Genomic DNA, 41210 nt, shown 5'->3' on the forward strand with positions numbered 1-41210 from the left:
GGCACGCCGCCAGCGTTCGTCCTGAGCCAAGATCAAACTCTCCATAAAAGTGTTTGAATTAGCTTAGTCAGAAGACTAGCTTCTGTTTGTTACTTGTTTTGAAAGAAAACGTCGTTTTCTTTCTTGACATACTGGTTGTTTTGTTCAGTTTTCAAAGAGCAAATTTGTAAGTCGCTTTGTTCAGCGGCGACTTCTCTAATATAACATAACCGTTGATATCATGTCAACAATTAATTTTTATATTTTTTTGTCGCAATTCCTTGTGGAATTTGGCAACAGACATAACTTTATCATGGTTATATAATAATGTCAACAATTAATTTACAATAACTTTTCGTTCCCTTTACAAAAGGTAAAGCTAACATGAGCAAAGGTTCGTTCACGTGGGCTTTACCGCAATTCCGTTAATTATATTCATTTCCAATTCGTATTGTTACTCATTTTTATTTACGATATATTTCCTTTGAAAAACTCCTTCCCCTTTCGTTCCCTCCAAAATTACTGAAATGATATTCTTCTCAATAAGATAGGAAAGGACTGCACTTAAATCGTACGTATACGGTTGAACATTCGGCATATTTTTAATATCGGCATAGGACCAAGCAGTGTTTTCTTCCTTCATGATATCCAGAAGATGCGTTGCGGCTGTCTTTGCTCTATTGTTAATTACAAAGTCCATGGCGATAATCATCAATTCGATCCTTTTTCCGACTTCTTCATTACTTTCAATAAATACTTCATATAGTTTATACACTTCCAGATCGATATTCTTCACTTGGCTCCACACAGTCACTTCAGGATAATATCCTTTTTCAATTACAGAGAGTCTTGCAAGATAATGAAGGGAGACAAGAATTTTACTATGGGCATCCTTAATTTCTCCAGTTTCATATAGAGATTTCGCTTCACTATAGCACTTGATAAGTTTGCCAAAAACGATTGCTTTTCTAAGATTCCTTTTTTCCACGGGAAATTCGCGTAGCTGTTCTTTTAAACCCTTAATATATTCATTGCGGTCGAATACCGTTTTTCCATATATAACCCACTCAACTGCCCTGCGGTATCCGCTCGTATCTATCCACTCCGTCAATATATCTTCTTTCACAATATGTACTGCTGCTGTTTTCTTAGCAACCTCATAATGTTTTACATACCAAGTTTGATGATAGTCTTTCACTATTATAAGTAGAATCACGTCAAAATCATCGGTTATCGGACTATCATATTGTGTTTTTTCTATGATTAAGATACCCATTGTTTTTGGATTGCTGGCATGCTCTTGATATATTGGTCTCAGGAAATTATCCATCGTTCATTTCCTCCATTCTTCTATTATTATTATAGTTCGCTATATTTAAGCAAAATTCCTTTTTCAGATTCAAAATTTTTAAGAATATATGCTATACTACAATTGTAATCTAAGGAGGAAAAACATGGCACAACAATTGGTTTATTCGAGTAAAATAAATAAAATAAGAACTTTTGCCCTACTTCTGATTTTCGGTGGAATATTATTAATGTATGCTGGCATATTAACAAAAAATATAGAATGGTTAATGGTTTTATTCTTCTTATTAGGAGTATTGATGGTCGTTTTCAGCTGTGTCGTTTATTTATGGATAGGAATGTTGTCACTGAAGGCAGTGCCGGTTGTCTGTCCAAGCTGTGAGAAACCAACAAAAATGCTTGGACGTGTGGATGCTTGTATGCATTGTAAGCAACCTATGACGATGGACAGGGAGCTAGAAGGAAAAGAATTTGATGAAAAATACAATACACGGAAATACGCTAAATCCAATAAAAAACATTAAATCCGTCGGCGCCGACGGATTTTTTTAAACTTTAATACGTCTATTTTAGCTTTAATATGTTCTGGAAAGGAAAGAAATAAATGAACAACATACTGCATTTTGACTTTATAAAAGAGGATGGAAGGAAAAACCCATTGCTTTTTAAAGATCCAATAAGGATAATCTCCACATCTTCTATAGAAGAGATAATTCCTTTATTGGAGGAAGTTGAAGAAGAAACAAATAATGGTTACTATGCCGCGGGCTATGTTTCCTATGAAGCCTCCCCAGCTTTTGATAAAGACTTCAAGGTAAATGCCAATCCAGAAATGCCGCTCCTTTGGTTTGGAATATATGAGCAACCCAGCAAGGAGACACTGGAGAGCTTTCAGGAGTTTGGGATGACAAAATGGAAACCAGAAACCAAAAGAAATGAATATAATGATAACATTCAGCGAATAAAAGATTATATCCAGCAAGGAATTACATATCAAGTCAACTATACAATCAGAATGCTCTCAGAATTTAAAGGGGATTCTATTGCATTTTATAATCAATTGGCAGAAGCCCAGGCTGCCCATTACAGTGCCTATTTAAACATTGGAGATTATACGGTCATTTCAGCCTCTCCTGAATTATTCTTCCACTTGAAAGACAGGAATATGAAAACAAAGCCAATGAAAGGCACCATCGCTCGTGGCAACAATCAACAAGAAGATAAATATAATGCAGACTGGCTATACCGATCTGAAAAGAATCGTGCAGAAAATGTGATGATCGTCGATTTATTGCGTAATGATCTGGGAATGATTGCTAGAGAAGGAAGTGTAAAGGTTCCCCAATTATATTCCATTGAAACGTACCCGACCGTGTATCAGATGACATCTACGGTTACTGCTGAAATTTCCCCCAAAAAAACAATTTTAGACGTTTTTAAAGCACTATTTCCTTGTGGATCGATAACCGGGGCCCCTAAAATCAGCACAATGGATATTATTCATCAACTCGAGAGTAGTCCGAGGGATGTGTACTGTGGTGCAATTGGTTATATAACGCCTGAAAAAGAAGCCATTTTTAATGTCCCTATTCGTACCGTTATGATCAATAATGAAAGTGGCATTGCTGCGTACGGTGTTGGTGGTGGTATTACGTGGGATTCAACAGATGAAGAGGAATATAATGAAATCCTTACAAAAGCTAAAGTATTGGACGTAAAGCCTGCTGATTTCAAATTATTGGAATCACTTGGTTTGGAAAATGGATCCTACCTCGTACTCGATAATCATTTGGAAAGATTACAGAAAACAGCAGATTTTTTTGATTTTAAATTGGATCTTGCAGCTGCCAGACTTCAATTGGATGTGTTTGCTGCAAATCATAATCAAGGTAACTGGAAAGTAAGGTTACTATCGAATCGATTTGGTGAACTCTATATAGAAGGAAATGAAATGACTCCATTTACAGAGCCAATATATGTAGAGCTGGCAAGCATACCAATCGTAAGGGATAACGTATTTCTTCATCATAAGACAACAAACAGAAGTGTATACGAAGCTATTGCAGCACTTCATCCTGATGTTTACGATGTGCTGTTATGGAATGAAGAACAGGAAATCACTGAATTCACAACTGGTAATATCGTGATTGAATTGAACGCTAAATTATATACACCTCCATTGAGTTCAGGGTTACTCCCAGGAACATATCGAAAGCATTTGCTGGATAGGAATGTGATTTCAGAAAGAAAAATACTTGTAGAAGAACTCTCAGATGTTTCAGCCATCTGGCTCATCAATAGTGTCAGAAAATGGGTTCCAGTAAAGATCATAAAATAACCCAAGCTAAAACTAAGGCAGATTCTTTAATTATTATACAGAGTTATTTACTATCGGGCAGGATTATTAAAGATAAGATACTTTTCAAAGGAGTGGGAGTAATGATAAAGGGATTATATGAAGCACATTTGCCTGTAAAAAATTTAGAAGTGTCAATTAAATTTTATCGAAAATTAGGTTTAAAGTTTGCTTGGCGTGATGAAGACACTGCTTTCTTTTGGATAGAAGAAGGGAAAAGCTGGTTAGGATTGTGGGAAGGAAAGGAGTACCAGACTTCTTATCACCCATCTTTAAGACATATTGCTTTTCGAGTTACATATGAGGATTTAAAAAAGTCTATAGAATGGTTTGAATCCATACAAGTTGAAGCTGCAACATTTGGAGGTAGAAAATCAATTAAGCCATTTGTAAGACCACATCAGGGAAATGCTTCTGTCTATTTTGATGACCCAGATGGAAATAGTTTAGAATTGATGTGTTTTATTGAAGTTCCTAATGAATTAAAACATATTACTGAAAAGTTGTCATTTGAAGATTGGGAGGAATTATTAGTAGATTAAAAAGACGCAATATTAAGCAACCGTGTCATTTAATAAAATAAGAATGAAGCAAAGTTTCATATTTATTAATGCTATTATGTGCTTGTAAGATATTTTACTTATACTAAAGTGCAATATCTTACAATACTTAAAATTCTACTCCGTCCGTGCAATGAATTATTTAAATCCCCAGTGCATACTCTTTACTTGTAACATTGGATATTAAGGCTAGACTTTAGCGTCGTCAACGGTTATCACGGGAGTTTCTAGGAACCGGAGCTGGACGTGGCTGTTTTTGCTGCCAAAATTTTTTACTTTCTTATATTATAAAAATAGGACTTCGAGAAAAAAAATTCTCGAAGTCCTATTAATGTAATTTATACTGCGAACTCATTCATAATAATTGTGTAAACTACCTTGTGAATGATGATGCGAATTATCATATTGCACCTCACAAGTGAACCCGTTATTATAAATGCAACTGGTTTTTATATGTTGTTAATGCTTTTGCGTTTGGCATTCGTCGCATTTACCATATACTTCAAGGCGATGGTGACTTACTTCAAATCCTGTTACTTGCTCTGCAAGTGATTCCACTTCATCCAATGATGGATAATGAAAATCAACTATCTTGCCGCATGCATCACATATAATATGATAATGATCAGACGTATTGCAGTCGAAACGGCTTGACGAATCACCATAAGTCAATTCGCGAACAAGTCCGATTTCCTTTAGAACACGCAGGTTATTATAAACAGTAGCAACACTCATATTAGGGAATTTGCCTTCCAAAGCTTTATAGATTTCATCTGCTGTTGGATGTACCATTGCATTAAGCAGGTATTCAAGAACTGCGTGACGTTGTGGTGTGATACGGACGCCTGATTCCTTTAATGTATCTATCGCTTCCCGTAATCTTTCTTCAGACACCGCCAACCACCTCTCTTTCAATAATATATTGTTCAATTAATAACATTATTAGATTATAATCTTTATAATTAGTGTACCTGCTCCCATAGCATTCTGTCAATAATAGTATATTATTCGATATCATTTTAATTACCAGTATTACCAGTTATTAAACATCCACGTTTAATGTTAACTCTTCTCCGCCCAATTTTTTATTTACATATCTGGCTGCAACAAACAAGAAGTCGGATAAGCGATTCAAATAAGATAGAACAAGACTGTTTTCAAGTTCATCTTCCAATCCAACCGCCATACGTTCGGCACGTCTTACAACCGTTCTTGCAATATGCAACGCACTTGAAGCGCTATGACCTGACGGGAGTATAAAGTTTTTAAGCGGTTCCAGTTCCTGATCCCACTCATCAATCTGCTTTTCCATTTCATCTATATGTTTTTGCTCCAGCTTCCAGCTAACTTCCTTATCCTTTGGCGTGGACAGTTCTGAACCAACATGAAAAAGAATCGTCTGAACCCTATGCATTTGATCAAGAAATGTCTTTTTTCCATCCCAGTCTTGTGCATCAAGGAAACTGAGGGCCAATCCAATTGCAGAATTAGCCTCATCACAAGTTCCATATGCTTCTACACGTAAATGATTCTTAGGTACGCGTTTTCCATAGACGAGAGATGTTAACCCTTTATCGCCTGAGCGAGTGTATATACGCATCTTAATACCCCCTGGATAAGTTTATTTTGTTCATGAAGTCATCTTTTCGCTCCAAATATTTTTCAAGGTTCATTGTAAATATTTCCATTGCCCTTGTAACATAATGTGGTGAAAGGCCCGAGAGATGAGGTGTTATCGTGATATTCGCTTCGTTCCAAAACGGATGGTTCGCCGGTAATGGTTCTTCTTCAAAAACATCCAACACCGCGTGGGCAATCTCCCCAGTTTCAACCGCTTTTAGTATTGTTTCGCTTTTGACCGCATCTCCCCGTCCCATATTCAAAAATACACCATGGTTAGGCATTGCTTTGAAATGTTCATCGATATAGAAATGCTTCGTTTCTTTTGTGCTCGGCAATACAGAGACGAGGAAATCCGCTTGTGGCAGGACTTCAGTCAAGTCCTCATTCGTATGATTCTCATCAAAGTAGTCCACCTTTTTCCCGCTTCTTGATATACCTATCGTTTTCATGCGAAAGGCTTTTGCCAGACGTGCCACTTCTTGACCGATTGCCCCTGTACCAGCAATAACGATTGTTTTACCAGTTATCTCATTAATCCTGACCGACTTATCCCACTTCTCGTCATTCTCATTTTGAAATAAAACTTTTTCATTTCGATACACCTGAAGCAGCATCGATATAGCATATTCCGCCATCTGCACCTTATGGATCCCTCGAACATTTGTCACCATGATACCCTTTTCCTCAAGCATTTGGAATGGTAACTCATCCACTCCAGCAGATAACACCATGATCCACTTTAGATTTTCCGCTTTACTTATTAATGTTTCATTAATATCATTTCCATATGTTACATATATCTCTGCTTCAGGTAAATACGTTAATGTTTCATCCTGATTATCTGAAAAAACAATCTTTTGTTCCGGGAATGCCTCCCTTAATTTCTCCCGATGTCTACTCGAAATTTTTGCAGGAAATAATATCATTGTTATTCCTCCCCTTACTGACCTTTCTTATATAGTAAACGTTTTCTTAGTGACTGAAAAGAAAAACAGCCCTTGCATGGACTGCTTTCAATACGATTAAAGATTTTCTTTAATAAATTCTAAAGCTTCTTCCACATGACCATTTACCTTTACTTTTCGGTATTCCTTTTGAAGTTTTCCTTCTTTATCAAGGATAAATGTGGAACGTTCAATACCATAATACTCTTTTCCAAAGTTCTTTTTCAGTTTCCATACACCAAAAGCATCTGCAACCTGATGATCTTCATCCGCTAAAAGTAAAAACGGCAAGTCATGTTTATTAATAAATTTCTGATGACTCTCAACCGGGTCAGGACTGATTCCAATGATCACTGCGTCCAGTTCTGCAAAGCTTGCATGTCGATCACGAAAATCACAAGCCTCGGTCGTACAACCTGGAGTCATATCTTTTGGATAAAAATATAAAACGACGTGTTTCCCTTTAAAATCGGATAAGCTTACTTGCTCCCCCGAATGGCTCGGTAATGTAAAGTCCTCAATCTGTTTCCCAACTTCTACTGTCATACTAACCCCTCCATCAAAACTTGTTTACCTGTACTATAGCATATAGTGAGAACAAATTTCATTCTTCCCTGCTTCTCCCTCCAAACTGAACAATTTTCAATACAAAGGCAGCAGGCAAAATATAGCCAATCAATGCTTCTGTCAAAGCAATGAACCGTCCAATTCCTATTGGCGTAATATCCCCATAACCAATTGTAAGCAATGTAACTCCACTGAAGTACATCGAGTGAATGATCGATCCGACAATGCTGACCTGCCGCAACTCACCATTCTCCACAAGAATAATTCCTTGAAAAGATAATATAAAATAGATCATGCCATAACCGAATAGTACGATAATATAAATCAGTAATAAAGAAACAAACACTTCTGTCGAGAAATGGTTTTCCCATGTTTCCATCATTAGATTCTTTCGCTTGCTTCGGATGAAATCATATAAACTCCTTCCAAGCACAAAACAGACACAAAGAAATAACAGCCAAGGAATAATCATTGTGAGGGCCCCTCTTTTTTAATCGTTGTATAATATATGTATGCAAAATAACAGCTGGCTTGTCTTAAAAAAACTTAAATCCAGTTCAATAAAACTGTTTTCATTATCCATCTTTGTTATATTAGTTAGTGTTACATGTTGCTACTGCATGGACTTAAGGGAGGAAAATATAGATGAATTTCACAAAGTCAGAAGAACTGCATAAAGAAGCTTTGGAACATATTGTCGGCGGTGTTAATTCACCATCCCGTGCGTATAAAGCTGTAGGTGGAGGTTCCCCAGTATATATGGAGCGTGGACAAGGCCCCTATTTCTGGGATGTGGATGGGAATAAATATATCGACTATCTTGCAGCATATGGACCGATCATTACGGGGCATGCCCACCCACATATCGCCAAAGCGATTGCACATGCAGCAACTACCGGGATATTATACGGTACCCCGACAAAACTGGAAAATCAATTTGCCAAAATGCTTAAGGAAGCTATCCCTTCACTTGAGAGAGTTCGTTTTAATAATTCAGGTACGGAAGCAGTTATGACTACAATTCGCGTAGCGCGTGCCTATACCGGCAGAACAAAGATTATTAAATTTGCAGGATGCTACCATGGGCATTTTGATGCTGTATTGGTTCAGGCAGGATCAGGGCCATCTACGCTCGGAACACCAGATTCCGCCGGTGTACCAAAATCAACAGCAGCAGATGTAATTACAGTCCCATTTAATGACCTTGAAGCCTACAAAGAAGCATTGGCTAAGTGGGGAGATCAAATTGCAGCAGTATTAGTAGAACCGATTGTAGGAAATTTTGGAATCGTAGAGCCACATGAAGGATTTCTTCAAGAAATAAACGACTTGACGCACGAAGCAGGTGCACTTGTTATTTATGACGAAGTAATTACTGCATTCCGATTCACTTATGGAAGTGCACAGCAGTTGTATGGTGTTGAACCTGACATGACTGCAATGGGTAAAATAATCGGTGGTGGACTACCTATCGGAGCTTATGGTGGACGAAAAGATATTATGGAACAGGTTGCACCGCTTGGACCTGCATATCAAGCAGGAACAATGGCCGGGAACCCGGCATCCATGGCATCAGGAATCGCCTGTCTGGAAGTATTGAAACAAGATGGTGTTTACGAAAAACTGGATAAACTTGGTGACCGATTGGAAAAAGGTATCCTTACAAAAGCGCAGGAATTCGACGCATCGATTACCGTCAACCGATTACGTGGTGCACTTACTGTGTATTTTGGTGAAGAAAAGGTCACAAATTACGCCCATGCTGAAGCAACGGATGGCGAAGCTTTTGCACGCTTCTTTAAATTAATGCTCCAACAGGGTATTAATCTCGCCCCTTCAAAATATGAAGCATGGTTCCTAACAACAGAGCACCGTGAATCAGATATCGACGAAACAATCGAAGCAGTTGGAAATGCGTTTAAGGCGATGAAAGGATAGTAAATAGGGCTATAGCTATATTCATCAGTGCAGGAAGGAAAATTGTTGTATTTACCTCTTCCTGCAAATGAAAAAATGGACGCTTCCATGCGGAGCGTCCATTTTTTGGTTTGCTCTTTTCGTAAATTTTGGAGCGTTCAGGGGCGGGGCATGAGCGCTTCTTTCAGGTTTGGAGCGCTCTAGGGCAGGGGCGAGCGCTTATAGAAATTAACTATGTCATATAATTTTACTTATTAGTTATAGTTAAAGAGCTCTAGTCTAATTTCTGTGCCATTCCCATACGTGAAGATGTTTCGATTGCATCAAGAAGCTGATGGCGAACTAGAGCATGTGCAAAATCAGGCGTAAGGTTGGTACCTTCACGAATATCTTTTGCAAATTGCGCATACAGTCTTCCCGTATTACTAGATACACTCGTTGGTACATGTTGAGCCAGTTCATAATAAGAAGAGGGAATAGCCATCTCACTGACCATTGTATCTTCCGCGCGGCCACCTTCCAATTTTAAATCCGTCAACTGGACTGATCCAATTGGAGCAGTTAAGACCAAGTCACCTTTACTTCCATTAATTTCCCAACGCATATTCTCTCCACGAGAGCTACCGCCCCGATAAAATACAGAGATAGCTGCACCACTATTTACTGTACCTATGATAGAAGCATAATTTGGCGAAGTAACAGGAATGTTTTTATTTTCTTCCATTAATAGAACTTCTTTTTGATTTGCTACAAGGTTAGCTGAAACACTTATAAAATCACCGAGCATATAAGATAGAGCATCTAGGGCATGAAGAACTGGAATCGATAGTACCGTCGCACCGTTAGTTGCATCAAATAAATATGCATGGTTACGATCTGTAACATTCCCCCAACCTGTACCTGATCCGACTAGGACCGATCCTTGCAACTCACCAATATAACCATCCGCAATTAAATCACGCACGTAACGAATAGCAGGTTGAAAACGTGCTTGTAAGCCTACCGCAGTGCGAATCCCCGCTTGTTCAGCACGTTTGGCAAGATCTTTCGCTTCTACTAGACCATTACCAAGTGGCCATTCCGAAAACACCATTTTGCCCGCGTCTAGTGCAGCAGAGATTAGTTCATGGTGGTAAGGAACCTTCACTGTTACAACGACCAAATCTACATCAGGATGATTTACCAAATCCTGATGATTATCAAAAGCTGGCACTCCAAATTCCTTTTCAGCTGCTTCTGCTGATTCCCGACGGCTTGTACTTACTGCTCGGAGTTCATAATCCTCAGGTAATGCCTTAATAGCAGGAATATGTGCGTTCATTGCCCAACTATGAGGGTTTAATGGGCTTGCACCAATAATTCCAACACCAATTTTCTTGTTACTTACTTGTTTTTCATTTGCCATGTTAACACTCCTTTTAAAATTGATAAGCTTGATTTGTCTCATTCCAAATAGGATAATTATATAGGTCAAACAAATGTATTAACCTAAAACCAATTGTTAATGATCAACATGAACGATATCTTAATCATTCATAAATTTTGGTCTTATAAAATCTACTCCATGCCTCCATATTGGTAAGGTATTCCCATATGCTCACGTAAAGTAGTACCTTCATAATCTTCATGGAACAAGCCTCGTTCTTGTAAAATCGGAATAACTTGGTCAACGAAATCACGAATACCATCAAAGCTTACGTCTGGTTGAATGGCAAAACCATCACACGCTCCGTTCACAAACCATTCTTCCATAAAATCAGCAACATCTTCAGCGGTACCAACAATAACTGGATGATAATTAATAACCCCATGTGCCAATACATCCCGTATCGTCATTCCTGTCTTAACAAGTTCTAATGCTCCCGGGGAACGTGGATCTTGCGGGTTCGCAAAGGCAGACTCAAGCATATGCTTCGGAACCGGTTGATCAATTTGTTCGTATGATAAAGGAACACCAATCATCGACCCTAAATATTGAACCCTTCCTCTCAAATCACCATTACGATCTAGTTGTCTTCGTCGTTCTAACGCTTCTTCTTTAGTAGGTGCAATCGAAGGAATAATACCTGGAAATACTTTTATCTCATCTGGATCACGCCCAAATCTTTTTGCCCCTGCACGAAAAATTTCTCTATATACACTTGCAGTTTTCATATCATATGGATTTGTATACAGACCATTAGCATATTGTCCAAGAATTTTAAGTGTTTCTTCGGATCCTCCTGCTGTAAAAATAACAGGTTGTCCTTGCTTTGAAGGTGGAATTGGCAAAGGTCCTCTTGACTGGACGTAATTTCCAGCCAGGTTAACCGGTTGAATTTTGTCCATATCAGCAAATTTTCCATTTTCAACATCAAGCAGCAGAGCATCTTCTTCCCAGCTCCCCCATAAGCCCTGAACAATTTGCATAAATTCATGTGCTTGTTCGTATCTTTCTTGGCGACTTGGTACCTTATCTCCAAAGTTCATAGCTGCCACAGGGTTGGAAGTCGTAACAAAATTTACTCCTATTCTTCCATTACTGACTACATCTAGTGCTTTTAGTTGCCGGGCAACATTGTAGGGGTGGTTAAAAGTAGTAGATATCGTCGTAAGTAAACCAATTCGTTCCGTCTCTCTAGCCAATGCTGTCAATAAAACAATCGGATCCATCGGGGACTGAGGTGGTTGATTACTGATATCAGACGTCAGTGCAGGTGTATCAGCGAAGAAAATCATTTGTATTTTTCCACGCTCCGCTATTTTTGCTAATTCAACCTGTACATCTATATTTGTATAAGCATCCGTAACTGCATTAGGCATACTCCAAGCACCCTGGTCTAACCCATAACCGGAACCCATTTGCATCACTAATTGCATTTTTGGTTTGTTTTCCATATTATCTGCTCCTCTATTCGTTAGTTCCTTTTAAATTAAACTCTTCCGCAAGCAGCCGATAACCCTTTTGACTAGCTTCTTTATCTGCGTAATACTCCATAATCATTATTTCATCGACCATCGTTTCTTTCGCTATATGTCGTAACTTTTGTCCTACCGTCTCAATCCCTCCAATAATAAAGCGATCTTTATTTTGGATTCTTGCTGCACTTTCTGCTGGTGAGTACTCACGGTTACTTGCTTCTTCCAATGTTGGGAATGGTGAATGAATGTCACCTGTATGTAATCTCGCCCAGAATAACTCAGCTGGACCAGCTAAATACTGAGCCTCTTCGTCTGTCTCCGCCGTAATTAAAATCGTCGTAAAAATACCTTTTGGTTCTGTAAAGTGCTTCGAATGTTTAAAGTTATTTCGATATCCACGTAGTACTTGAGTCGCTAAATGTGGAGCCAAGTGAGAAGCAAAAGCAAACCCAAGACCTTCACTCATGGCAAACTGCACTCCCCCAGTACTCGAACCCAGCATATATATGGCTGGCATTAGTGTATGATTCCCATCATTTGGAATAGGAATGATTCCATTGTAAGGGTGATCAGAAGGAAAATCCCGATTGAAAAAGGAAAGCAATTCATCAAATTGTTTCGGAAAATCGTATGATAATACAGCTTCCTTGGATTGCCTTAGGGCATAAGCAGTCACATGATCTGTTCCAGTCGCCCTCCCGATTCCGAGGTCAATTCTGCCCGGATGCATCGCTTCTAATAATGAAAAGTTTTCCACTACTTTTAATGGACTATGATTCGGCATCATAATCCCACCTGCGCCTACTCGAATACGATTTGTATGTGCAGCAGCATGAGCAATCATTAATTCTGGAGATGTACTAACTTGGTTTGCTGTATTATGATGTTCTGCAAACCAATAGCGTGAATAACCTAATTCATCCGCAAGTTGGATGCGTTCTGTTGAATCTTCCAATGTCTGGCTCACATCATTTTCTTGCAATTTTGTACCAATATCCAAAATGGAAAGTTTAATATCCTTAACGTCAATCGACATATCACACAGTCCTCCTATAATCATTTATAGCTCTCATTTACTAGCCTACTAAACATTTGAGGGTAAATATGTAAAACAGTTTCGTAATTAATTAGCCTGCTAAGTAATTACGCGGAAATAGAGATTTAGCGCAGATTTTTCTCCATTTGCTGTAAGAACTTATTTAAGAGTACACGTTCCTCATCTGTTAGTCCTTTCAATAGTTTATCTTGTTGACTGCGCCACATTTCCTCGATAGGATCACGAACTCCCCATCCTATTTCCGTTAAATAAACACGACTAACACGGCCGTCATCAGCGTCTTTCTTCCGATAAACAAATTCCTTTTTTTCTAGCGTTTTAACCATATTTGTAACGGTAGGGAGTTCACACCTTAGCTGTTCTCTCAATTCCATTTGTGTCATCCCATTTTCATTCCACAATTTACACAGTAAATTATCTTGACCGACATGAAGGCCTAATTCTCGTAACATTTCTGAGTATTGCCTTCGCATCTGAGAGGATATTTTATCAATGTGTTCACGTATTTCATTATCGACCACAAGCAAACCTCACTTTCAATAAATATTTAGCAAGCTAAGTAAATACTAACATAATGTTAATTATAAAACGAATATAACGAGATGCATGTATCACTCAGTACCAGTAATTGAATAATAAATAACTTTATTAACTATACTTCTACGTTGGCCTTTTTCACCATAAAATACAGCAGCTTTCATTGAGTATTCCTCCTGTCGGTATTAGTTATCTTTGTTAGCAATATCTTACAACGCATATATCAAATTAATTGTTTTTTATATTTCTATTTCTTTTCAAACTATTAAATTGACATTTTTCATTGTAAGCCTTATCATTTACTTGTAATTGATTTTTATTGAATTAAATATAAAATGTAAAGGGATGATTTTCTATGGGAAGATTAGATGACAAAGTAGCAATTGTAACAGGTGCAGGCGGGGGACAAGGAGCAGCAGAAGCTAAATTATTAGCTAAAGAAGGTGCAAAGGTAGTTGTAACCGATGTTGCATTTGAAAATGTACAAAATATAGCAAAAGAAATAAATGAAGAATTTCCAGGGTCGGCGATTGCTTTAAAACATGATGTAGCTTCTGAAGAAAATTGGCAGGAGGTAACAAAAAAAGCAATTGAAGAGTTTGGAAAGATTAATGTTCTAGTTAATAATGCTGGTGTGCTGGCTACGAAGTCTTATGAAGAAGTAGATCAAGAGTATTTCCAATTTGCTATGAATATTAATACCTGGGGACAATTTGTTGGTATTAAAACCGTTGCACCATATATGAAAGAAAATGGTGGTGGTTCCATTATAAATATCGGTTCATTAGCAAGTGTTATCAATGCAGGTGGTTTTAATCCTTATACTGCAAGTAAAGGTGCTGTTGAGGCATTGAGTCGTTCAGCAGCTGCTGAATTTGGACCCTTTAAAATTCGTGTGAACTCCGTACATCCCGGCTCTATCAATACGAAAATGCTTACAGATACAGTAACCACCCAAGAAGGATTAGACGCTGTAGCTCAAATGATCCCATTAAGACGCCATGGTGAACCAGTAGACGTAGCAAAACTTGTTTTATTCTTGGCAAGCGATGATTCAGAATATATTACAGCTGACAGATTTATCATCGATGGCGGTATGTGGGTTCAATAATATTAAAATGAAATATATTTTATCTGTAGTCATTAAAATATAATTAGAAAACTTGGCATGCGCCAAGCCTTTGGGCGAATGCCTTAGTTGCACTTATGCAAGTAAGAAAGTTTATACTTTCTTACTTGCTAAAAAAATAAAGAACTGTATTTAAATACTTACAGTTCTTTATTTAGTATTAAGACTCAAAAAATTATAATGTTTCCAAGTCATTTTCTCTTTCTAACAATTACCATCGTGTCCAATAAATGATCAAATTGTTGAACCAAGATCAAATAATCTTCTTACACTATCCTAACCAGTTAGTGTTAGTACATTTCTTCCAATCTCATATTTAAGTTTAACATAAAATGTCTGAAATTTTAGGAACCCCCATAAGTTAAATTGATTTTTATAATGCTAAAAGCTCTGCTAAAATGCAGAGCTTTTAGCATATAATTTGTAGGTTAATTTGATTATTTAATTAGTGTTAAACACCTCAAAATGGAACCCTTTATTGTCATGATTATGCTTTTACATCATCCAAATGCTGAATTTGATATAAATCATAATAATGCCCCTGGAGATTCATTAACTCATTATGGGAACCTACCTCCACAATTTGACCATTCTCAATTACAACAATACGATCAGCATGTGTAATGGTTGCAAGTCGGTGTGCAACAATAAATGTAGTACGTTCAGATGCCAGTCTTTCCATCGTCTCCTGAATTAAATGTTCACTTTCCAGATCGAGTGCAGATGTCGCTTCATCAAAGATCAGAATTGGAGGATTCTTTAGGAAAACACGTGCAATTGCGACCCGTTGTTTTTGCCCCCCTGACAATTTGACACCACGTTCTCCAACCAGCGTATCATACCCATATGGCAGGGATTCAATAAAGTCATGTGCGTTTGCATCTTTTGCTGCTGCAATCACTTCTTCATCTGTTGCATCAGGTTTACCCATCCGAATATTCGTTGCAATGGATTCACTGAAAAGTATATTATCCTGGAGAACCATTCCTATATTATTACGCAATGACCTGGCTTTCATATCTCGAATATCAATGCCATCAACTTTAATCGCCCCGCCGGTAACATCATAAAATCGTGGTATTAAACTGATCAAGGTAGATTTCCCCCCACCACTCATACCTACAAGTGCTATTGTTTCACCTTTTTCGACATTAAGGTGAATATTGCTCAAAACAGATTGTTCTTCTTCATCGTACGTAAAGGAAACATTACAGAATTCGACAGTTCCTTTCACTCTTCCTGGTTCGATGGCATTTTCCTTATCAACAATATCGTACTTTTCATTCATAAATTCAAATACCCGGTCAATGGATGCAATGGCCTGAACAAGAGTTGTTGAAGAGTTAATAAGCCTTCTCAATGGGCTGTAGACTCTTTCCATATATCCGACAAAAGCCATCATCGTTCCCAATGTTACATCTCCGATTATTACCTGATAGCCGGCAAAAGCTATAACAAGAAGTGGAGCTAAATCCGTAATCGTGTTCGTTACAGCAAATGTCTTTGCATTCCAATCCGTATGGTGCAAAGCTTTATCAAGAAAATTTCTGTTACGTGATTGAAACTGACCTTGCTCATAGTCTTCCAGTGCAAAACTTCTCGTCACAGGCACACCCTGCACCCGTTCATGGAGATGGCCCTGCACCTCAGCGAGAGCCTGGGATCTTTCCCTTGTCAAACGACGTAATCTGCCGAAAAAGTATTTAATCGCAAAACCGAACAGTGGAAAAAGAATGATGGACACAATGGTCAAGCTCACATCCATCGTCAGCATAATCGCTATGGCAATGAGTATCGTTATCAGGTCAAGCCATATGTTCATTAATCCAGTTATTACGAAATTTTTCGTTTGTTCGACATCATTTATTACCCGGGAAATAATTTCGCCGGTTTTTGTCTGAGAATAGAATTTCAAGCTCAATTTTTGTATATGGTCAAACAGCTTGTCTCGAATGTCATATAAAATTTTATTACCGACCCATTGAGCTAAATATTGGCGAATATATTCAATCGGCGGACGCAATACAAGAAATACAGCGAATGAAATACCCATTATCCAAAACAGATTTGTGATTTTATCTGTATCACTCATATCTGCACCAATAATATCATCAATGACATATTTCAAAATTAAAGGCATTAATAAAGGTATGCCAAATTTAATAATCCCAACAAGAATTGTCCAAAATATCTTCCATTTATATGGTTTTACAAATTTCATGTATTGCTTTACACTGCTCATATAGTTGATCTTCCTCTATTGTTTTGTGTCACTAAAAATCCCTGTTACACATCTGACCTGGTAACAAGGATATATTCTCTAAATGAATGCCTTAAAAACTTCACTTTCAGCGATATGTCAAATATCTTTCATACCAATTATCTACAAAATCTGGTGCAAATGGTCCTTTCCGTTGTCTAACCCATCTTAACAGATATTCCATATTATTATGAAGAATTCGATCAAGAACAACAGGATAGTTCATTAATTCTTTATGTTCATCATACTCATCCTCATCCAATAAATCATAGGTCATGTCTGGATAAACTTTAACATCCAGATCATAATCGATATATTTCAATGCCTCTTCATCGTATATGAAAGGTGAACTTATATTGCAATAATAGTGAATACCGTCATCTCGAAGCATTCCAATTATATTAAACCAATACTTCGCATGGAAATAACAAATCGCTGGTTCTCTAGTGATCCAGGTACGACCATCACTTTCTGTTACCTGCGTCCTATCGTTTGCTCCGATAACCACTGTTTCCGTACCTTTTAAAACCACACTGTTCTCCCATGTCCGATGCAGTTGTCCATTGTGTTTGTAGCTCTGTATTTGCATTTTAGATCCCGCCTTCGGAGCCACCATTTTATCTTCCTTTCTGCGTATATCCATTCCGTGTAATTATCCATCAATTATAAAGGTAAGATAGCTAAATATAAAGCATAATGCCCCAATCAGAAAAGGAGAAGAGTTTTTTAAAACAGTAACTTCCTCAGAATCACTACGATGGAGACTTGAATAAATCAGAAGAAACAAAAAGGATACCCTTCTTATTAAAAAGAAGGGTACCCTTTTTGTCACTTGGAATATTGATTTGTTACTTCTTTTTTGATTGGGATTGTTGATTTTGCTGTTTTACATGCTGAACATCTGTTTCAGAAGCAAACTCAGTTCCATACTGCCCTTGTCCTTGAGCAGCTTGTTGGTTTTGCTGTTTTACGTGCTGAACATTTGTACCTGAAGTTGTTTGATTTGGTTTTTTAGCCATCACTATCACCTCCGCAATAATTAATCTATCCATTCCACATGAAGTTATCCAATTTATTTCTACATTTTTAGGTTGTCGCGAAAAGTAAAATATGGCAACGAATAAAACGGAGGAAATAGTAAACCTTAATAATGTGATTTCAGTTCATTTTTGGAGGAATTGCCATGAACACACCAAGGGACTTTACAGAACTGTCTATGCTTAGTAAAACTAAATGGCATGATAACGAATTGCACTATTTTCAGCATGCACTTTCACAAATTCTACCCTATATAAATTCAGAAGGATTAACGATTTTACATGAAATTAACAGTGAAATGTATCACCGAGCCGAAAACGATCAAGACTCCCTCAACCAATAGAGGGAGTCTTGATCGTTTTTAGTAATTGATTTTTACTTTTCCATGCCTTCTATGTGTTTAAACATTTTCTGATGTGAAACCGGAAAAGGGTATTTTGAAATATCCGCTTTATTCACAAAAATTAATCTTTTATCCTCTGTTTCAACTTGATCGGTTGTCGCATCGTATATTTCCAACTGCCAAATAATATGGGAAAATACGTGTTTCAGTTTCCCTTTTTGCTCTCCTAATCGCACTCGCAAGCCATATTCATTGTAAACCCAATTTTCAAGATATTCGATACTAATTTCGTTTATTGGAACCATTGGAAACTGCCACAGATTTGCCAATAATCCGTTTTCCGCTCTTTTTTCGATAACATATTCACCATAATTGTTTTTTATAAGCAAGACTACATAGGGCATTGTTTTTTGTTTTTTAGACTTGGCTTTAATCGGTAAATGTTCCTGTACGCCTTCCGCGAATGCCTGACAGTGCTCCTGCACAGGACAAAACATGCAGGCCGGAGACTTTGGCGTGCAGATTGTCGCTCCCAAATCCATAATTGCCTGATTGAAAGACGAAGGATCTTCTTCCGATATCACTTGGCGAACATACTCTTCAAACAGTTTTTTTGTACGTGGCTGAGCTATATCCTCTTCGATCATCAAAAGCCTTGAAAAGACGCGCATGACATTCCCATCAACGGCAGGTTCAGGCTGGTTATAGGCTATGGATAAAATAGCCCCCTTAGTGTACGGGCCAATTCCTTTTAATGAACTTAACTCCTTTGGTGTGGAGGGGACTTTCCCATCATATTTTTCTACTACTTCACGTACCGCGTTTTGAAGGTTTCTTGCACGGGAATAGTACCCTAAACCTTCCCATGTTTTGAGAACATCCTGTTGATTTGCTGCGGCAAGCTCATAAACAGTTGGATATTTATCGATAAAACGATTAAAATAAGGGATAACTGTATCTACTTTCGTCTGCTGCAGCATGATTTCGGAAACCCATATTTTATATGGATCCCTTTCTCTACGCCATGGCAGATCTCGTTTCGTTTCACCATACCAGCTGAGAATATCATTTTGGAATGTTGAAATGTTGAAATTCTTTAATAATTCTTTAGTCATCATTGCACTTCCTTTATGCTACAATACACATATAATTCTTATATTCCACTTGAGGAGGACCACTTTGTATGGATACTGGCACTCATATAGTAATGGGCATCGCGTTAGGTGGATTGGCTACTTTAGACCCTGCAGTGCATAACGATCCGGTACTATTTAATGCTGTATTGGTCGGGACGGTGGTTGGTTCACATGCACCGGATTTCGATACCGTTTTTAAACTCAAAAATAATGCAACCTATATTCGTCACCATCGCGGTGCATCCCATTCACTGCCAGCAATCTTTTTATGGGGGTTGCTAGTGTCTGGTATCATCTACATGTTTGTTCCCGAAGTAAGTTACTTTCATTTATGGCTATGGACATCATTGGCAGTCATCATTCATGTTTTTGTCGACCTATTTAACGCCTATGGAACACAAGCATTCAGACCGTTTTCCAATAAATGGATAGCGAAGGGCTTCATTAGCACGTTTGATCCCTATATCTTTTTCCTTAATATTGCAGGAATCACCGCATGGGCTCTTGGGGCAAACCCTGGCTACACTTGGGTGACCATCTATACGGTCATTGTATTATATTATATAAAACGTTACATGGACAAACGGGAAATCGTGAAAAAAATAAAAGAATACTTTCCAGATACAATTGAAATCGCTACATCACCTACAATAAAACAAAACTACTGGCGTGTTGCCATTACAACAGAGGATAAATTTTATGTAGGCACAGTTGAAAACCGTCACATTGAAATTGTCGATGAATTTTGGAAGGTGCCTTTGCCGGACACTCCAATTATAAATACTGCCAAAAAAGACAAAAATATCGAAGCGTTTTTAAATTTCTCACCTGTCTACCGCTGGGAAATTAATCAGTTTGATTCCGTTACAGAAGTTCGTTTCATCGATCTCCGCTATCGATCGAAAACCTATTATCCATTTGTTGCGGTGGTACAAATTGATAAAAACATGAAAATCATTAGCTCCTACACTGGTTGGATTTTCTCCGAGCACAAGCTGAAAAGCAAATTATATGTTGGTGACCCAACGACATAGAAAAACAGCAGGCAGTCGAGCCTGCTGTTTTTAACTTTTTACTTTTTTTCCAAGTAAGGATATCGGGAGGGCCTCCTCTTTTTCATACATTTCATCGAGAAGATTAATTCGATGCCCCCATGCAAACACACCGTTTATATAATTAATTTTAAATGTAAAACCCGGTTCCATTCTCAATTGATATATTTCATCGGAAGCAAAGTCACTTGGATTTAGTGTATATGCCAAAGCAACCTGCATTTTGCGTTCATTTATCTGTACTTCCGAAATATTGCCCAATTGCTCTGCTTTCTGAGCTTTTTCTTTTAATAAACCTATTTCTCTATGTAACTGTTCGATTGAATAATCGCTATATCGATAATTCATGTTGTCATCCCCTTCCCCACTATTATTTTAACAATTGTTTGATCTAATGGGAACAGTTTATTGCTCTTCTCTATCATCCAGAAATTTATTAATCAGCTCAAAAGCAAACCCTTTTCGATATAAACCTTCTGTCACTTTTTGCCGTAATGCGTATCCTTCATGTTTCTTTTCGTGTTTTCTCAACAGCTTTTCCCCTTGATAAACAAGGGCATCCCATTCACCATCCTGGTTCTTTCCTTCCTCAATTCCAGCAAATGCCTCTTTAATTGCTTCCTGACTAAACCCCTTTTGCAGTAAGTTCGTCTGAAGCTGTTGGGTCTGTTTGCGAAAGGATTCTTTCCTACTGGAATTTACTTTCTTACCGATGAGCTTTTTTATTTTTTCATATTGCTTCTCATATGGATAATGATGGAGTGCAGAATCTGCTATAAGCTTAGTGACTCCTTTATCGATTAATTCTTTTTTAATCATTTTGGGCCCTTTCGAGGAAGTATTCATTCTTGAGCGAACAAACATCAATGCAAACTGCTCATCATCAATCAATTTTTCATCCGTAAGCTTCTTTATAATCTGATCAATATGTTCTTCATCGACTTCTTTTTTTACCAGATAATCGATGATTTCCTTCTTCGTTCGCATGCGGTAGCTTAAAAAGTTGATTGCTTGGGTATATGATTTATGTAATGTATCTTTCTGAATAAGTGTGGCGATCATGGATTCTTCCAATTCCTGTCCTTTACGCAACCGAAACTCGATTAATATAGCTTCATCCACACTAAAGCCATACTCTTCTCCATTAGAAGTACTTAAGAAGATATTGAACCGATTCTTATGTTTTACTTGTGTCGTGATTCGGGTAATTTTTCTCAATGATCCCACCCCTTTCATTTATAATAACAGAATAATCGTTATACCGACCAGTGTTCGGCATTCAAAGAGACATAGAAGAAAGCAGACTCAGAAAGTTAAGGGATGATGCATTGTAAATAAAAATTAATTACTATTTCAATACAGTAAGAACCAAATTGATGTATATAATAATAAAGAATGCAATTTTTACATGGGAGGGCTACAACTTGAATTTTCTTATAAGCGGCGGTTCTGGTTTCATTGGCAAACATCTATCCAAATCCTTGCATGAAAAAGGAAATCATACGTATATACTTACTCGATCTGCCAACAACAAGACGAACACAATCAATACTACGTACATACCATATAATTATCCATCTGATAGGCTTCCAATCATAGATGGAGTCATTAATTTAGCCGGTGAGTCACTTTTTGGCTACTGGTCTTCCAAAAAGAAAGATGACATTATTAAAAGCAGACTAGATGCTACGAATCAGATTATTGAACTGATTAAAAACATGAAAACCAAACCAAAAGTTTTCATCAGTGGTTCAGCTGTCGGATACTATGGAACATCTGAGGATCTAATATATACCGAAGCCACCACGAAACCAGGGAAAGATTTCCTCGCAGAAGTAACAGTTAAATGGGAAGAAGCTGCCCGCCAGGCTGAATCAATGGGTATCAGAACGATTTATGCCCGATTCGGTATCGTCCTTGGCAATGAAGGTTCACTTCCTTTAATGAGCATTCCCGTCAAAATGTTAACTGGTGGAAAAATCGGAAATGGGGAACAATGGATGTCTTGGATTCATATCCAGGATGCTGTAAATCTGATTGAATACTGTCTATTCGAACCTCAGCTTGAAGGTCCGGTTAATTTTACTGCACCGAAACCAAAAAGAAATAAAGAATTCATGAAAATACTTTCAAAAAATCTGAAGCGACCATACTGGTTTCGGACACCTTCCACGCTCATTCACGCTACGATTGGGGAAATGGGACAGTTAATTACAAAAGGACAATATGTATTGCCACAAAAGGCTTTGGAACAGGGGTTTGAGTTCAACTATCCAGAGTTGAACGATGCCTTAAAACAGCTTGCTGATGCAAAGAAAACGAAAACATTATCCTAAGTCTCTCGATGAATTTCTTTGCCCTTATACAGGTAAGAAAATTTTAATAAAAATTTACAAAAAAACAGTTCCCTTTTAAATAAAAAAATTGTAAAATAAAAATACCAAAATACGAAAGAGATGAATGGATCGTATTACTTTACAACACAGAATTATATAGGGAAGGCAAATGGTGCGCCACCAGTTTATCTGGTTCTAGTGGGTTCGATTCCCACCCCGAATTTTTGTTGAACGCTAAAATAAAAATTCGAGGGTGGGACACTCACTGGATTTCCTTATGGAGAAATCCGTGTTTTTACCCGCCTGGAATGAGGAGGGTATTTTTTATGCTTAAAATGCGTGATTTACATGAGGTGCCTGTACTTTATGAATTAATGGCACATCCGAATGTTTTCCCCTATGTAAGGCATAAAGCAAACTCGAGTGATGAATTTTATTTCACTACAAAACAAACAATTGAAGCTGAAGAAAACGGAGAATTAATCTCCCGAACGATTATAGATGAGTATTATCAACCGATTGGTACGATCAATCTTTTTGATATTCATGAAAATCACGGATTTTTAGCTACCTGGATTGGGCAACCGTACTTCGGAAAAGGATACAATAAACAAGCTAAAGAGCAATTCTTTGATTTATTATTTTTCTCCTATGAGATTGAAGGAATATTTATGAAAGTAAGAAAAACAAATAAACGTTCCTTACATGCAGTATTAAAATTACCATATGCTGCTTTAGGCAATGAAATATATCCGGAAGTCTATGCAAAGGTTAATCCTGACGAAGAAATTTATGATCTCTTCGTCATTACAAAAAATCATTATATGTCTTATCAGCAATTCAGAACGATCGAGACAGAAGCTACCGGTGAAGAAGTTTCTTAAGTTTCATAAATCCAGTGCATAAATAGTTGCTTAACGGGCATTCTAGTCATTAAAGTGAGGGATCATGATGGCTAAATTGAAACCTGGTCAATCTGAGAAGTTTCTTTCCAAAACGCAGGAAGTCCTGTATCAGAAAGAGTTTAAAAATGCAGATCGTGTTTACAATCAGATTACACAAAGAGGAAACCGAAGCTAACTGCTTCGGTTTTTTCTATTTGGCATGGAAGGTTGTCATCAAAAGGCTTGGTGACAACTAAGTTTTCTAAAATAATCTCACTTTTATCCACAGCAAATTGTGCATCTGTTGATAATGTTAACTAACACTACTAAATCAACCCTACTTTTCAACAATTGAACGTGGATAAATCGATGTTTAATTGTGGATTTTGTGGATATATTCTAAAATTTGTTGGTATGACTATTCATTACTTGTTGATAAGTATGTGGATGGAAAAACAGACGTAACGAATAATATTTAAGGGGATTGCCCTAACCACTGTAACTCTTTTGTTACCTCCTTTTTGTATAATACTTTTTTAGGAGGAGGATTATATATGCAAATTACGAATCATAAAGTCGATGCAGGTGGAGTTCAAATTCATGTTGTTGATTACGGCGGAACTGGGGAGCCAATTGTTTGTATACACGGCATAACTGCTAATGCGCGGTTTTGGGATGCAGTTGCCGAACAGCTCACTCCTTCTTACCGCGTTTTGGCGGTTGATTTACGTGGGCGTGGTGACAGCGAAAAGCCGACCGGTGGATACAACATTCCACAGCATGCGCAAGATATCCGGCATGTTTTAACACATTTTCAAATCGATAACGCTATTATAATGGGACATTCTCTCGGTGCAATGATTTCGATCTGTTTTACAGCGACGTACCCTGAAAGCGTAAAAAGGTTACTATTAGTTGATGGCGGGGAGGATTTAAATCGCGAATTAGAGGAAGTATTAAAACCTTCTTTTGAGAGACTCGGCCAAGTATACGCTAATTTCAATGAATATACCGAAGATTTGAAAACGAAACCTTTTTTCCAACCTTGGAATTCGTACGTTCAGGAATATTTCTATGCAGATGTGCACCACCATCCTAATGGAACTGTCTCTACAAGAACAACAAAAGCTATTATCGACCAAGAAATTGAAGCTTTATATCGTACGTCTGTTAATCAATATCACAATGACATTCACGTCCCTGCGCTTCTATTTTACGCACCAAATTGTTTGTATCATCCAACCGCTTATTTATTATCGAAAGAAACGGGTCAGCATTTAGCGGCTAAATGGAAGAATAGCAGGTTTATAGAGGTTCCAGGAAGTAACCATTTTAGTATTATTTTTTCCGAGTATAAGGTTGTCGCGGAAGAAATTCGCCAGTTTTTAGAAATGAGTAATCTTGAGGAAAAGGCACGTTGAGATAACGTGTCTTTTTTAGCAAGCCTGTCTCCATATATCATAAAAAATAATGCCAGATATAGTCGATAATGGCATATCATAATTCCTGATTAGCTAAATTAAAGGCTCGGTCTAAAATCGAAATCTCCAATAATTTCCAACAAAAATCATTATCACGACATATATACCGATAATGTATTTAAATATCTGAACAGCGTCTTCACCAAGTATTAAAACTACCAATGGCATTGCGACGACTATAATTCCTAATATTATTGCGGTCAATCCTGTTCTTTTGGCATATTTATCTTTATCACCGTAAAATGTATTGTCACTATAACCTATGATTAAGGATAGCATTTTTTTCATCCCAATTAGATAACCTAAATAAATTATAAATATTCCAGTAACAATCGTAGCTATCGTACCAATTGTACCCATAATCCACCTCCGTTGATATCCGTAATACGATTTCAACTGATAATAGTTTCAATTTTCAATATTTATATTACAGTATTATTCCACACTTTATTCTACAATCCAGCCAGATACCAAAAGATGCTCGCCACTTATGTAGTAACGTACCATTTCGTGCAATACTATTTAATCGTATACTTAAATAAAAGTTCTCCATTTGGGTCTCTTTCATTCATGAACTTAAATCCGATACTTTTATATAAATGATAAGCTGCTTCATTCTCTTCGATGATACTTAAATATATATCATTTACCCCATATTCTTTCGAAACGATATCAATAAGTTTTATCATTGCTTTTCTACCAAAGCCTTTACCTTGATATTTTTCATCTATCATTATTCTATCAATCCATGTATCCTTATTAGCCCCAAAAGAACCGTACATAGCAAATCCAATAATAGCTTCATCATTATATATAGCCACTGGATGCCATTCTTGGTAAGTATCAGCTTCTTGTAAACATTCATCTACAGATTCAATATATTTTTCTTGTCCAGCTTTTACTTTTATATTTCTTACTATAGATTCATTGGTATCATCAATATCTCTAACATACACATTTCCCATATTCTTCGCTTTACCTCTCTATTCATACAATAATCGATCTATACACTATTTAATTATATTTTATGTGCCAACCAATACCTCCTATATTAAATTTGGATTGTCTTTATTGTACCTTACACCAGTTAGTCAATTTTCTCTTTATTAACTTTTAATATTTCCTTTAATGTAGAATGGATATTTTGAAGACTTATTAAAATAAATCCAAGCATAACAAACGTTACGATTTCCCCTGTAAATATGGATACTATTGCTATTATTACAGCATATAATCCGTATAACCAGCCGTTCATTTAAGATCACCTCTTTATGTAGCTACTAAGTACCTGTTGCGATAGTTCAATATCTATAAACAAATATTAACATAAAGCCTTATTATTTAAATTGTAATATTTCGAAAAAAAATGACCATCATATAACATGATCTCGCTTGTTTCACCATCGAACCAGTTATTATAATAGCTAAAAGTTGACCTATAATGGCTATTCTTTTAGGAATTCAATTGGCATTTCTTTCGTTAAACGAAAAGCCAAATTTTTAAAGTAGCTTATTTTATCCGAATCTGTCATTTCAAAATCAACATCACTCAATACCGCTGAGTACTCGCTGAAATCTTTCTCGCTTTCTTTAACTTTAAAACTTATTTCTAAATTTTCATTTTCATTTTCAAAATAAAGGACAAGTACATCGTCATTTAACTCATATGTTCCCTCTCCGTAAATGGTATTATGAACTACATTTTCATCTATAAATTCTAATGTCATAATAGGGTTATATCTATTAGGATCATCCATTTCCTTTACTGGCGAAGGATATGCAACTTTAAAGGTTTTCCCAGATAATTCGGCTTCATTGTTACAAGCTGAGAGCAATAGTACAAATAAGAGTAATAATAAATTGAACCTCTTTTTCATAATGATCACACTTCCTCCTAATATACATAATAGTTTAATTATTATATATACGATAGAGAAAAGTAAACAGTTTCAATGAACATAAGCTAAAAAAATATTTTTTGATACAAAATACTATCATCAGTACAATTTACTCTCCAATGACTGCAGGTTTTTAAATTTGCATAACCTCTCTGTTCTTATTAAACAATCCGCCGAGTTAGTTGAAGAAAAATTGTCTTCATGATCACAAGGAAGGAAATGTTAATCCATTGTATTTTTCAATTTTCTCTTTTTATGTTTCATACTCCATTCGTGCATTGAATCTAAAATCGGTTTCAATGTCATTCCATACTCTGTTATAGAATATTCTACTTTAGGTGGGACTTCACGATATACCTCGCGATGTATGAGCCCCTCCTCCTCTAGTTCTCGTAATTGATTTGTTAGCATTTTTGGGGTAATGCCTACAAGTGTCTTTTTTAATTCTCCATATCTCATTGTGCCTTCCGACATTAGATACAATAAGATGATAGGCTTCCATTTCCCAACTAAGATGGAAAGAGCATCGTGTACTTTACAATATTCAGGTTTAATATTCATCTTTACCTCCAATAGTATCCTTTTACATACTATATATCTTCAAAGTGCATACTTATATTATTGATTTTAATGGTTTATTAGGATTATGTAAAGGCGGCAAATAATATGAATACCGAAAATATAGTATGGACAGTAACCGAACAAAAAATAAGCAATATTCATACCGCAAGTCCTATCCTTACGCCTGGCAACTGGGTAGATAATGATCCATTCTTATTACTACTAAACAACACTCCAAGGACAATATTTTACAAGATTGCCTTACCGTAAAGTAGCGATTTTTAAAAATTAACATTTTCCTTGTCATTATAATAATAAAAGCCGTCTAATTAAATGACTTTAATTTGCCATTTTATCCATCAATTCTAATGCCATTTCAGTAGTTTATTTGAAATTGTACCTCAAAACACAACCCTTTTTTAAAATGTACCTCTGTTTTTTCTTATTGCTTCTCACCTGGTATATCTGTTATACTTCAAATATAACAGATAGAACATAATGAAAGGAGCGTGTTATCGTGCTGATTCGGCTGGATTTGGAATCGAACGAACCCATCTATATTCAATTAAGAAACCAGGTAGTGGAAGGCATCGCCAAAAAGCAACTCCACCCTGGTGAAGCATTGCCTTCTGTAAGATCACTAGCCGCTGATATCGGCATTAATCTCCACACAGTTAATAAAGCTTATCAGCAGTTGAAGCAGGAAGGCTTTATACTCATCCACCGTCAAAAAGGTGTTGTCATCAATCCTGATGGCGTACCACAAGCAGACGAAGCATATATGAACCAGTTAAAATTCAAACTCCATCCCCTCATTTCTGAATCCATCAGCCGAGGACTGAGCGAGAAAGAATTTTTAGAGGTATGCAGCGATATCTTTAGCGATTTTAATAAGGGAGGTGAAAAATATGAGTAGTTTTATACTTGTCTTTCTGTTGATCTTAATTCCTGTTTTTATATCTACCATGTTTATCCCCTACTGGACAAGAAGAACAGAGAGTTTTGGTATTTCCATACCGGAAGAAATCTACAATACTAAGGAACTAAAGGCTTTGCGTAATAGGTATGCTGTGTTTACTGGGATTCTAAGTCTGATGACTTCATTCATCTTCTTGATTAGCAGTCTGGTATTGTCTCATGAATTCGTAATGAGTATTCTGTTCACGGTTAGTATTGTTCTTTATATAATAATTAGTTTCCTTATTTATTTAAAATTTCACCGAGAGATGAAACGAATGAAGGAAAAAGAAAACTGGTCAAAGGAAAAATCTCAGCAAGTATTCATTGACATAAGATTCCGCAATCATCGACTTACCCATTCTAATTTATGGTTTATTATTTCTTTTCTTATTGCAATCATTACATTCGTTATTACAATCCAATCGTATCAACAAATTCCTGAGCGCATTCCTATGCAGTACAACTTTGCAGGAGAGGTAACAAATTGGGCTGATAAATCACATCGCACGGTTCTCATTAATCCCATATTGCAAATGTATATAATTATGCTTTTTCTATTTATTAATACAATGATCGGCAAAGCAAAACAGCAGATAGATCCGGAAAATCCCGAAGAATCCATGAGGGGAAATATACTATTCCGAAGAAGATGGTCTGCCTATATCATCATTTCGGGGCTGGCATTAAGCCTGATGTTCTCTTTGATTCAACTCTCCATTATTTATCCGATTCACCAACAGTTTTTAACTGCGGTACCGTTAGTAATAACATTTGGATTGATAATGGGCGCTGTTATTCTCTCCATTACTACAGGTCAAGGCGGAAGCCGAATAAAAAGCACTTCAAGTAAATCAGGAAAGATTATTAATCGTGATGATGATAAATACTGGAAGCTTGGTCAATTTTATTATAATAAGCAAGACCCTGCATTGTTTCTGGAAAAACGTTTTGGTGTTGGCTGGACGATTAATCTCGCAAGGCCATTGGCATGGATCATACTTCTAGGCATCATTGGGCTGGCACTTTTAATCCCATTTTTACTCGGTGCATAAATTCAAATCATTGGAGGTCGTTAATCATGCAAGAACTGATGGAGTCAATAAATTGGGCAATTATTGCACCGTTTATTATGATCCAGTTCATATTACTTATTGTCGCAATCATTGATTTGGTAAAAGCTGATGAAACACGGGGATCAAAATGGATGTGGGTTTTTATCATTGTATTTATAAATATTGTTGGACCCGTTCTTTATTTTATCTTTGGAAGGAGACGCGATTAAATGACATTATTAACCGTGAAAAACCTTACGAAAACATATCAGGATAAAACTGCAGTCAAAAACATAAATTTTGAATTCCAATACGGAAAATGCATTGCTCTAATTGGCCCAAACGGCGCAGGAAAAACGACAATATTGCGTACGTTAGCTGGTCTTCTCAAGCCAAATGAAGGGTCCGTAACGTTTACAAATATGAAACCGAATGATGATATTCGAAAGTATATCGGATACCTGCCGCAATATCCCGTCTTCTATTCTTGGATGACCGGCTTGGAGTTTTTAATATATAGTGGCAGGCTCGCGTTTTTACCCAAAATGGAGGCAAAAACACGTGCAGAAGAGTTGCTTAAGAAAGTCGGTATCTATGATGCAAAGAACCAACGGATTGGAAAATACTCTGGAGGAATGAAGCAGCGACTCGGTATCGCTCAAGCGATTATTCATAAACCTAAACTGCTTATGCTGGATGAGCCTGTATCATCATTGGATCCGATTGGCCGAAGAGAAGTTTTAACATTAATGGAAGAATTGAAGCATGAAATGTCCATTCTGTTCTCGACCCACATTTTAAGTGATGCAGATGAGATAAGTGATGAGCTCCTGCTTCTTCACCAAGGTGAAATAGTTGAAGCAGGATCCATGAGTGAATTAAGACAAAAATATCAAACCTCAACGATTAAACTTCAGTTCAAGGAAAATCTGGAAGGTTATCAATCCAAAATAAACGCTCTCGAAAGTATCTCAAACAGTTATATGGAAAGAGATGTACTGCTAGTTAAAGCTACAGATATCCGTTTAGCGAGGCAGGAAATACTGACTACAGCAGCACAGCAGAATTGGGAAATGACAAGTTTCACACTCGACAGAGCATCCCTTGAAGATATGTTTATGAAAGTGGTGAAAAACGAATGCAATGGATGACACTTTTCCAAAAAGAAATGGTAGAGAACTGGCGCAATAAGAAATGGATCTGGGTACCGTTAGTTATGATTATATTGGCGATTATGGATCCGATTTCCAACTATTACATGCCACAGATTATAGAAGCCGTTGGAGGATTACCCGAAGGAACCGTATTTGAACTTCCTGATTTCGCTCCTGCTGAAGTAGTTATGATGAGTCTTGCCCAATTCAGCACACTCGGTGTACTGATTATCGTGCTCATCTCGATGGGTACGATTGCCGGGGAACGGAAAAGCGGCATTTCCGAACTTATTCTTGTGAAACCTGTTTCGTATATCAATTATATAACTGCGAAATGGGCTGCACTTCTCATTCTTACGTTGGTATCCTTTTTCTTCGGAATGCTCGCAAGCTGGTATTATATTAATATTCTTTATGGAGAGTTATCATTTGAAAACTTTCTTTTAATTGTGCTCTTTTATGGACTATGGCTTACATTTGTTGTAACGTTATCGATTTTTTATAATGCAATGATAAAAACCCCTGGTCTTGTTGCATTTCTAACGATATTCACCATCATGGTTATGCGGGTCATTACGCAAGTCTTTCATCATCTATTAAATTGGAGTCCTAATAATCTATCCAATTATATTTTTGAAATGCTATTAACTGAAAGTATTCCATCACACCTGGTTGGAACTGCTAGTGTAACTATTATGCTGTCGATTATCCTGTTGATTGCATCCATCTTTATTTTTAAAAAGAAAGAGCTCGCGAACTAACAAAAGCGCGGGACGAATGCTTATTGTGAGCATTCGTCCTGCGCTTTTGATTATTTTACTTTTACAGTTGTAATTTTCCTTAAAAATAGGAAAGAAATGCAATAGATGATGATTGCCCCAACAAGCATTTGAATGAAAAATAGCATATCGATTGCTGCATACAGTTCGATCATATAGTCGATCAGCCATCCTTGGGCTATTCCGACAAGTAATACAACAGCAGATAAACCGACGACAGAACCTCCACCCAATAATCCGTACTTATAAAATAACAGGCCGACAATAAACATAACTGCAAGCATAAAAACCATAATGGCTGTATCGATGATTACTCTATTCAGCCATGTATCCTCCAAAATTTGAGCAGGATGGATAAACTCAAATGTATGCATTCCTGCACGCTTTGTAAATGCTAACGTCAGAGTGTGTATTGAATTAGCAATAACAGCCTTGGCAAATGCCAATCCGAGAAAAAATAGTCCAATACTAATAAAAAGATTTTTTCGGACAGCACCCATTTTTAGTGAAAAAGGGATGCTTTCTTTAACAGTTAGAAATCCTAAAATGCCACAATAGATATAAATGGGGAATGAGAAGCCGAAATAGTATGCACCGTTCTCCACATTGAGCAGAAAATAGGATATAGTCAATGAAAGTACCAAAATACTAAGCAAAATAAACCAGAAAATCCTCAATGAATACAAAATATCCGTAATAAAGAAATAGAGTAACCCTTTTACTTGTCTTCCCATCGGTCAAGCCCCTTTCTTTCCTTCTGTTAAATAAATCATCAGTTCCTGGATTGGAACGCCTTCCACATGCAATCCGTGCATTTTTGCTTCTTCTTTTGTTCCATACAAATAAGCAGTCACCGTACCAGCAAACTGTTTTTTCTGGATGACTTCTTTTCCTTTAAGGAACTCCTCCACTTCATCTTCCTGTCCAGAGACTGCGATTGTATTTTCGCGTAATACATCCGACTCTTCCTGTAGGACAAGGGAACCTTCCCGTAATATCAAAACCTCTTCAAATAGTAAACTCACTTCATCGATGAGATGTGTGGAGAAAATAATGGTACGTTTTTCTTCCTGATACTCCTCCAGCATTATTTCATAGAATTTTTTCCTTGAGGGTGCATCAAGGCCGATATATGGTTCATCAAAAATGGTAATTGGTGCTTTGCTTGCCAAGCCTACAGTAATACCGAGTGCCGATTCCATCCCCTTGGATAGCGTTTTTATTTTTGAATTTGGATTCAAGTTGTATGCTTTAATTAATGTTTCCGCACGCTTCTGATCCCAATTGGGATAAAAGTACGAATAGATTTTCAGCACATTTTTTACTTTCAGATCCTTTTTGAAATTATGCCCTTCTTTAATGAGACAAATCGATTCCGTTAACTGCTGATTATCAAATGGGTTTTTTCCATTGATTAAAATTTCACCTTCGCTCGCTAAAATTTGGCCAGATAAAATATCCATAAAAGTTGTTTTGCCTGCCCCATTTCTTCCGAGCAATCCATAAATTTTAGGTTCATCCAATGAAAATGAAACATTATTTAATGCAAAATTATGAGCATATTTTTTGGACAGATTTTTAACTTCAATTTTCATGTGTTAATCCTCCCTTTTAACCATTTCCATTAATTCACTTACTTCAATATGGAGTTTTTTCGCTTCAATCTTTAATGGCAGCATATAGTTTTCGTAAAATATTTTCTTTCGCTTTTCAATCAAAATTTCCTTTGCATCTTCGGTTACGAACATACCAACACCCCTTCGTTTAAAAAGAATATCTTCGGCCACAAGTTCATTGATCCCTTTTGCAGCTGTAGCTGGATTGATTTTATAATAGGCAGCAAATTCATTTGTAGATGGTACACGTTCTCCCGTCTTAATGCTTCCATCGATAATGGAGTCTTCTAGTTGTTCTTTTATTTGAAGGAATATTGGCTTGTTTTCATCTAATGAGTTTTTCATGGTCGGTTCCTTTCTTCTTTGGTTAATTACTTATGTAACTAACCATATAACCGTATTGTTTTTTTGTCAACCTTTTTCAGAAAAAAAAAGATTAACACTTGGAAGTGATAATCTTTTTTAAGCGAGTAATTTTAATTAACGAATTGCTTCAATTAGTTTCTTAATCGGATTCTTCTGTGGTATCACAACATAATCGAAACCATCTGTATTGATGACAACATTCCCAACTGCAGCAGTTGAGTAGATCATTGAATTTACTTGATTCAAGTTGTCAATAACGTGTTCAACCGGATGGCCATAATCATTTTCTTTGCTATAGGTAAGAATAGCGACTTCCGGTTCTACTTCCTGTAAAAAACGTAATGAAGAACTCGTTTTGGAGCCATGATGTGCCACCTTTATAATCTCAGCTTGTACGTCATACTCCTCAAGAAATGATTTTTCCTGTTCTTTCCCGACATCACTCATAAATAAAAAATCTATTTCTCCATAGGACAGTTTAAGTACAATCGATGATTTATTGTTATTCTTATACCTTTCATAAGCATTCCAAACTTCTATATCAATCATGGCATCCAATTCAATTGGGACATTCTTTTCTGCAATTTGGACAGGGATGTTGTGATTTCTGATCTGATTGATATAGTTGGCAAATGTTTGGGTTGGATGCAGCCTCCCGGTATCCAGAATCCTTTCTATTTTAATCGATTCGATAACCTCTGGGAGACCTCCGATATGGTCAATATCCGGATGTGTAGCAATTAAGAGATCCAGCTTTTCAATACCGAGATCTTCGAGATAGGATAGAATTTTCTTACCCGCACCAGGTGGACCACCATCGATAAGGATAGATCTATTTTGAGGCGTTTGAATGAGGATACTATCCCCCTGCCCGACATCTATAAAGTGAACTTGCATTTCGGGTAAGGAATCATTATTGCCTTGAACAGGATACGTAAAAATAAATAAATTAGTAATCATAATAAATCCAATTAATCTTTTCATTGATAACATCCTTTACTTCGTCTATTTCTCAATAGTTTCTCACCAAATTTCCATTTTAATTAGAAGTTTTTCATGTTTTTCAATAGCTAGTAAACCTATGCAAGTAAGAAACCACTGAACGAGTCTGAGTAGTTCCGTTTCGGTGGAGAAACTACGAAATAGCATACTAAATAACAGCCAATTCTCATATGATTTGGTCTGTTATTTGTTCCTTATATATCAATGTTTATTTGATATAAACACTTGCATTAGCATACGAAATGGCAACCCAAATAACAAAATGACAATAGCTCTTGTCAATGTATTACTATGTTAACTGGTATGATATTTCATGTTGATTTTCATAAACCAAGTAGGTAATTGTAATTTTATGCTAAAATAAATGTGGATTTTGTGAAGGGTTTCACTTAAACTAATTGGCAGGTTATTTTAATAAGCGTAGAGTAATTACTTGATATAATACATATAAAAAAACAGACAGAATTGAGATAGTTCCGCCTGTTTTCTCTATTAAAATGAATATGATTCGCCATCATTTGGTACTAACACATTAGAAGCAATTTCTTTTTCATTGATAAATTTCTTTAATTCTTCTCTGGATAATCCCCAGTGATTCACAGCTTCCATGTGGACACAAATGATTTTTGAGTTAGGAGATGCTTTAAACGCTTCATATACATCATCCTTCCCCATTACAAGAGAACCACCCACAAGGAATTGATTATCGCCCGCATTGACAACAATGATTTCTGGTTTATGTGTATCAATTACTTTTTGTACTGCATCATACCAAACTGTATCGCCAGCAACGTATAATGTTTTCTCATTCGTATGCTTAAAGACAACACCACATGTATGACCAGCGTGTTCTAGGATTTCTCCTCTGCCATGCTCGGCTTTTGTTTTAATTAATTGGATGCCCTCAAAAACGGTATTCTCTTTTAAAACCTCTATATTTTGGAAACCAGTGTTTCTTATTTCTGTTGCATCTTCTTCATTTTGAGTAAACAGTTTGATGTCTTTTGGCAATGCTTCAATCGCAGCTTTATCCCAATGGTCAGGATGTAGATGAGTGACAATGACAGCATCAATATTATATATAATATTGTCAATGGATGTAGGTAAGTTTACCAAAGGATTATTTTGGTCTTCTCTTGGTGCAGGGGGTAAACCAACAGGTGTTCCAAAAGGCGGCATAGTCCCTTTTTCCGCTAACATTGGATCAATCAAAAACTTTTTGCCTGCATATTCTACAACTTCTGTTGCATTACGAATGTGATGTATATTCATAATCAATCACTCCTGTTCTTTTATTCGATATTATTTTAGTTTAAACTTTGACATACTATATATACATGGGCTAAACAAAGTCAATTGATCGTTTGACTTTAATTAATGAAAGAGTTATATAAACGGTAGATAATACGGACATGCAGATCATAAATGAACTGTCTAAGAACAGTCGGATTACAATGAAAGAGTTGGGAGAGAAAGTTTATTTGACTCGACCGGCTACTTCAGCTAGAGTTGCGAAATTAGAGGGTAATGGAGTTATTGAGCGATATACCATTAAATTAAATCAAGTCAAATTGGGGTTTTATATACATGCTTTTCTAACTATTATTACACAGAGCACTAACCATCAACCATATTTATCATTCATTAAAACTCAAGAACAATACCTTGTACGTAACTATAAAATCAGTGGAGATGGCTGTTATCTTCAAATAAATTTCTAGAAGAAAAAAGACGACCGTTTTGATGACCGCCTTGTTTAACTATTGCACCCGATATTTTAAGTACAATAGTTCACATAGTGTGTATTTTACAAGATGAAAAACATAATCACATTAATAAATATGATAGTTATAATTAAACCTAAAAGAAACATTTTAACAGTAAATTTCATACTTCCGTTTTGCACGCCTCTAAAAATTAATATTAATATTAGTAATATGAGTAATATAATTGGCGTTGGCACTATTTTCACCTCTATTCCTTTATCAATTAATGTGCCATTTAGCTTAAAAAATAAATACAACAATTGCTAAAATAAATAGAAATATTGTGAGAAGAAAAGGAACAAATACATTTCTTATTTCTTCTTCGCCTTCTGCTTTCTTAACTTTTTTTCTACAATCTTTCCAAGCAAAAAAAACACTAATTAAAGTCATTAAAAATAAAAGTGACATTCCAAAATTCAAATAAAACTCCCCAATCTTTAAAAAGAAAATCCATACATCTTTCTTGAATTAAAGCACCAATTAGGACAATAAGACATTTTGTTGTTTCGATTTACGCTTCACAGAAGACTCACCATATTAGTTGTACGATTATAGAAATTATAAAGTATGATATAAATCCCAACAAAAATATTATTATATTCCCTTTGTTAATGTACTTCTTCATCTTAACTACTCCCTCCCATATAACTTACGTAGTTAAAGATTCTTATTGGTGTAATGCACCCTTTAGTTTAAGTGTATTTCTTCACATTAAATTCATATTATTTGTTTTAATAATAAAAAAGGAAAATTACCAATATTTTTTCTATAAACTCAATTTTTATTGTAAAATAAATTTATAAAAAATAAAAGGGGATATGAATATGAGTGAATTAATTAGATTGTTAATTGCTACCGAGGTGATAATACTAATTTAAAAGGAGATAAAAAATGAAATTACAAACTCAAAGTCTAATAATCACACCTTGCACAGAAGAGACATTACAAATTATTTCAACAACGGATGAATATGAAATTGGTTCTCATATAGAGATGTATTTAGAGGAATCAAAAGAGGACCCTTCTCTTATAGGATGGGGTGTATGGCTTGTTATTAATAAAGAAGATAACACTATTATTGGTGATATTGGATTTAAAGGCAAACCCAATCTAGAAAACACTGTTGAAGTAGGATATGGAATTGTACCCTCAGCCCAAAACAAAGGTTATGCAACAGAGGCAGTGAGAGAAATTATAAAGTGGGCTTTCTCATTTGAAAATGTAGAAAAGATAGTCGCTGAATGTCAGAATGATAATCTTTCTTCCATAAGAGTGTTAGAAAAATTACAAATGAAAAGGATAGAACCCCAAAAAAATATGTTGAAATGGCAATTGAAAAAATAATTTATATTAAATCAAAATCAAAAAGACGTACAAATGGGTACGTCTTTTTAGTTTAACTAAGATTTAGTTATTGAATAATCCTGCCAGTTATTAAAAAGACCCTCGCCACTTACTGTGTTAACGCACCAGTTACTTGAACTAGAAACATCTTAAATAATACCTAATTCTTTTTGAATCTTATGTTTGTAATCAATATACCCCTGGTCAAAATTTGGAGTTTCATTTTCTAATTTGCTCATTTTGTAATCCCATTGTTTTACTTCATAACTGAAGATACCATTTTTAACAGTAGGGTCGTTTTCAGCAAATTTAATAACTTCTTCTTTATTTTCTGCATCAGTTACTATGGCTCCTCCAGATGAACCTCCAAATGATCCAGCTAAAACTATATTTCCTTTATTATATTCGGTTTGAACATACACAGCATGTTCAGGCATGAACGGTTGATTGTGTAAGACTACACCATCTCTCCAATTTATTGATGGAGTTAACAATATTAGGTATCTCATATACTTTTCTCCTTTTTTTTTTGAGGTATTGCACCCGTTTGTTTAAGTACATTTTTCACAATCTTAATTATATTGGTCCATTTTACTTCTTATTCTTAATTTTAACTTGATACATTATAAAGCTTGTTAATAGCGTAGTAAGTAATCTAAAAAAGCAAAGGATAAAATTATGAAAATACATACTAATGAAGATGATAAAAATATATTATCTAAATCAATATATAGTCCTAAAATACCATTTCCAATTATAGGTGCAAGAAGAAAAGTAAGAAGCAAAGCTATTAAATCATCATATTTTGTAGCTTTTTTTATCAAAATAATATTCCCTCCTAAAAAAAATCCCGCTCATTTTTACTCACTATATTTTATCATAAGGACAAAAATATTGTTTAACTATTCCGCCACTTCAGTACAAGAAGTAACTGTTGAACTCTTGCACCCTTTAATGCAATAAGAACTGAGCTTCTATTAGCTAGCTTACCAAAAGTGATAAATCTGTTTAATTTTTATTCAGTATGGTTGCGGATTCATTTTAGTAAGAATAAATCATTTTAGCCAGAAGTGGCACGGCTACACCTAAGAGAAGCAAAGCAATGACGACGTAAAGGATGGCTCCAGCTATTAGCACAATCCATTTTCTTTTCTTGTATTGGTACCAGTAATTACCTCCCCAGATTAGCAACATTATAAAATCATAACCGATTAGGAGACCGTAGGGTCTTGGGGCTGGGCTGATATTTACTATAGAGAAAAATGCGATAAAACCGAGAAATCCGAGTAAGAGCCAATTGACAACATGCACGACAATATCATAAATAGTATCCTTGTTTTTCATTAAATTTCCACCCCGATCATTTATAGTTCACAATCACATTTTATTATTCTCTTTCCCGTCCCACTAATCTTCGACTGCCATCCCTTTAACAAGATAGTCATCTTTGAATAAAGCACCCTATAGTTTAATAAGGATTTATTTAATTTTATTTTTCGGTCTAACAAATAATGATTTCTCAATAACTGGAGATAAATCTATTTGAGGATGCTCACGTTGTATGAGTTCATATACTTCTTGAATCATTACCTCTAATTCTCCTATTGATGTTAATGGATCTTCCAGAAAAATCGATTCCAAACGATTACATATATTTTCTGGGGTAATAATCATTGATTTTAGTGTGTGTTTTTGCCACTTGAAAGCAGGATGATGAACGTACTGACGATTTAAACCGAATAGTATTCCCATTATTTTAGTTTGAACATCTACCATTACTTTATATAGCATTAACCAGTCTTTACGGTTGAGTAAAGCATCACGATTATTCCATCTGTTACCTAAATGAATATTTTCCTTAATCATCGCTACACTTAATTCATTAGGATATTTATTAACTATTTCTTTCATCCTTTTAATAACCAAATCACCACTAAGCGAAACTCCATTATGTACCGTAGCTACTATACATTGTTTATCCAAATCTGTATCAAAAGAAAAAATTACATCCTTAATTATTTTGTTAATTGTATCAGTTAAAAAGTTACTTATTTCTAACTTTACACCTTCAGTAATATACGTTTCTGACCATTCCTCTTCTTCGTATGGATGAAAGTCGATGATATCCCCTTCTAATTTTACGATTGGAGTTTTCCTATCTTCATCTGTTGGAGACTCTTTCCATAAAACAAATAATTCAATATCTGAGTATTGATCATACCAGTTTCTTGATACAGAACCGCCTAATAATATAGCTTCAACCTTTGGATTTAATTCATAAATTTTTGATATATCTGATGCTAGTTTTTTTAAATCCACAGAATCCCTCCCTTTTATTATTAATTACATTTATTATTAAACAAACCTACATCTTTAACAGAAGAAGCTACTGCCTTTTTGTACTAACGCACCCTTTAGCACAATAAGCATCTATTTGTAATCTTTTTTAAGAATTCCATATACATCTACATCTTCGTATTTATCCCACCTTAGAATATCTTGTTTTAATGTACCTTCATATCTTAAACCGACTTTTTGCATCACCTTTCCTGAGGCTTTGTTCTTAGTCATTACTGGTGCCCAAATTCGATTTAGATTTAATTCTCTAAAACCAAATTCAAGCATTTTTTTAGATGCTTCCGTTGCATATCCCTTTCCCCAATAATCTTTGCCTATCCAGTATGCTAACTCGCCTTTATTATGATTTTTGTCAACACGAATAGTTATAGTACCTATAAGTTGTTTTTCGCTCTTTAATATCACAGCCAATGGATAAGCGTCTCCATTTTCGATAAGTGATGAATGATTTCTAATCCAATCCTCAACTTTTTCTAATGTGTATGGATAAGGAATAAATGTGGTCTCAGCTATGGCTTTGTCATCTCCTAATTTTTGAGCCCTTGGTGCATCATTTAAATTATAAGTTCTCAATACTAAGCGTTCAGTTTCAATCTCTTGCAACATAAATAAACGTATCTCCCTTGTCTGAATTTTTAATAAAGTTTATCACATTATTAAACGAATCTGCCCGTTACTTCTACAACTGTCACCTCAATACTAACAAAATATTACGAGAAATATTCTGAACGAAAAAGACGATCAATTATGATCGTCCTCTTTAACTCTTGCACCCGTTACTTTAAGTAGAATTCTTCACAATAGTTAACAATTTATTTCCACATTTTAAGCATCAATAATACAAAAGTACGTCTCCGTTAAAAAACATTAATCATTACCTTTTTTTATTTGTTCGTTTATATCGTCGATTTTCTTTTCTAAACTATCAAGCTGATTTCTGCGTCTG

49 protein-coding genes and 1 pseudogene are annotated in these 41210 nt (G+C 36.0%); 18 read left to right on the forward strand and 32 right to left on the reverse strand.

The genetic code is table 11. The features are described 5' to 3' along the window. Nucleotides 1-433: 433 nt before the first annotated feature. Nucleotides 434-1309 (reverse strand): nucleotidyltransferase-like protein, encoded by an 876-nt coding sequence (locus tag MN204_RS19420; RefSeq protein WP_249872737.1) that lies wholly within the window; start codon nt 1307-1309, stop codon nt 434-436. Nucleotides 1310-1433: 124 nt separating this feature from the next. Between MN204_RS19420 and MN204_RS19425 the strand changes: the two genes are divergently transcribed. From MN204_RS19425 to MN204_RS19435, 3 genes are all read left to right on the forward strand, one after another. Further along, nucleotides 1434-1811 (forward strand): YgzB family protein, encoded by a 378-nt coding sequence (locus MN204_RS19425; protein ID WP_249872738.1) that lies wholly within the window; start codon nt 1434-1436, stop codon nt 1809-1811. Nucleotides 1812-1891: 80 nt separating this feature from the next. Beyond that, on the forward strand, nt 1892-3625 hold the full coding sequence (pabB, locus tag MN204_RS19430) for an aminodeoxychorismate synthase component I (RefSeq protein WP_249872739.1): 1734 nt from the start codon (nt 1892-1894) through the stop codon (nt 3623-3625). Between the two features lie 101 nt (nt 3626-3726). Further along, nucleotides 3727-4185, forward strand: coding sequence for a VOC family protein (locus tag MN204_RS19435; protein WP_249872740.1), 459 nt, complete (start codon nt 3727-3729; stop codon nt 4183-4185). A 477-nt stretch (nt 4186-4662) separates the two neighbouring features. Here the strand turns inward: MN204_RS19435 and perR are convergent, their stop codons facing one another. From perR to MN204_RS19460, 5 genes are all read right to left on the reverse strand, one after another. Then, the gene (perR, locus tag MN204_RS19440; protein ID WP_249872741.1) at nt 4663-5097 is read right to left on the reverse strand and encodes a peroxide-responsive transcriptional repressor PerR; all 435 of its coding nucleotides are present in this window, start codon (nt 5095-5097) and stop codon (nt 4663-4665) included. 148 nt (nt 5098-5245) lie between these two features. Next, on the reverse strand, nt 5246-5803 hold the full coding sequence (locus MN204_RS19445) for a cob(I)yrinic acid a,c-diamide adenosyltransferase (protein ID WP_249872742.1): 558 nt from the start codon (nt 5801-5803) through the stop codon (nt 5246-5248). A gap of 1 nt (nt 5804) precedes the next feature. After that, nucleotides 5805-6752 (reverse strand): D-2-hydroxyacid dehydrogenase, encoded by a 948-nt coding sequence (locus tag MN204_RS19450; RefSeq protein ID WP_249872743.1) that lies wholly within the window; start codon nt 6750-6752, stop codon nt 5805-5807. Nucleotides 6753-6848: 96 nt separating this feature from the next. Further along, the gene (bcp, locus tag MN204_RS19455; protein ID WP_249872744.1) at nt 6849-7316 is read right to left on the reverse strand and encodes a thioredoxin-dependent thiol peroxidase; all 468 of its coding nucleotides are present in this window, start codon (nt 7314-7316) and stop codon (nt 6849-6851) included. A 58-nt stretch (nt 7317-7374) separates the two neighbouring features. After that, a complete protein-coding gene (locus MN204_RS19460; RefSeq protein WP_249872745.1) occupies nt 7375-7809 on the reverse strand; it encodes a potassium channel family protein in 435 nt (144 codons plus the stop codon). 173 nt (nt 7810-7982) lie between these two features. On the opposite strand from MN204_RS19460, the gene MN204_RS19465 reads away from it, so the two are divergent. Continuing rightward, nucleotides 7983-9275: a glutamate-1-semialdehyde 2,1-aminomutase gene (locus MN204_RS19465; protein WP_249872746.1), complete on the forward strand. Its 1293-nt coding sequence runs from the start codon at nt 7983-7985 to the stop codon at nt 9273-9275. A 253-nt stretch (nt 9276-9528) separates the two neighbouring features. On the opposite strand, the gene MN204_RS19470 is transcribed toward MN204_RS19465, so the two are convergent. The 4 genes from MN204_RS19470 to MN204_RS19485 all read right to left on the reverse strand — a co-directional run bounded on the left by MN204_RS19470 (nt 9529) and on the right by MN204_RS19485 (nt 13733). Continuing rightward, nucleotides 9529-10659: a Gfo/Idh/MocA family protein gene (locus MN204_RS19470; RefSeq protein ID WP_249872747.1), complete on the reverse strand. Its 1131-nt coding sequence runs from the start codon at nt 10657-10659 to the stop codon at nt 9529-9531. Between the two features lie 152 nt (nt 10660-10811). Continuing rightward, complete coding sequence (locus MN204_RS19475; RefSeq protein WP_249872748.1) at nt 10812-12131, reverse strand: NtaA/DmoA family FMN-dependent monooxygenase; 1320 nt, start codon at nt 12129-12131, stop codon at nt 10812-10814. A 13-nt stretch (nt 12132-12144) separates the two neighbouring features. After that, nucleotides 12145-13191, reverse strand: coding sequence for an LLM class flavin-dependent oxidoreductase (locus MN204_RS19480; RefSeq protein WP_249872749.1), 1047 nt, complete (start codon nt 13189-13191; stop codon nt 12145-12147). Between the two features lie 125 nt (nt 13192-13316). Next, on the reverse strand, nt 13317-13733 hold the full coding sequence (locus MN204_RS19485; RefSeq protein ID WP_249872750.1) for a MarR family winged helix-turn-helix transcriptional regulator: 417 nt from the start codon (nt 13731-13733) through the stop codon (nt 13317-13319). Nucleotides 13734-14104: 371 nt separating this feature from the next. Between MN204_RS19485 and MN204_RS19490 the strand changes: the two genes are divergently transcribed. Further along, nucleotides 14105-14860: an SDR family NAD(P)-dependent oxidoreductase gene (locus MN204_RS19490; RefSeq protein ID WP_249872751.1), complete on the forward strand. Its 756-nt coding sequence runs from the start codon at nt 14105-14107 to the stop codon at nt 14858-14860. Between the two features lie 505 nt (nt 14861-15365). Here the strand turns inward: MN204_RS19490 and MN204_RS19495 are convergent. The 3 genes from MN204_RS19495 to MN204_RS19505 all read right to left on the reverse strand — a co-directional run bounded on the left by MN204_RS19495 (nt 15366) and on the right by MN204_RS19505 (nt 18157). Then, complete coding sequence (locus MN204_RS19495; protein WP_249872752.1) at nt 15366-17120, reverse strand: ABC transporter ATP-binding protein; 1755 nt, start codon at nt 17118-17120, stop codon at nt 15366-15368. Nucleotides 17121-17226: 106 nt separating this feature from the next. Next, the gene (gene ntdP, locus MN204_RS19500; RefSeq protein ID WP_249872785.1) at nt 17227-17754 is read right to left on the reverse strand and encodes a nucleoside tri-diphosphate phosphatase; all 528 of its coding nucleotides are present in this window, start codon (nt 17752-17754) and stop codon (nt 17227-17229) included. A 232-nt stretch (nt 17755-17986) separates the two neighbouring features. Further along, nucleotides 17987-18157 (reverse strand): gamma-type small acid-soluble spore protein, encoded by a 171-nt coding sequence (locus MN204_RS19505; protein ID WP_249872753.1) that lies wholly within the window; start codon nt 18155-18157, stop codon nt 17987-17989. Between the two features lie 164 nt (nt 18158-18321). Here MN204_RS19505 and yfhS point away from each other — a divergent pair, with 164 nt between their 5' ends. After that, the gene (gene yfhS, locus MN204_RS19510) at nt 18322-18519 is read left to right on the forward strand and encodes a mother cell protein YfhS (RefSeq protein WP_249872754.1); all 198 of its coding nucleotides are present in this window, start codon (nt 18322-18324) and stop codon (nt 18517-18519) included. A 32-nt stretch (nt 18520-18551) separates the two neighbouring features. On the opposite strand, the gene mutY is transcribed toward yfhS, so the two are convergent. After that, entirely contained in the window at nt 18552-19634 is a 1083-nt protein-coding gene (gene mutY, locus MN204_RS19515; protein ID WP_249872755.1) for an A/G-specific adenine glycosylase, read from the reverse strand. 68 nt (nt 19635-19702) lie between these two features. Here mutY and MN204_RS19520 point away from each other — a divergent pair, with 68 nt between their 5' ends. Then, nucleotides 19703-20689 (forward strand): metal-dependent hydrolase, encoded by a 987-nt coding sequence (locus tag MN204_RS19520; protein ID WP_249872756.1) that lies wholly within the window; start codon nt 19703-19705, stop codon nt 20687-20689. A 30-nt stretch (nt 20690-20719) separates the two neighbouring features. On the opposite strand, the gene MN204_RS19525 is transcribed toward MN204_RS19520, so the two are convergent. Together MN204_RS19525 and recX are read right to left on the reverse strand one after the other, a co-directional pair. Continuing rightward, complete coding sequence (locus MN204_RS19525) at nt 20720-21055, reverse strand: YfhH family protein (protein ID WP_249872757.1); 336 nt, start codon at nt 21053-21055, stop codon at nt 20720-20722. Nucleotides 21056-21112: 57 nt separating this feature from the next. Continuing rightward, on the reverse strand, nt 21113-21925 hold the full coding sequence (recX, locus tag MN204_RS19530; RefSeq protein WP_249872758.1) for a recombination regulator RecX: 813 nt from the start codon (nt 21923-21925) through the stop codon (nt 21113-21115). Between the two features lie 206 nt (nt 21926-22131). Here recX and MN204_RS19535 point away from each other — a divergent pair, with 206 nt between their 5' ends. From MN204_RS19535 to MN204_RS19550, 4 genes are all read left to right on the forward strand, one after another. After that, on the forward strand, nt 22132-23043 hold the full coding sequence (locus tag MN204_RS19535) for a TIGR01777 family oxidoreductase (protein ID WP_249872759.1): 912 nt from the start codon (nt 22132-22134) through the stop codon (nt 23041-23043). A gap of 326 nt (nt 23044-23369) precedes the next feature. Continuing rightward, nucleotides 23370-23927, forward strand: coding sequence for a GNAT family N-acetyltransferase (locus tag MN204_RS19540; RefSeq protein ID WP_249872760.1), 558 nt, complete (start codon nt 23370-23372; stop codon nt 23925-23927). Nucleotides 23928-23994: 67 nt separating this feature from the next. After that, the gene (locus MN204_RS19545) at nt 23995-24123 is read left to right on the forward strand and encodes a YfhE family protein (RefSeq protein WP_249872761.1); all 129 of its coding nucleotides are present in this window, start codon (nt 23995-23997) and stop codon (nt 24121-24123) included. Between the two features lie 358 nt (nt 24124-24481). After that, on the forward strand, nt 24482-25348 hold the full coding sequence (locus MN204_RS19550) for an alpha/beta fold hydrolase (protein ID WP_249872762.1): 867 nt from the start codon (nt 24482-24484) through the stop codon (nt 25346-25348). Nucleotides 25349-25459: 111 nt separating this feature from the next. On the opposite strand, the gene MN204_RS19555 is transcribed toward MN204_RS19550, so the two are convergent. The 5 genes from MN204_RS19555 to MN204_RS19575 form a co-directional block, all read right to left on the reverse strand. Then, complete coding sequence (locus tag MN204_RS19555; protein WP_249872763.1) at nt 25460-25768, reverse strand: DUF3784 domain-containing protein; 309 nt, start codon at nt 25766-25768, stop codon at nt 25460-25462. 158 nt (nt 25769-25926) lie between these two features. After that, nucleotides 25927-26373: a GNAT family N-acetyltransferase gene (locus MN204_RS19560; RefSeq protein ID WP_249872764.1), complete on the reverse strand. Its 447-nt coding sequence runs from the start codon at nt 26371-26373 to the stop codon at nt 25927-25929. A gap of 122 nt (nt 26374-26495) precedes the next feature. Then, a complete protein-coding gene (locus tag MN204_RS19565; RefSeq protein WP_249872765.1) occupies nt 26496-26663 on the reverse strand; it encodes a hypothetical protein in 168 nt (55 codons plus the stop codon). Between the two features lie 190 nt (nt 26664-26853). Continuing rightward, entirely contained in the window at nt 26854-27294 is a 441-nt protein-coding gene (locus MN204_RS19570) for a hypothetical protein (protein ID WP_249872766.1), read from the reverse strand. A gap of 234 nt (nt 27295-27528) precedes the next feature. Then, nucleotides 27529-27867, reverse strand: coding sequence for a winged helix-turn-helix transcriptional regulator (locus MN204_RS19575; protein WP_249872767.1), 339 nt, complete (start codon nt 27865-27867; stop codon nt 27529-27531). 517 nt (nt 27868-28384) lie between these two features. Here MN204_RS19575 and MN204_RS19580 point away from each other — a divergent pair. From MN204_RS19580 to MN204_RS19600, 5 genes are read left to right on the forward strand one after another with little or no spacing between them, the layout of a single operon-like run. Beyond that, nucleotides 28385-28783 (forward strand): GntR family transcriptional regulator, encoded by a 399-nt coding sequence (locus MN204_RS19580; protein ID WP_249872768.1) that lies wholly within the window; start codon nt 28385-28387, stop codon nt 28781-28783. Then, nucleotides 28776-29879: a DUF1648 domain-containing protein gene (locus MN204_RS19585; protein WP_249872769.1), complete on the forward strand. Its 1104-nt coding sequence runs from the start codon at nt 28776-28778 to the stop codon at nt 29877-29879. The genes MN204_RS19580 and MN204_RS19585 overlap by 8 nt, the downstream gene beginning before the upstream one ends. A 26-nt stretch (nt 29880-29905) precedes the next feature. Continuing rightward, nucleotides 29906-30109 (forward strand): PLD nuclease N-terminal domain-containing protein, encoded by a 204-nt coding sequence (locus tag MN204_RS19590; protein WP_249872770.1) that lies wholly within the window; start codon nt 29906-29908, stop codon nt 30107-30109. After that, nucleotides 30110-31030, forward strand: coding sequence for an ABC transporter ATP-binding protein (locus tag MN204_RS19595; RefSeq protein ID WP_249872771.1), 921 nt, complete (start codon nt 30110-30112; stop codon nt 31028-31030). Further along, nucleotides 31018-31794, forward strand: coding sequence for an ABC transporter permease (locus MN204_RS19600; protein ID WP_249872772.1), 777 nt, complete (start codon nt 31018-31020; stop codon nt 31792-31794). The genes MN204_RS19595 and MN204_RS19600 overlap by 13 nt, the downstream gene beginning before the upstream one ends. A gap of 50 nt (nt 31795-31844) precedes the next feature. Here MN204_RS19600 and MN204_RS19605 read toward each other — a convergent pair whose 3' ends face one another. From MN204_RS19605 to MN204_RS19625, 5 genes are all read right to left on the reverse strand, one after another. Then, nucleotides 31845-32546: a hypothetical protein gene (locus MN204_RS19605; protein WP_249872773.1), complete on the reverse strand. Its 702-nt coding sequence runs from the start codon at nt 32544-32546 to the stop codon at nt 31845-31847. A gap of 3 nt (nt 32547-32549) precedes the next feature. Continuing rightward, complete coding sequence (locus tag MN204_RS19610) at nt 32550-33407, reverse strand: ABC transporter ATP-binding protein (RefSeq protein ID WP_249872774.1); 858 nt, start codon at nt 33405-33407, stop codon at nt 32550-32552. 3 nt (nt 33408-33410) lie between these two features. Continuing rightward, a complete protein-coding gene (locus MN204_RS19615) occupies nt 33411-33773 on the reverse strand; it encodes a GntR family transcriptional regulator (protein WP_249872775.1) in 363 nt (120 codons plus the stop codon). Between the two features lie 135 nt (nt 33774-33908). Next, nucleotides 33909-34778 carry a ComEC/Rec2 family competence protein gene (locus MN204_RS19620; protein ID WP_249872776.1) on the reverse strand — a complete coding sequence of 290 codons (870 nt, stop codon included), beginning with the start codon at nt 34776-34778 and terminating at the stop codon, nt 33909-33911. Nucleotides 34779-35288: 510 nt separating this feature from the next. Further along, entirely contained in the window at nt 35289-36068 is a 780-nt protein-coding gene (locus MN204_RS19625) for an MBL fold metallo-hydrolase (protein ID WP_249872777.1), read from the reverse strand. 140 nt (nt 36069-36208) lie between these two features. Between MN204_RS19625 and MN204_RS19630 the strand changes: the two are divergent. Next, nucleotides 36209-36502 (forward strand): annotated as a pseudogene (locus tag MN204_RS19630) (Lrp/AsnC family transcriptional regulator); the annotation flags it as partial. Nucleotides 36503-36802: 300 nt separating this feature from the next. Here MN204_RS19630 and MN204_RS19635 read toward each other — a convergent pair. Beyond that, nucleotides 36803-36982 (reverse strand): hypothetical protein, encoded by a 180-nt coding sequence (locus MN204_RS19635; RefSeq protein ID WP_249872778.1) that lies wholly within the window; start codon nt 36980-36982, stop codon nt 36803-36805. A 471-nt stretch (nt 36983-37453) separates the two neighbouring features. Here MN204_RS19635 and MN204_RS19640 point away from each other — a divergent pair, with 471 nt between their 5' ends. Then, complete coding sequence (locus MN204_RS19640) at nt 37454-37906, forward strand: GNAT family N-acetyltransferase (protein WP_249872779.1); 453 nt, start codon at nt 37454-37456, stop codon at nt 37904-37906. A 149-nt stretch (nt 37907-38055) separates the two neighbouring features. On the opposite strand, the gene MN204_RS19645 is transcribed toward MN204_RS19640, so the two are convergent. The 5 genes from MN204_RS19645 to MN204_RS19665 all read right to left on the reverse strand — a co-directional run bounded on the left by MN204_RS19645 (nt 38056) and on the right by MN204_RS19665 (nt 40870). Continuing rightward, nucleotides 38056-38415, reverse strand: coding sequence for a YciI family protein (locus MN204_RS19645; RefSeq protein WP_249872780.1), 360 nt, complete (start codon nt 38413-38415; stop codon nt 38056-38058). A gap of 126 nt (nt 38416-38541) precedes the next feature. After that, nucleotides 38542-38730 carry a hypothetical protein gene (locus MN204_RS19650; RefSeq protein ID WP_249872781.1) on the reverse strand — a complete coding sequence of 63 codons (189 nt, stop codon included), beginning with the start codon at nt 38728-38730 and terminating at the stop codon, nt 38542-38544. A 217-nt stretch (nt 38731-38947) separates the two neighbouring features. Continuing rightward, nucleotides 38948-39250: a hypothetical protein gene (locus MN204_RS19655; RefSeq protein WP_249872782.1), complete on the reverse strand. Its 303-nt coding sequence runs from the start codon at nt 39248-39250 to the stop codon at nt 38948-38950. A gap of 135 nt (nt 39251-39385) precedes the next feature. Beyond that, a complete protein-coding gene (locus MN204_RS19660; RefSeq protein ID WP_249872783.1) occupies nt 39386-40225 on the reverse strand; it encodes a DUF4037 domain-containing protein in 840 nt (279 codons plus the stop codon). A gap of 111 nt (nt 40226-40336) precedes the next feature. After that, nucleotides 40337-40870 (reverse strand): GNAT family N-acetyltransferase, encoded by a 534-nt coding sequence (locus tag MN204_RS19665; protein ID WP_249872784.1) that lies wholly within the window; start codon nt 40868-40870, stop codon nt 40337-40339. Nucleotides 40871-41210: the final 340 nt, after the last annotated feature.

Source organism: Oceanobacillus saliphilus (assembly GCF_023522835.1).
Lineage (GTDB): Bacteria > Bacillota > Bacilli > Bacillales > Amphibacillaceae > Oceanobacillus > Oceanobacillus saliphilus.

Bases quoted from the DNA above. Each gene is read 5' to 3' on its own strand.
- MN204_RS19420 (WP_249872737.1), bottom strand. From the start codon at position 1,309: ATGGATAATTTCCTGAGACCAATATATCAAGAGCATGCCAGCAATCCA.
- MN204_RS19655 (WP_249872782.1), bottom strand. From the start codon at position 39,250: ATGAAAAACAAGGATACTATTTATGATATTGTCGTGCATGTTGTCAAT.
- mutY (WP_249872755.1), bottom strand. From the start codon at position 19,634: ATGACTAAAGAATTATTAAAGAATTTCAACATTTCAACATTCCAAAAT.
- MN204_RS19435 (WP_249872740.1), top strand. From the start codon at position 3,727: ATGATAAAGGGATTATATGAAGCACATTTGCCTGTAAAAAATTTAGAA.
- MN204_RS19545 (WP_249872761.1), top strand. From the start codon at position 23,995: ATGGCTAAATTGAAACCTGGTCAATCTGAGAAGTTTCTTTCCAAAACG.
- bcp (WP_249872744.1), bottom strand. From the start codon at position 7,316: ATGACAGTAGAAGTTGGGAAACAGATTGAGGACTTTACATTACCGAGC.
- MN204_RS19595 (WP_249872771.1), top strand. From the start codon at position 30,110: ATGACATTATTAACCGTGAAAAACCTTACGAAAACATATCAGGATAAA.
- MN204_RS19560 (WP_249872764.1), bottom strand. From the start codon at position 26,373: ATGGGAAATGTGTATGTTAGAGATATTGATGATACCAATGAATCTATA.
- MN204_RS19585 (WP_249872769.1), top strand. From the start codon at position 28,776: ATGAGTAGTTTTATACTTGTCTTTCTGTTGATCTTAATTCCTGTTTTT.
- MN204_RS19605 (WP_249872773.1), bottom strand. From the start codon at position 32,546: ATGGGAAGACAAGTAAAAGGGTTACTCTATTTCTTTATTACGGATATT.
- MN204_RS19470 (WP_249872747.1), bottom strand. From the start codon at position 10,659: ATGGCAAATGAAAAACAAGTAAGTAACAAGAAAATTGGTGTTGGAATT.
- MN204_RS19475 (WP_249872748.1), bottom strand. From the start codon at position 12,131: ATGGAAAACAAACCAAAAATGCAATTAGTGATGCAAATGGGTTCCGGT.
- MN204_RS19525 (WP_249872757.1), bottom strand. From the start codon at position 21,055: ATGAATTATCGATATAGCGATTATTCAATCGAACAGTTACATAGAGAA.
- MN204_RS19665 (WP_249872784.1), bottom strand. From the start codon at position 40,870: ATGTTGCAAGAGATTGAAACTGAACGCTTAGTATTGAGAACTTATAAT.
- ntdP (WP_249872785.1), bottom strand. From the start codon at position 17,754: ATGGTGGCTCCGAAGGCGGGATCTAAAATGCAAATACAGAGCTACAAA.
- MN204_RS19610 (WP_249872774.1), bottom strand. From the start codon at position 33,407: ATGAAAATTGAAGTTAAAAATCTGTCCAAAAAATATGCTCATAATTTT.
- MN204_RS19540 (WP_249872760.1), top strand. From the start codon at position 23,370: ATGCTTAAAATGCGTGATTTACATGAGGTGCCTGTACTTTATGAATTA.
- MN204_RS19425 (WP_249872738.1), top strand. From the start codon at position 1,434: ATGGCACAACAATTGGTTTATTCGAGTAAAATAAATAAAATAAGAACT.
- MN204_RS19625 (WP_249872777.1), bottom strand. From the start codon at position 36,068: ATGAATATACATCACATTCGTAATGCAACAGAAGTTGTAGAATATGCA.
- MN204_RS19550 (WP_249872762.1), top strand. From the start codon at position 24,482: ATGCAAATTACGAATCATAAAGTCGATGCAGGTGGAGTTCAAATTCAT.
- MN204_RS19445 (WP_249872742.1), bottom strand. From the start codon at position 5,803: ATGCGTATATACACTCGCTCAGGCGATAAAGGGTTAACATCTCTCGTC.
- MN204_RS19505 (WP_249872753.1), bottom strand. From the start codon at position 18,157: ATGGCTAAAAAACCAAATCAAACAACTTCAGGTACAAATGTTCAGCAC.
- MN204_RS19465 (WP_249872746.1), top strand. From the start codon at position 7,983: ATGAATTTCACAAAGTCAGAAGAACTGCATAAAGAAGCTTTGGAACAT.
- MN204_RS19615 (WP_249872775.1), bottom strand. From the start codon at position 33,773: ATGAAAAACTCATTAGATGAAAACAAGCCAATATTCCTTCAAATAAAA.
- yfhS (WP_249872754.1), top strand. From the start codon at position 18,322: ATGAACACACCAAGGGACTTTACAGAACTGTCTATGCTTAGTAAAACT.
- MN204_RS19640 (WP_249872779.1), top strand. From the start codon at position 37,454: ATGAAATTACAAACTCAAAGTCTAATAATCACACCTTGCACAGAAGAG.
- MN204_RS19575 (WP_249872767.1), bottom strand. From the start codon at position 27,867: ATGAATATTAAACCTGAATATTGTAAAGTACACGATGCTCTTTCCATC.
- pabB (WP_249872739.1), top strand. From the start codon at position 1,892: ATGAACAACATACTGCATTTTGACTTTATAAAAGAGGATGGAAGGAAA.
- MN204_RS19450 (WP_249872743.1), bottom strand. From the start codon at position 6,752: ATGATATTATTTCCTGCAAAAATTTCGAGTAGACATCGGGAGAAATTA.
- MN204_RS19480 (WP_249872749.1), bottom strand. From the start codon at position 13,191: ATGTCGATTGACGTTAAGGATATTAAACTTTCCATTTTGGATATTGGT.
- MN204_RS19590 (WP_249872770.1), top strand. From the start codon at position 29,906: ATGCAAGAACTGATGGAGTCAATAAATTGGGCAATTATTGCACCGTTT.
- MN204_RS19645 (WP_249872780.1), bottom strand. From the start codon at position 38,415: ATGAGATACCTAATATTGTTAACTCCATCAATAAATTGGAGAGATGGT.
- MN204_RS19565 (WP_249872765.1), bottom strand. From the start codon at position 26,663: ATGAACGGCTGGTTATACGGATTATATGCTGTAATAATAGCAATAGTA.
- MN204_RS19620 (WP_249872776.1), bottom strand. From the start codon at position 34,778: ATGAAAAGATTAATTGGATTTATTATGATTACTAATTTATTTATTTTT.
- MN204_RS19495 (WP_249872752.1), bottom strand. From the start codon at position 17,120: ATGAGCAGTGTAAAGCAATACATGAAATTTGTAAAACCATATAAATGG.
- MN204_RS19600 (WP_249872772.1), top strand. From the start codon at position 31,018: ATGCAATGGATGACACTTTTCCAAAAAGAAATGGTAGAGAACTGGCGC.
- MN204_RS19460 (WP_249872745.1), bottom strand. From the start codon at position 7,809: ATGATTATTCCTTGGCTGTTATTTCTTTGTGTCTGTTTTGTGCTTGGA.
- MN204_RS19520 (WP_249872756.1), top strand. From the start codon at position 19,703: ATGGATACTGGCACTCATATAGTAATGGGCATCGCGTTAGGTGGATTG.
- MN204_RS19555 (WP_249872763.1), bottom strand. From the start codon at position 25,768: ATGGGTACAATTGGTACGATAGCTACGATTGTTACTGGAATATTTATA.
- MN204_RS19490 (WP_249872751.1), top strand. From the start codon at position 14,105: ATGGGAAGATTAGATGACAAAGTAGCAATTGTAACAGGTGCAGGCGGG.